This is a genomic window from Sphingomonas sp. GW821-FHT09E03, from assembly GCF_059416225.1.
Genome location: NZ_JBWKOS010000002.1, coordinates 275232 through 331126, shown reverse-complemented (window position 1 = coordinate 331126; position 55895 = coordinate 275232). Strand labels below are relative to the sequence as shown.

Sequence of the window (55895 nt, the reverse complement as noted above, 5' to 3'; positions counted from 1 at the left end):
GGGCATGGAGCAATATATCGAATATGGCCGCCGTCCCGGGCAGGTTTATATCCCGCGGTTCCGCAACATGGCCGGTACCGACGACGGCCTCGGCTTCAAGCGCGGCTACGGCTATCAGGGTGGTGCCCACCGCCCGGTGGCGGAGCCGGTCGGTTTTGGCGCGTCGATGAAGAATGGCCTGCGCCGCTACGGTGGCTGGAAATTCGGGATGGGCGCGTTTGGCGAGTGCCTGCCCTATGAGGACAATCGGGTGACGCTCCACCCGAGCAAGGTCGACCGCTTCGGCGTCCCGCTGATGCGGTTCGATGTCTCCTTCCGCGACAATGAGCTGAAGATGATGGCGGACGCGCGCGAGCAGGGCGAGAAGATGCTGCGCGGGGCGGGGCTGACCAACGTCACCAGCAGCGAGGAAAAGCACGTCCCCGGCGACGCGATCCATGAAATGGGCGGCGCCCGCATGGGCCGCGACCCGCGCACGTCCGTCCTCAACGGCGCAAACCAGGCGCATGAGGCCAGCAACCTCTATGTCACCGATGGCGCTCAAATGGCCTCGGCGGCGTGCGTCAACCCGTCGCTGACGTTCATGGCCCTGACGACGCGCGCGGCGGACCATGCGGTGAAGACCTTGCGCACGACGGCGGCGTAGCAATAATGCGCTCGCCGCGGCGCGATCAGCGCGGCGTCGCGGCCGCACCGGGGATGGTCGGGTTGCCGGTGCCCGGAGCCCCCGGCGGGACCACCCCGTCCGGCTCCCGCGGCGGCGGTGTTCTGGTCGGTGTGGGCGTACGTCGCGACTTGGGATGGCCGGCGGCAGCGACCGTGGCCTTTTCCCGATCAGGAGCAGGTCTCGACGAGGTGTCGGGCGCGCCCGATTGCCCCATCGCCGGTGTCGCCGCCATCAGGGCAGCGGCGGTCATCACCAGGTCCAGCATGCTCGCCTCCTCGGATCAACGATCCCATCAGCCTGGAGCATCAATGCCGAACCGGAACGTCGGGTTCCACGGCGCGCAGCTGCGCGCGCGGATCGCCTGCCGGGAGGCTGCGGCGCCAGGCGTGCCAAGGAATCACCAGCGATGATCACCCGCCGCGCCGTCATCGGTTCGTCCGCCGCCGCCTTGACGATCGCGGGGCTCCCCGCCGTTGCCGCCCCGGCCGGCAGGCTGAAGCAATCGGTCAGCCGCTGGTGCTACAACGATATCCCGCTTGATCGGCTGTGCGCCGCCGCGGCACGCATCGGGCTGCAAGGGATCGATCTGCTGTCGCCGGCCGATTACGACACGCCGCGCCGCCACGGGCTGCGCTGCACGATGGGCTATGCCGCCGACATCATGACCATCGCCAATGGCCTCAACCGGCGGGAGAATCACGCAGCGATCGAGCGGGCCTTCCGCATCGGCATTCCCCAGGCCGCCCAGGCAGGCGTGCCCAACGTGATCGCCTTCTCGGGCAACCGCCGGGGCCTGTCCGACGAGGAGGGGCTGGCCAATACCGTGGCCGGCCTAAACCGGGTCAAGCGAATCGCCGAAGACCATGGCGTGACGATCTGCATGGAGCTGCTCAACAGCAAGCGGGACCACCCCGATTACATGGCGGACCATACCGCCTGGGGGGCGAGCGTCGCCAAGGAGGTGAATTCGCCGCGGGTTAAGCTGCTGTACGATATCTATCACATGCAGATCATGGAAGGCGATCTGATCGACACCATCAGAAAGGACATCCAGTGGATCGGTCATTTCCACACCGGCGGCGTGCCGGGGCGCCACAACCTCGACGATGTGCAGGAAGTGAATTGGCGCGCGGTCGCCCGCAGCATCGCCGACCTCGGCTTCCAGGGCTATGTCGCGCATGAATTCGTGCCGCAAGGCGACCCGCTGTCGGCGCTGACACAGGCGGTACGAACCTGCACCGTCTAGACCGATCACCGCCAGATCAGCCGAACAGTCAGGCTCAGGCGCGGCAGGCAGATCGCTTCGGCGGATGCTGCGGCCAAGACGCCGCGACATGCGTTGATGCGCCGGGAGAATAGCGATGAACGACCTGACCGCCGCACAGATTGGCATTCGACGATCTGCGGAAATGGCCGCCGTGTTCATGATCGGCGACGGTCTGCTGGGCTTGCTCCAGCCGAAGCGGCACGTGGGCCTTTGGCGATCGGACATCGGCGCCGTCGACGTCCTCGTGCGCCCGTTCGACGCTCATCCGGCACGCCGTCGGGCGTATGGCCTGCTGCAACTCGGCGCCGGCTTGATCCTTGCTGCGACGCTGAAGGTGCCTGGCAGCAATCGCGGCGCACCTGATCCGCAACATGCGCAACAAAAACGTAAAGCACGCTTGACGTAAAGCCTACTTTCCATGACAAGCTTCCTTCACACCGAATCGAAGGAGGTTGCCCATGCACTTCTCAGCCGCCCGGCAGCGCTACAACCGCCGTGTCCTGATCCTGGCGGTCGCCTACGCCGCCTTGCTCTTCCCCGTCGTCTTCCTGCTCTCTCGTCATCTGGTGGGAGGACCGGCGGCCTTCGCGCTCGGTGTTCTGCCAGCGCTGCCGGTCGTCGGCTTCTTCGTCGCGGCGGGGACGTACCTCGTCGACGAGCATGACGAGTATCTGCGCCTGCTGTTCACCCGCCAGTCGCTCGTCGCCACCGGGCTAGCGATGACGGCAGCGACGGTGTGGGGGTTTCTCGAGGGGTTTGATCTGGTGCCTCATGCGACCGGCTATGCCTGGCCATGCGTCTGGTTCGCCGGGCTTGCCGCGGGGCGCTGCATCAACACCATGGTCGAGCGGGGAACGGCATGAACAACCACTCCGCGCCCTCCGGGCGGAGCGTGGGTGGAGCCAGCAGCAGCTCGGCGAGATGCTGGAGGTCAGCCGCCAGAGCGTCAACGCGATCGAGACCAGCCGTTACGCCCCCCGCTACCGCTCGCCTTCACGATCGCGGCGCTGTTCGCCCTTGCCCTCGACGACGTGTTCATCAGCCCATCCAAGGAGAAGTGATATGATCCGCCACCTCGGCTTGCGCCTTGCCGCCGCCGGCATGACGCTGGGCCTCGTGTCCCATCCCGCGGCCATTCACGCTGCGGCGCCGGCCCCCGCCACGCAGATGGCGCACCTGTCGGTCGTCGCGACTGGCAAGGGGCCGCCGATCATCCTGATCCCGGGCCTGTCCAGCCCACGCGCGGTGTGGGATGGCGTCCTGCCCGGGCTTGTTAAGGCGCACCGCGTCTTTGTGGTGCAGGTGAACGGCTTTGGCGGCGATGCCCCAGGCGCCAATCTGTCGCCGGGCATCCTCGACGGGGTCGTCGCCGACCTGCACACGCTGATCGGCGCTGAGAAAATCGCCGGCGTGGCCGTGGTCGGCCATTCGATGGGTGGGCTGGTCGCGCTGATGCTCGCCAAGGCGCATCCGGGCGATGCCGGCAAGCTGATGATCGTCGACTCGTTGCCGTTCATCGGCACTCTATTTGCTCCGGCTGCGACCGTCGCCATGGTCGAGCCACGCGCCAAGGCCATGCGCGACGCGCAGGTGGCCAGCTATGGCCAGCCCGGCAGCGATGCGCTGGCACAGGCGACCGCGGATCGACTTGCCGCCAAACCGCCGTCGCGCGCGCTGGTGGCGGCCTGGGTCAAGGCGGCCGACCCCCGCGTGGCAGGCCAAGCCATGTACGAGGACATGACCACTGACCTGCGCCCGGGCATGAAGACGATCATCGCCCCGATCACGCTCGTCTACCCCTGGTCGGCAAACGGCCCGACCAAGTCGCAGGCCGACGCGCTGTACCGCGCCGCCTATGCGGACGTGCCGCACATGAGCTTCGTCGCTGTTGGCGATTCCGCTCATTTCGTGATGCTCGACCAGCCAGCGTTGTTCCGACAAGCGCTTGATGCATTTCTGGCGCGCTGATCAAAGGACCAGGGATACTGGGCCTGCGCACAGCCATCGGGCTTCGTGCGGGCCTCGTCGATAGGCGTTGATGGCTAGCGGGGCGAGAGCCCAGCAAGCAGCGGGGCATGGCCGGCGATCCTGCGGGAGATGAATTCGGTAAAGAGCCGGACCCGCTTGGTCTTGCGGGTCTCTCCCTGCGTGAGCGACCACAGCGCCCCGTAGCGGTGCCGCTCGGCGCCCGGCACTCGCGCCAGGAGCGGGTCGGCATCGCCGATGAAACACGGCAGCGTCGTCATCCCCAACCCTTGCTGTACGGCAACGATCTGCGCCGCGGCATCGGTGGTCCTGAACGGAACCCCGGTGGCAGCCAGCTCACCCGCGCTGGCCCAGTCGGGAATGCCGTGACGGCTGATGACGATCCAGCGGATCGGACCCGGCGCGCCTGCCTGCCATGCCGCCAGTCGATCGCGCGACACATAGACGGCGCCGAACAGATCCGGTCCCTTGAGGCCGTGAAGATTGAGCGGCAGCGTCTTGCGGTCATACACGACGCGGATGGCCACATCGGCCTCGCGGTTGGTCAGGTTCGTCAGTTCGCCGGACGACAGGATGTCCATCTCGATGTCCGGATGCAGGCGCGCGAACTCGGCAAGGTCCGGCATCAGCAGATGCGTCGCGAGCGTTGGCGCCAGCGTCACCCGCAGCAGCCCGCGCACGCTCTGGTCGCGCCCGAGCACGCGCGTCTCGAGCCGGTGCGACGTTGCTTCCATCTGGCTCGCGAACTCGAGCACCTCCTCGCCCGCCGTCGTCAGCCGATAGCCCGACGGCAGCTTTTCGAACATTTGCGTGCCGAGCCGTCCCTCGAGCTGGGCGACGCGCCGCAGCACGGTTGAATGCGTGACCCCGAGGCTCTCGGCACCGGCCCGCAGCGAGCCGCCGCGCGCCACGGCGAGAAAGTAGCGAACATCATCCCAGTCGATCATGGTGCATTCCCGCGCCGCATTACGCGACGTCACAAGGGTCGGTTGGCCTGATCGTAAGCAGGGAAGCGCGTGGATCAAGCGCGTCTCGTCAACCACCGGTTCGTATTTGCACCATCGATGTGCGGGCTTGCGCTCTCCATGCCCGACCGGGCGGCGCCTATCTCGATCGTGTCGGGGGCAAGCCCCGCAACGGTCGACGGCGCAAGCCGGGAAGGATAGGACATGGGAAAGCTAGACGGTAAGGTCGCGGTCATCACCGGCGGCGCGACCGGCATCGGCCTTGCGGCCGCCAAACGCTTCATCGAGGAAGGCGCTGTCGTCTTCCTCTTCGGCCGCCGCCAGAACGCGCTCGACGCCGCAGTGGCGGGGCTTGGTCCCCACGCCCGTGCCGTAGCGGGTTCGGTCTCGGTCGAGGCCGATCTCGACCGGCTCGACGCGACGGTAACGGCCGAGCGCGGCACGCTCGACGTGGTCTTCGCCAATGCCGGAACCGGCGGTCCGCTCAAGCTCGGCGAAATTACCGCCGAACACATCGACCAAACCTTCGACACCAATGTGAAAGGGACGATCTTCACCGTCCAGAAGGCGTTGCCGCTGATGCGCGCGGGCGGTTCGATCATCCTGACCGGATCGAGCGCCGGCACCACGGGCGCGCCGGGGTTCACCGCCTATAGCGCGAGCAAGGCGGCGGTGCGCGATCTGGCACGAACCTGGGCCGAGGACCTGAAGGGCAGCGGCATCCGGGTCAACGTGCTGTCGCCCGGGCCGACCGCCACCGAACTCGCGAAGGCCGCACTCGGCGAGGAGGGCCAGAAGGCTTATGGCATGATGACTCCGTTCCAGCGCATGGCCGATCCGGCCGAGCTCGGCGCCGCGGCGGCCTTTCTGGCCTCGTCGGACAGCAGCTTCATGACCGCCAGCGAACTCGCCGTTGACGGCGGCCTCGCGCAGATCTGACGCGCAATGCCCTGGGCACTCGCGTCACCACCGCACATCACAGGATATTTCTATGACCTATGCCATCATCGGCTTCGGCAAGATCGGCCAGGCGCTGGCCAAGGCGTTCGCCCGCAACGGCATCGCCGTATCGGTCGCCACCACGCGTGACCCGGAGAGCTTCGCCGCCGACGCCGCGGCGATCGGCCCCGAAATTACCGCCACCACGCTGGCGAAGGCGGTCGAGGCGGATGTCCTGTTCCTCGCTGTCCGGTTCGAGGCGCATGCGGATGTCGCGCAGGCGCAGCCCGATTGGCGGGGCAAGACGATCGTCGATGTGACCAACGCCTATGGCGTGCCGATCGAGCAGCTCGGCGATCTGTCATCCGCCGAGGTCGTCGCGCGAGCCTTTGCCGGCGGCCGGCTGGTCAAGGGCTTCAACCATCTGGGTGCCGGGGTGCTTGGACAGGATCCCGCCGTGCACGGTGGCAGAAGGGTCGTGTTTCTGGCGAGCGACGATGCCGTGGCGGCAACCCAGATCGGCGCCCTTGCCGAGCAGCTCGGTTTTGCCGCCGTCATGCTCGGCAAGCTCGGCGAAGGCGGGTTGCTGGTCCAGGCGCGGGGGAATGACTGGGGCCAGTTGATCTTCAAGGACTTGATCACCTTTGACTGATCGGACATTTTTGAGCGATCGCCTCGCCATGCCCGCGCGCATGCCTGTCGCAACGGAGGTCTCGATGTACGACGACGCTACAACCGCCGACTTGATCCGTTTTGCCCAAGTCGAATCAGATGCCACCGTCATCGACATCTGGCCGGGTGAGGGAGACTGGACTCGCCTGTTCTCCGAACGGGTAGGACCGGCGGGACAAGTCTTCAGTTTCGTGCCGGCCGAGATCATGGCGATCAAGGACGATGCGGTCGACGTCGTGCGCGCGCTCGCACGGGAACCTGGCCGCGACAATGTCGATTGCGTGTCGGCGGACCTCGTGGCCATGCCGGAGGTCACCCAGCCTGCCGACGTCGTGTGGATTCACCTGTTCTATCACGATCTTCACACCAAGCTCATCCAGGCCAAGGGCGCGACGGCGGATGCCTTCAATTGCGTCGTCTTCGAGCGGCTGAAACCAGGCGGGCGCTACGTCATCATCGATCACGCGGCAACTGCCGGTTCGGGCACGACCGACACCCAGGCGCTGCACCGGATCGACCCGGCGTTCGCGCGCGCGGAGGTGGAAGCGGCCGGCTTCGTGCTGGACGCGCAATGCGACGTGCTGGCGAACACCGATGATCCGCATGCGGTTAAGGTGTTCGACCCGTCGATCAAGGGCCATACTGATCGGTTCGCCTATCGGTTCGTCAAACCCTGAGCGCCTTCTTTATCGCAAGCGATCCGGCGGTGATGGTGCGACGATCTGCGCCTGGTGAAGATAACCCGCTGGCCGCGCAGGGCCGGCGGAAGGGTTCGCTTGCATCGCACAAGAGACATGCCCCACCGTCGACGGTCATCGACGTCGGTCTACTTCCCCGGGACCGGACGATCATCCGGGGCAAACACCCTGCCGGTTTCGCCATCGATCGCCCATGCGGAGAGACCATGATCATCGATCCGCTTACCTGTTAGGGTTGCCGCAAACACCCCATTGGGGGCGAGCCTCACCCGCGGGGGGATGGTAGGTAAAAAGCGGGTTGAGGCGGGGAGATGCGTATGCCTGTGTTCACGGTTCGGGATGGCACGCGCTTATACTACAAGGACTGGGGCAGCGGACCGCCGGTGGTGTTCGCACATGGCTGGCCGCTCAACTCGGACATGTGGGAGAACCAGATGATGTTTCTGGCCTCTCATGGTCATCGGGTGATCGCGCATGATCGCCGTGGGTTCGGAAGATCCGATCAGCCGTGGGACGGGTACGATCACGACAGCTTCTCCGATGACCTGGCGGAGCTGATCAATCACCTGGATCTTCGGGACGCGACGTTGGTCGGGTACGCGATGGGCGGTGGCGAGGTCACGCGCTACGTCGGCCGGCACGGGTCGGGGCGCGTCTCGCGGGTCGTCTTGATCGGATCAACGACCCCCAAGCTTGGCCAAAGCGAGGACTATCCTTACGGCGTGCCGCAAGGCGTGTTCGACGGTGTACGCAGCGGCCTGCTGGAAGATCGATCGGAATTCATGCGCAGCTTCGCGCGTCTCTTCTTCGGGACTGATCGCGACGATGCGGAGGTCTCCGAGGGAAGCTTGGCGCACGTGCATCACATGGCGCTGCAGGGCTCGCTCAAGGCGGCGCACGACGCGGTGACCGCCTGCGCGACGACGGATTATCGAGACGACATCGCCGGCTTCGACGTGCCCGTCCTCGTCATTCATGGCGAAAACGACGCCTTCGTCCCCTTCACCGCGACCGCGCGTCAGGCCGCGGAATTGTTTCCCGACGCGACGTTGCGGATCTACGAGGGCGCGCCGCACGGTGTCCTTTTCACGCACAAGGATCGGCTGAACCGAGATCTTCTGGAATTCATCACCGCTTGATCATGCCGGACGTCGATCATCGGTCTTCGCTGAGGACGCTCGAGGCGATGGAACTGGCGCTCGCGCGCCTCGACGCCACCGACGCCGAGCCTCAGCTGCGCGCGCTTTCGGCGACGGGGCTTTCCCCGGCAAGGCGCTCGGAACTCCTGCGCAAGATGCTTGGCGCGGTAAGGCTCACATGGGCCAACGCGCGGGCAGCCGATTTGCTGAGCGTGGGTGAGAACGATCTCCCCCTCTGCGTCGCCGCGATCTGGCCGTTCGCGGCCGCCGACATCCTCGCGACGGCACTGGGAGAGGAAGCCGGCGAGCGGACCCATGCTCGCGCCGAACTATTGTTGCGCGACATCATGGGAGCGGAGCTGCACGTCATCTGCACCAGTTGGCGCAATCCCGACGCCGCGTCCGGCGTCGTGGAGATCGGGCTTACGAACATAGGCCCACAGGTAAAAGCCCTGGAGGCGCTCAGGCGGGCGCAGACTCAGATGGCCCATGCCGATCGTCTGTCGACACTTGGCGTGATGACGGCGACGGTCGCCCATGAGGTTCGGCAGCCGCTCGCGGCCATCGTCACCTCATCCGAGGCAGCGATCCGGTGGTTGCGGCGCCCCGAGCCTGAGCTCGAACAGGTTGGCCTGTGCCTTGCCACCATTGCCGATGGAGCACGTCAGGCTAACGACACGGTCGCTCGGCTTCATGCGATGTCGTCGAGCCGCGCCCCTTTGCGGCAAAGTACGCAGTTGCGCGCGCTGATCTTAGAGACGGTCGCGTTCGTTCGCCAGGAACTCGCCACGCGACAGACGACGCTCAAGCTGGACCTGCCCGACGATCTGCCGTCAGTCCATGTCGACCCTGTCCAGATCAGGCAGGTCCTGGTGAACCTTGTGATCAATGCCGCTCAAGCGATGGCCGATGCGCAGTGCTGGAGCCGTGCCCTCAAGATACGCGTCCGGCCCGAGGGAACCCATCTCGTCGTGGACGTGGAGGACAGTGGGCCAGGCATCCCAGAGGCTGATCGCGAACGGCTGTTCGACGGGTTCTTCACCACAAAGCAGAACGGCCTGGGTCTTGGGCTGCGGATCTGCAGAGCGATCATAGAGGCCCATCACGGCACGCTTGATCACCTATCCAAGGGACCTCGCGGCTCGATCTTCCGCTTCAGCCTTTTGGCGGAGGCCTGAGCAGGACAGCGGACATACCTTCGTATGGTGCCGCTACTGCCATCGGTTGAAGCGGCTGACCCGCCGTTCGGTAGCCGCCCGGCCGGTTTTGGGTGAGATTGGCCTCCGAACTGATGAGGTCGGCCATGCAGCAATCTTCCAACACTTATTCCGTTGCTTCCGGCCCGACGCTGTCGCCTCCGCCCTGCGGAAACGAGGCGCGCGTCATCCCCGAACGTCGGATCGCGTGCCTGGAGGCGACGCTGAAGCGCCGCACCATCGAAATGACAGCCGCGGGCCACGATCTCAAGCAGCCTCTCCAGACGATTTCGAGCGTGATCGAACGGCTGAGCCCTTACTGCCAATCGGAAACCGACATCTTCTGGCTTGCGGCGGCACGCGGTGAAGCTGCGCGACTGGCCAGCGGTCTTACGCGCCTCGCGCTGGCGGCGCAGGACGTGCAGCTCGTCCGCAAGACCGACTTCACGCTCGCAGCGATGTTTGATGAGTTGGAGGCGGCTTGGGCGGCTGCCGCCATGGCGAAGGGGCTTACCCTGCGCATCGTCCGCCACTCGGGCTTGATCCACAGTGATCGCGCGATGCTGTTCACGATCCTGACCAACCTGATTGGCAATGCCATCAAGCACGTCCCGGCCGGCGCCATCGTCGTAGGATGCAGAAGGACGGGTGACCAGTTGGCGATCGACGTCATGGACAACGGGCCTGGCTTCGACGCGTCCCTGCGCGAGCGCATGTTTCGCCCCTTCGTGCAGGAAAGCTCCGGCTCCGGCGGGCTCGGCCTTGGCCTCTGGCTTGTCGAGCAGTCGGCGCGCACCCTTGGACATGCTCTGGAGGTCGTGTCCGCCCCCAACCAAGGAGCAAGGTTTCGCGTGATCGTGCCACTTTCCCACCTGTAGCCTTTCGGGACGCCGGTCGCCGCCCGACGGCACTCCGCTTACGAGCGATCACGACCGCCAGCTACACGCGGAGCCATTTGATGGATGGTGACTGAGGCCATGACCTGGCCAAGGCGCTGCTGCACGGCGCCCCCCCCGCCGGATATCCTCTGCGATGCCGCACTTGCCCGTTTCGGCCAGGCAGGGCTGGAAGAATCCACCTATCCCGTCGGCCACTATTGCTTCGTGTCGATGACGCTAAACGGGTTTGCGGTGCCGATTCCTCTGCCTGAGAAAATCGGGGTAGGCGCCAGGCAGGCAGGTCGTACTGGAGCGGTCAGCATGCGCCGCCCCGTAGCAGGTGAACATGGTGCAGGGCTGTACGGCGAAGGACCCAATCCGGGCATCAACACAGACCCTTTCGGGGCTAACTCCCGGACCGGTGAACGATTATCCCTGCTGGCATGGCCGCACACCCCGATCCGAACAGCGATCGCGCCTCCCTGGTGGCGGGCTCGCATGATCGGACGGGTTCGACGTCGGCAGCAAGGCAGAACCTGCGTCATGGCGTCGGCGCCGCCATGGCAGCGGCCATCTTCTGCCTGGATTCATTTGCTCACGCCGACCTCGCCGTCGCCTGTCTCTATGCGCTCGTTCTGCTCGTCGCGATCGGCGGCGGGCATGTCGTGCCACGCCGCACGATGCTACGTTGGGCATCGATCTGTGTAGCCCTGACGATTGCCGGCTACTTCATCTACACCACGCAAGGTGCTGGGCCTGCGGCAGGCATCAATGCCGTTATCGCCCTCGTCCTGATCATCATGACCACCATGCGGCTGTTTCGCGCGCAGGCTGCAGACAGGCTGATCGCCAATGGCGAACACCGCTATCGCCAAGTATTCGATACCCTGGCAATCGCAATCTGGGAGCATGACTTCACCCCGGTGGCGTCGGCGATCGCCAAGCTCCGTGAGGAGGGCGTGACGGACCTCAGGACGTTCGTCGCCAGTCACCCCGAATTTGTGATCGAAGCTCGGCGGATGGTGCGCATCACTGACGTCAATGCGACGGCTCTGGAGATGATGGGGGTGCCCTCGAAAGACGCGTTCTTCTCGCATCTGAGCGGCTTTCTCCCCGAAACAGAGGCGAGCTTCGCGGATTGCATCATCGCGATCGACGAGCGCCGCCAGCTCTTCCAGACAGAAACGCATGTCACGCCCCAAGATGGCGGGAGGATCGAGATCCTTGTCACGTTCAGCCTCGGGCTGGACGCAGACCTGAGCCGCGTTCCCGGCAGCATTCTGGATGTCACCCGGCGCAAGCGTCTGGAAGCCCAGATTGCCCGCACGCGCGACGAACTTACCAGCGCTCAGCGGACCAGCGCCATGGGGGCGATGTCAGCCGCACTGGCGCATGAGATCAACCAGCCGCTCTCGGCGATCCAAAGCTATTCGGACGCGGCAATTCGGTGGCTGTCGCGGCCGGCACCGGACATCGGCGAGGCGAAGGACGCGCTGGAAGGGCTCGGCAAGGCGGTCGATTATGCCCGAGAGGTGATGCGTCGGGTGAGGAGCCTCATCGGCAGCACGTCGACCGAAAGGCTTGCCGTGGATCTTGGTGCACTGCTCAGCGACACCGCCGCGGTGCTGGAGCGAGACGCAGCAGCCTATGACGCCCGTATCCGGGTCAGCCTTCCGCCGTCGGCGGTTTGGGTGTCGGGAGATCGGATCCTGCTCAAGCAGGTGCTCGTCAACCTCGTGACAAACGGCCTCCAGGCCATGAGCGAGACTGCCCCCGAGCGTCGCCTGGTCGACTTGATAGTCACGCAGTGCGACGATGAAGTCGCCTTGTGGGTCATCGATCACGGACACGGCTGGAATGACATCGACCGCGCCAATGCGTTCCAAAACTTCTACACGACGAAAGCCGATGGGATGGGCCTAGGCCTATCGATTTGCCGCACCATCATGGACCGGCACGACGGCACGATCACGCTCGAACACGCGCCTGACGGCGGAGCAGCGGTAAAGATCACCCTGCCCCCGATCGTGCGCACAACGGAGATCCGGGCGCAGGCCGGCGGTCACGTCCGGCTGGCGAGTGCCGCCTCGATCGCGTCAACCAGCAGGTCGGCACGCAAGGGCTTTTCCAGCAGAGCGGTCACGCCGAGTTCCTGAGCGGTCGTTGCCACATATTCGTCGGCATAGGCGGTCATGAGCACGAGAGGGGGTGATCCGGACGCCGAGGCAAGAACAGCAGCCAGTTGCAGGCCGGACATGTCCGGCATCTGGATATCGCTGCAGATGCAGTCCACGCCGCCGAACCCATGATCGACGAGCGCCACGGCGCTGGAAAAGCTGGTGCAGCTATACCCTATCGAACGCAGCAGGCTCGACGTAGCGGAGCGCACCGATTCCTCGTCATCGACGACGGCTATGACTTTGGGCTCCATCCGAGAGGTCAATAGCCGCCGGGGCAGCCCAGCGCGACTATACGCTAGTTGGGGGGGGCGGCAGGCATGATCGCCAGCGTGTCCGCCAGTCTAACGAGTTCGGGCAGTCGCCGAACACCCATCTTCTTCATCAGACTGGATCGATGAAGCTTGACCGTGATCTCCGCGATGCCGAGCTCGCCGGCCACCTGCTTGTTGAGCAGCCCCCGAACGACGCCGGCCATCACCTCGCGTTCACGCGGCGTCAGCAGTTCGTAGCGCTCGCGGGCGGCGGCTACGCCGTTACCCTTGGCACGCATCGACCTCCAGCGCTCCAGCGCGACGTTTACCGCGTCCAGCATGTCCTGATCACGAAACGGCTTGGGCAGGAAGTCGACCGCCCCGGCCTTCATCGCACGGACGCCCATCGGAATATCGCCATGACCCGTCATGAAGATGATCGGCACCTCGAGCGAACGCGCCGCCATTGCAGCCTGGAACTCGAAGCCGCCGATCTCGGGCATTCGGATATCGGAGATGACGCATGCGGCATTCGCCAGTGAGCCGCTGGCGAACGCTTCACGGGCGCTGGAGAATAGTTCTGTTTTCAGACCCACCGAACGCAACAGGCTGTCCAGCGAGGTTCGAACGAGTGGATCGTCATCCATCACAAGGATCAGGGCAGTCTGATCGGACACGGTCGCACCCTCAATCTTCTGAATTCGAAACGGCTAATCGGGAACGGACGATACAAGCCTCGCGCCCTCGGCGATCTTAGCTGGACGGGCCGGTCGCTCACAACCGGACCATCCAAATGGTGTCTACCGATGCCCTGTCGCACTGCCAAGGACGGAACGCGGATCTGATGCAGCTCCGGTTCCCTCCTGCGCATCGGGCGCACGCCGGTGGGCCACGCTGCCGGCGAGCCGCTATCAAGCGACTGCGTTGTCCGACGACGGCGGATGAACCGCCGGCCCGAAGCGGCGTCGCAGCAGCTCGAGAAAGCTGGGCAGGTGTTCGTCAGCCGCCGCTGCCTCCGACCGTCTCGCGTCCAGCAGGGCAACGTGATCCGACACCGAGGTTTCGAGGGCAATACCAAGATCCTCATCATCATGTATCGCGTCGAGCAGGTGTTCGCGGGCGAGCAGGTAAACGATCAGGGGCGTCACGGCTCGTGCGGTATAGGGTCGAGTCGATCCCGCGAGCAGCCCGATGTCGCCGATCACCTCGCCCGGGCCGGCTCGACGCAGGACCCGCGATGGTAGATCCGCGGACGTATCTGTGACCTCCACCACGCCCGACCCGATGATGATGAGGTGGTCCGCCACCCCTCCTTGTTCAAACAGCAGATCATCGGCACGAAGGCGGCGACAGTCCAGCCGCGCGGCCAGCTGCGCCTGTTGCTCGGGTGACAGCCGAGCAAACAAAGCCATCTCCGCGATCACCGCACCACGGCCGGTACGCGCCGCTTCCCCCGTCCTCAGCATGCCGGACAGCGACGCGTAGCGAAGCTGCCGCTGAGCGTGCATCAGCAGGTCGGTGCGGGCACGCGCCACCGCCAGCGAGTCCGCCACGAAAAAGTCGATCGCGAACGTCGAGGTGAGGGCGCCAAGCCTGACCATGCTGATCAGAGGCAAAGGCTCCTCAACAATGCCCGGGCACAGCATCGCGGCCCGCCTCAGCAATTCCAGCACGGCCTCGGATTGCAGCGGCGCAGGGCATGTCACCATCACCTTGGCCGACCGCCGCCGACCGGGCACACTGCGGTTGAGGATCTGCGCCTTGGCGATGACGCTGTTCGGGATGATTGCCACATCCTCGCCATCGGTCTGCACCCGCACCGAGCGCCAGTTGATCTCGATCACCACGCCCTCGATGCCATCAGCAAGCGTGATCCGATCTCCAGCGCCGAACGGACGTTCGATGCCGACCGCAATCCCCGAAAAGACATCGGACAGCGTATTCTGGAGCGCGAGGCCAATCACCACCGCCACGACTCCCGAGGTGGCCACCAGCCCACCCACCGGCAGCAGCAGGACAAAGCTCAGGACCACGAGGAATGTTGCCAGGTAGATCACGCCGGACACCAGATCCCCGGTGATACGCGCCTCCCTGGATAGGGTGTCACGCTCCAGGATCCGCCGCACGACGGTGGCGGCCAGCCGGGCGGCGAACAGCCACCAAAGCAGGGCTGCCGTCCGCAACCAATGCCCGTCAGGGCCCATCGGTACGTCGCCGCCCGTCATCAGTGGCGACACGCCCGCGGCGGCGAGCGGCAGGCTCAGCAAACAGAGGCCGACGACCTGACCCACAAGGCGTGATCGCGGCCCGCGGGACCTGGCCGCGAGCCAGATAAGAAGCATGGCGAGCAGCAACAGCGCCGGTAGGAAGAATGCCTTCACGCGATGTCCCCTCCCGTCACCTGGTCACGTCTCCACCAGTCGCGTGGTGTCGCATCCACATTACCTCGCCCCTTCCAAGCTCGGGTAAGGCGTCAACAGCTTCTGAGGCACCTACAGCGCAACCGGTCCTGCTTCTTGTTCAGGACGCGCGCGTTCCGCGCTGTGCGTTGATCATCAACAGCGGCGCGCAAGCTCGCCTCGAGGACTCGCTACGGATCGTCCAAGACTTGTCGGTTCCGTCCACGACCATGTGGGAAAAGCCTGACAGGGCCGCCGGCGGCAGCGGTTCACAACGCGTTACGCTCGGGAGGATTGATGCAGCAGGCAGTTGGTGGCGTTCAACGGCAAGCGATTGGCACCTGGCAGGATGTGGTGATCGACGTCATCCGGGCCGGTGCAGTAGAAGCGCCAGTAGAGCTAGCCGTCGCGGGCATGTTCACCCACGAGGCAGCCCGAGCTCTTCCTGTGGGCGGTCTGCACGAGTTGGATGAGGCATTGTCCGGAGCTCTGATGAGGCTGAGGGCTGACGGTATCTTCAGCGGCAGGATCGGCGAAACGATCGCGCTTGCCATGCCTCGCCCCCCTATCAAGGCAGACACCGTGCTGATCGTCGGACTCGGCGATCCCGATACATGGCAGCCGTCCGTGATGACCGGTGCAGTCCGCCTAGTCGTCAAGGAGGCGGCGCGTCGCGAGGTCTCAACGGTGGCGTTCGCTCCCAGCCTGCTCGATAGCGGCCTCCACGCCGCGAACCTCGTCGGCACGCCCCGGGCATTGATGCTGGGCCTGAGACAAGGGCTGACGGAGGAGGCACCAAAGCTGCTCAGAGGCTGGTCCTTCTGTTCCGGCATCGATGGATTTGTGTCGCTGGCCAGCGCTTTCCATCTAGCGTTTGACGAAATTAGCGACGCATGAAGACAACCATGGTCGACGTTCCCCTCATCAGAATTCTGATTGTCGATGATCATCCTGCGCTGCGCGATGGATTGCGCGCGATGCTGGGTGGCTGGCCGGGGCTGACCGTCGTCGCGGAAGCCACCACGGGCGAAGAAGCTGTCGCGGCCTACCGCGAGCATGGCCCCGACGTGGTTCTGATGGACCTGCAGATGCCTGGGATGGGCGGCGTGGCAGCAATCACAGCGATCCGCGCGGAGTGGCCGGGCGCCCGCATCGTCGTGTTCACGACCTACTTTGGTGACGCGCAAGCACTGCGCGCACTGCGAGCCGGTGCGTCAGGCTATCTTCTCAAGAGCAGCCTGCGCCAAGAGCTCCTCGCAACGATCCGCTCGGTCTTCGCCGGCGGCAAGCACATCGATGCAACCGTGGCCTCCACCATCGCCATCCACGCCATTGAGGATGCACTGACGGAGCGTGAGATCGCCACCTTGTCCTTGGCCGCGGTCGGCAAATCGAACCGGGAGATCGGCCGGCACCTCGGGCTGTCTGAGGAGACGGTAAAAGGCCATATGAAGGCCATCTTCTCCAAGCTTTCTGCCGCCGATCGCACCCATGCGGTGACGATTGCCGCGCGGCGCGGGATCATCGAACTCTGATCATGCAAGCTATGCCTTCGTATGCGGTCGCCGCGCCCTACGCATACGTGACTTGACCGCTCGTTCGGTACCGCAGCCTTCCAGCATCCTGCACACATCGGCAGCCGTTTTACGAACAGGAAGCCGATCATGCTGCATCAGAACCTCCTCGCTGATCCTAATCCTGCCCCGCCCCTGCTGGCCGAACTGGTCGCGGGCGCGCAGCGATCTCTTGATCGTGATCCCCGACTGGCGCGCGCCTATCTCGACCGGATCGTCACGCTACTGGGCACGCCAGCCGCGTCAGCGCCTGCCGTCCTGCCGGCGCTTCCAACCGATGCGGCGGAACGCCTGCCCAAGGGCGGGTTGACGCCATGGCAGCTCGCGCGCGTCCAGCGCTACGTCGAGGAGCGGCTGGACAGCACCATCCTGGTGGAGACGCTAGCCGGGGTAGCCAAGCTCAGCCCCGGGCATTTCTGCCGGGCGTTCAAGGGCTCGGTTGGCGAGACACCACACGCGTTTCTTGTTCGTCAGCGCATCAGGCGTGCGCAGGCGCTGATGCTCGAGACGACCGACACCCTCAGTCACATCGCCTATGCCTGCGGATTGACCGATCAAGCTCATCTCACTCGCTTGTTCCGTCGTCTCGTCGGCGACACGCCGCTGGCGTGGCGCCGTCGCCACCAGCGTGCTGCATGACACGAACGTGGCGGACATGGCCGCGGGCCGCGTCAGCCACCAAGGTCTGCGACTGGCGAACCGTGCGCCTGGCGGCACTCGATGTCAGTCGAAATGGGGTGCCGCCGGGGATCACTCGCCGGAAAGCTCTCTTCCTCGGCCTCGTCGATAAGGTCATCGAGATGCTCGGCTTCATCCTGGGGATCGCAGTACATCGGTTCGGCCTCCTGCCGCTGCCTTGTCGCTCGCCGGAGGATGAGAGTCTTGCATGGCCTGGTCGCGACTTGGACCTTTGCGACTGATCGCCGCCGATCCCGCGGTCAGCGCGGCGGCCATCGAGATCGCGCCGGGCCCGCCAGCGAACCGGGTCAGCGGACGTCGTAGCTTGAAGCCTATCTCACATTGTTCTGCAGGAGCTGTCTCATATGCTCGACGCCACTACCCCTCCGCAACTCAGCGACCGCGAGTGGTCGGTCGTCGCCGCCGCCCTCGAGGACGCCAGCAGGTGCGGCTGCACGGCATCCACTCGTCAGGCGATGGGCCTGATCGAGAAGCTGGCGGCGGCGTTGTTTGCCAGACGCCGGAGCGAGGCGCTGACCGATCCGCGCTTGTTGGCCGTCAGTGAGTTCGTGTGCCACGCCAACCGCCAGCGCGAGCCGTCGCCGGAACTGGCTGCAGCGCTTGTCAAACACGGTTTCAGTCCGCGCCAGATCGACGCCTTGGCGATGCTCTCGCTCTAACTCGCTACCCACACCGGCGTGACGGAACGTGGCCGACGCCAAGCGACGCGCCGACACGCGCGACATGGTCGCCGCCGGGTTCAGCTGAACGACCCATCGATCGCAGACATGCCGTTCCGCAATTCCGGCGGCGATCTATTGCGCAGCAACGTACCGGTTGCGTCAGGTTCGTCCAAGATCGCCGCGGCCGAGCATCGTAGCAACATCCCACGCCAAGTCAGCGTGTTCGGTCCGATCGGCACAGCCGCGAGCCTGAGCAGCCTGGCGACGGATTTCATCGGGAGACCAACATGACCATCACCGCAACCGCGACGGCCGGCACATCGCTGCTGTCGCCCACCGATCACACGCTCATCCTGATCGACTTCCAGTCGCAGATGGCTTTTGCGACCAAGTCGATCTCGGCCGAACTGCTGCGCAACAATGCGGCGCTGATCAGCCGCGCGGCGAAATCCTTCAACGTTCCGACCATCCTCACCACCGTGGCCGAGACGAGCTTCTCGGGCCCGATGTTCGATGAGATCGTCGAGGCTTTCGAGCACCAGCCGATGCTCGACCGCACGTCCATGAACACCTGGGAGGACGTCGCGGTGATCGAAGAGGTCAACCGCATCGGCAAGGAGCGGATCGTGTTTGCCGGACTGTGGACCGGCGTATGCATCGTCGGGCCGGTTGCTTCGGCGATCGACCAGGGCTTCGACTGCTACTTCATCGCCGATACGTGCGGCGACATCTCGACCGAAGCGCACGAGCGCGCAGTGCAGCGGATGATCCAGCTCGGCGCCAAGCCGATGACCGCCCTTCAGTATCTGCTCGAGCTGCAGCGCGACTGGGCCCGAACCGAAACCTATGACTCGACCACGGGAATCGCGAAGAAGTGGGGCGGTGCCTACGGCCTGGGTATCAATTACGCCAAGTCCATGTTCGGCGCATCCGAAGGCGGCCACGCCTGATCCTGTCAGTCGCAGCAAGAGGACGGCAGCGCCATGTCAGACCTGACCACCGAAATCTCACGCCGGGCAGTCGTCGTCGCATCGCTTGGTGCGGCCACGATGACGTTGCTGCCGGCCGTTGCCCTTGCCCAATCCAACCCCAACCGATCGAACGGAGCAGAAAACATGAGCAGCGGATTCGTAACGACCAAGGATGGCACCGACATCTTCTTCAAGGACTGGGGTCCCAAGGATGCGCAGCCCATCGTGTTTCACCATGGCTGGCCATTGTCATCGGACGATTGGGATGGCCAGATGCTGTTCTTCCTCCACAACGGTTATCGGGTCGTAGCGCATGACCGGCGCGGTCATGGTCGCTCGGCGCAGGTCAGCACGGGTCATGACATGGACCATTATGCGTCCGATGCCTCGGCCGTGGCCGAGCACCTCGACCTCAAAAACGCCGTCCATGTCGGACACTCGACCGGCGGGGGCGAAGTGGCCCGCTACGTGGCAAAATACGGTCAGCCTCAAGGGCGCGTCGCCAAGGTCGTGCTGGTGAGTTCCGTGCCGCCGTACATGATCCGCAACGCCGGCAACCCCGATGGCGTGCCTATCGAGGTGCTCGATGGCATTCGTGCCGGCGTTGCGGGCAATCGGGCGCAGCTGTTCCGCGACTTCCCGTCCGGCCCGTTCTATGGCTTCAATCGCCCCGGCGCGAAGGTCAGCCAAGGGCTGATCGACAACTTCTGGCGTCAGGGCATGATGGGCAGCGCCCAGGCGCACTATGACGGCATCAAGGCCTTTTCCGAAACCGACCAAACCGACGATCTGAAGGCGATCACCGTGCCGACGCTCGTGATGCAGGGGGACGACGACCAGGTCGTTCCGTACAACAACGCGGCGTTGAAGCAAGCCAAGCTGCTGCAGAAGCCCACCCTCAAGATCTATGAGGGGTTCAGCCACGGCATGCTCGGCGTCAACGCAGACGTCATCAATCCCGACCTGCTCGCCTTCGTGCGCGCCTAAGCCGCGATCACATCGGGAAGCTCATGATGAAGCCCTATGTTCTTTCGTTGGGCGCCGGCCTGATCGTCGGCATCGTCTACAGCCTCCTTGGCGTGAAATCACCGGCACCGCCGGTGATCGCGCTGGTTGGCCTGTTCGGCATCCTGATCGGCGAGCAATTGGTGCCGATCGCGAGGCGCATCGGCGGCGGGCAGTCGGCCACAGCCGCCGTGCGCACGACCTGCGCCGAGCCGATCCTCGGCCGCTTACCCGGCGATACGTCGGCCACTGCATCCCGCACGAACGCAGCATGACGCCGGCCCGGCGGGCGGCCCTGACCGGCGTCGCGGCGTCGGCCGCGGCGTCCGCCTTCGCTGGCCCGCTGTTCGCCGCCACAAGGAAAACACCTATGACCGACCTCATCCTCGTCAATGCGAAGGTGACAACCCTCGACCGCGAGAATCCGACAGCCGAGGCGGTCGCGATCCGGGATGGAAAGTTTCTCGCCGTCGGCAGCGAGCAGGACGTCCGCGCGGCTGCATCCCAGGCGGAGGTGATAGACGCCAGGGGCCGCCGGATCATCCCGGGGCTGATCGACAGCCACATGCACATCATCCGTGGTGGGCTGAACTACAACATGGAGTTGCGCTGGGACGGGGTGCCGAGCCTCGCCGACGCGATGTCGATGCTGAAGCGCCAGGTGGACAAGACGCCCGCACCGCAGTGGGTGCGAGTGGTCGGCGGCTTCACCGAACATCAGTTTGTCGAAAAGCGTTTGCCCACGATCGCTGAACTGAACGCGGCCGCCCCGGACACGCCCGTCTTCATCCTCCATCTCTACGATCGAGCCCTGCTCAATGCCGCGGCGCTGCGTGTGGTCGGCTACACCAAGGATACGCCGAACCCGCCCGGTGGCGAGATCGTCCGCGATGCGGCCGGCAATCCGACAGGGCTGCTGCTGGCGCAACCGAACGCGACCATCCTCTATGCGACGCTCGCCAAGGGGCCGACGCTGCCGGCGGAATACCAGCTCAACTCGACCCGCCACTTCATGCGCGAGATGAACTCGCTCGGTGTGACAGGTGTGATCGACGCCGGTGGCGGCTTTCAGAATTACCCCGACGACTATGACATTATCGAGACGCTTCATGCCGATGGTCAGCTGACTCTGCGGATCAGCTACAACCTGTTCACGCAGAAGCCCAAGGAGGAGCTTGCCGACTTCCAAGGCTGGGTGAGCCAGGTGACGCCAGGGCAGGGCGACGACACCTATCGCCACAACGGCGCCGGCGAGATGCTGGTCTATTCGGCAGCGGACTTCGAGGATTTCCGGGTCGAGCGCCCGGACATGCCGGCCAGCATGGAAGGCGATCTGGAGCCCGTCATCCGTCTGCTCGCAGAGCACAAATGGCCCTGGCGCATGCATGCAACCTACGACCAGACGATCGGCCGTGCGCTCGACGTCTACGAGAAGGTCGCCAAGGACATTCCCTTCAACGGGATCAACTGGTTCTTCGATCATGCGGAGACGATTAGCGACCGCAACATCGACCGCATCGCCGCGCTGGGCGGCGGCATCGCGGTGCAGCACCGCATGGCCTATCAAGGCGAGTATTTCGTCGAACGCTATGGCGAGAAGGCGGCCGAGCGCACCCCGCCGATCGCCAGAATGCTTGCCGCCGGCCTGCATGTAGGCGCCGGCACCGATGCGACGCGGGTGGCCAGCTACAATCCCTGGGTATCGCTCAATTGGCTCGTTACCGGAAAGACCGTCGGCGGGCTCGGCCTCTACCCCGGCGCGAACCGCGTCAGCCGCGAGAAGGCGCTTGCAATGTGGACCCACGAGAACACCTGGTTCTCCAGCGAAGTCGGCAAGAAGGGACAGATCAAGGCAGGGCAGCTTGCCGATCTCGCGATATTGTCGGCGGACTTTTTCGCCGTGCCTGAGAGCGACATTCCGCATCTCCGTTCCGTTTTGACGATCCTCGGCGGCAAGGTGGTTTTCGGCGAGGGGGACTATGGCTCGCTGTCGCCGGCGCTACCCCGCCCGATGCCCGACTGGTCGCCGGTCGCCACCTTCGGCGGCTATCACCGCACCCCGGAAGCGTCAGCCAAACTGGCGAACGCCTGCGGCTGCGCCAGCGCATGTTCCGTGCATGGCCACGATCATGCCGCCGCACTGGCGCGCGCGGTGCCAGCAGCAGACGCTCAAAGCTTCTGGGGCTCGTTCGGCTGCGGTTGCTGGGCGGTCTGATCCTACTCTCGCGGAGACAGTTGATGAATCGCTTCACGATCCTCGCCGCCATCGTCCTGGCGGGCGCGGCAGCCACCGGGCCGGCGACGGCTCGACATGGGCCCGCGACGGCAGTCACGGGACCCGAGTCCGATTACTCGGTCGGCCCGCAGTATGATACGACCCACGTCTACGTCGCGCCCGAGGATTTCGACCGCTTGGTGGCCAGTCTGACGGCGACCCTTGGCGGCACCAGTACCAAGAAGGGTGCCTTTCAGGTCACCCCGACGACGAGCAAGACGTTCTCGCAGCTGGTGCTGACGCAGGCCGGATCGGTGTCCGTCTTCGGCTTCACCACCCCGATCCCCTTCCCGTTCGGCGGCGAGCGCAACGGGTATCTCGTCACCGATATTGATGCAGCCGTGGCGTCCGCGGTGACGCACGGCGCCATTCGGCTGATCACCACGTTCCCCGATCCCATTGGCCGGGACGCCGTCGTGCAGTGGCCGGGCGGCGTCAGCATGCAGATCTACTGGCACACCGCCAAGCCTAACTACCCTGCGCTGGCGACCGTACCTGAAAACCGGGTCTACCTGACAGCGGATGCAGCCGACGCTTTCGTCAAGAGCTGGACCGGCTTTGCGCATGGTCGGATCGTATCCGACGACAAGGCTGCCGACGGGGCCGAAATCGGGCAATCCGGGAAGACCTATCGGCGGATTCGCCTATCGTCAGGCTATGGCCAGACCGCCGTCATGGTGTCCGACAACCAGCTGCCCTGGCCCTACGGTCGCGACCTGACCGGCTACGAGGTCGCCAGCCTCAAGGATGCGCTGGCAAAGGGCCGCGCGGCAGGCGTGGAGACGCTGGTCGAACCGCACGCCGAGCGCGATCGCGAGTCCGCCATCGTGCGCTTTCCCGGTGGCTATATTGCCGAGATCCACGCGCCGGTGACGCGTTGACCGACATGGCCGCCAAGGATCCGCGTTTCGTCGATGCCATTCTCGACTGGCGCTGGACGAGCTTTGTCGCTCGCCTGGCGATGGTGGGGGCGTATCTCGTCGGGGCGTTCGTGAAACTCGCCGACTGGCCGGCCGCGGTGGCTGAGCAGGCGCACTTCGGCATGCCTCATCCAGCGGCCTGGGCGGCGGTGGTGATCACCGTCGAGCTCGCGGGGCCGCTGATGATCCTCAGTGGCCGGATGATCTGGTTGGGTGCCGGCATGCTCGGCGTGTTCACCTTCTTCGCCGCGATCCGGGTGAATGCCTTCTGGATCATGCCATCGGGTCAGGACCGCTTTATGGCGACCAACGCCTTCTTCGAGCATCTGGGCCTTATCGGCGGGTTCATCCTCGCAGCGCTCGTGGCGGAGCATGCCGCCCGCCAGGCCCGTGCGTAGACGAACGACCTTCCTCAGCATCCTCCTGATGTCAGCGCCCACTCGCCTGTGGGCTCAGGCTACTGAAGCGTGGGAGCCGCCTACCCTGACGCTGACGCGCTATGATGAGGATTGGTCGAATTTCGCAGATCCGGCGGACCGTACCGGCCACTGGACGGAGCCATTCAAATACATCCCGCTGGGAGACGACGCGTTCGTCACCACGGGAACCGAGATCCGGCTGCGCGATGAAAGCTATCGCCATAATCAATGGGAGAGCGGTGCGGTCGCCGACGACGGCTATCTCTGGGCGCGCCTCGTACCCCATGCGGATCTGCACGTCGGGCGCGTCCGAGCGTTCGTGCAGCCGATCTTGGCCTATGCGATCGGGGTCGCTCCTGCGGCAGGCCCGGTCGATCAGACGCGGGTCGATCTCCTGCAGGGCTTCGTCGACTATCGCTTCGGCGACGCGAAAACCGGAGACATGGATGGAACAGGCGCAACGCTGCGCGTGGGCCGGCAGATGATCTCCCTCGGATCCGAGCGGTTGATCGGCACCCGCTACGGTCCCAACGTGCCGCTTGCGTTTGACGGTGTGCGCGGTCTGTTGTCGCTGGGAGGTGCAACGCTCAGCCTGATCTCGGTCAGGCCGGTCGTGCCGGGGCTGAAGATCCTCGACGACCGCAGTTCGCCGTCAAAGCGTCTTTGGAGCGCCTATGCCAGCCTGCGCGGGCTCGATCTCTACTATATCGGCTACCGTAACGACCACGCCAGCTTCGGGTCGGTGACCGGTCGCGAGATACGCCATAGCATCGGCGCACGCACCCATGGCACTGCCGGGGTCTGGCACTGGAATGCAGAGGGCGTCGCCCAGTTCGGCCGCTTTGCAGGAAACAGAATCGTTGCATGGACGGTGGGCGCCGAAGGCGGCAAGCGCTTCCCTGACCTCCCGCTCCACCCCGACGCATTGCTACGGTTCAACGTGGCCAGCGGCGACAAGCGTGCTGGGGACGGTCAACTAAACACCTTCAATGCCCTTTTTCCCAAGGGCAAGTATTTCGGTGAACTGTCGCCCATCGGTCCCTACAACATCGTGAGCGCCAACCCGAGAGTTGCGATCACGCTGTCTAGCGAGATTTCTGCCAGCCTCGCAGCAATGGCGTACTGGCGATATTCCCGTGCTGACGGCGTTTACGATGTTCCCGGCAACCTCGTACGCGCGCCGGGAGGATCGTCGAGACGGTTCATAGGCAAGGAAGCCGAGGCGACGCTGGCGTGGCAGGCCACCGCCGAACTCGAGCTCTCGACTTCCTTTTCCGCGTTTGCGCCTGGCGCTTTCATCCACGACACCGGTTCGGCGAAGACCATCACCATGGTCGGCTTTGAATCCAACTTCAGGTTCTGAAGGAACTTGCCATGTCTTCACCAGCGACGTCTACACCATCGGGCCCGCCCCTGCCGTGGCTGCTGTTGCTGCTTTCCGTCACCACCGGCCTGGTCGACGCGACCAGCGTGCTGGGTCTTGGCAAGGTGTTCACCGCCAACATGACCGGCAACATCGTGTTCCTCGGGTTCGCCGTCGCGGGGACGCCGGGGTTCTCCATGGGTCCGTCGCTCGTCGCCTTGGCGACCTTCATGCTCGGCGCGCTGGTTGCCGGTCGCGTCAGTCGTGCACGTTCGGCGGGCAGCTTGCGTGATTGGCTGCTGACTGCCGCGATCGTAGAGGCCGCCCTGCTCTGGAGCGCTGCGGCGATCGCGATCGGATTTGATGTTTCCGCCCAATTGCCTGGGTGGAAGGTTTTCGCGGTCATCGCGCTCACCGCCGTGGCGATGGGTTTCCGTAACGCGACCATCCGCCAACTCAAGGTTCCCGATCTCACGACGACGGTGCTCACCCTGACGCTGACCGGGGTAGCAGCGGACTCTTCGCTCGCCGGCGGGAGCAATCCGAACTGGTCGAGACGTGCCGGCAGCATCTTCGCGATATTCCTCGGCGCGGTTGCTGGTGCACTGCTCGTGAACGCGACGGGCCTGGTGATCCCGCTCGGGCTGGCGGGCGCGCTTGTCCTTTTTGGTACCTTGGCGTGCGCCATCCACCCGGCATCATCGCAGCCGCTAAACGGCTGACCGCAGCTGTTCCGAGCATCTGCCCACGTTCCCAGCCGCCGGCGGGACCAACGCGCTGGAATGTGACGCGGCCGCGGTTCCACCACCCCTGTGGAACCTTCTTGCCACATCTAATTCGCAGGCAGCGCCCTATCGGCCGCTCGTCAGTTCATCCGCCAACGGATCCAGGAGGGTTGAATGATCGCGGTTTCCAGTCACACGGTGCACGCCAACGGCATTCGCCAGAACTACATCGATGCGGGCCAAGGCGCGCCGGTGGTGCTCCTTCATGGCTTTCCCGAGACGAATTTCGCTTGGCGGCATCAGATATCACAGCTTGGCGAGCTGTACCGTGTCATCGCGCCCGATCTGCGTGGCTACGGCGAAACTGATAAGCCGGCCAGCGGGTACGACAAGCGCACGATGGCGCGCGATCTTGCCGCCCTGCTCGATCATCTTGGGCTTGAGCGGGTTGCACTGGTCGGCCACGATCGCGGCGCCCGCGTCGCCACGCGGTTTGCAAAGGATTTCCCCGACCGCGTTGATCGGCTGGTGGTGATGGACAATGTTCCCACTCGCGTGGTCGCTCGCGAACTCAACGCTGAAATCGCCAAGGCCTATTGGTTCTTCCTGTTCCATCTTGTCCCTGACCTTCCCGAGACGCTGATCGCAGGAAAGGAGGAGCAGTGGCTGCGGTGGTTCTTCTCCGACTGGACCTATGATCCCTCGGCCATCTCGGGCGAGGTTTTCGACACCTACGTCCGCGCCTATCGCGCGCCGGGCGCCGTGCGCGGCGCCATGGCGGATTACAGGGCCAACGCCGAGGACGTCGCCCAAGACAACGCTGATGCCGAGATCAAGATCGCCTGTCCCACGCTCGCGCTCTGGGGCGAGGATTTCGGCGCGGTCGGCAAGATGTTCGACATGCCCAAGGTCTGGGGCGAGATGGCCGACGACCTGCGCACGGTGGCCATCCCGCGCTGTGGCCATCTGCCTCACGAGGAACGCCCCGAGGCCGTGAACGCGCTTCTCCTAGAGTTTCTGGCGGGTTGGCAATGACCTGGAGCAACCCTCGATTGGGTGGGCTGTTGGGGCATCAGTTGGGAGAAGCTGCATGAAGATCGGATTCATCGGACTGGGCCAGATGGGCAGCGCCATAGCAGCGAACCTGTTGCAGGCCGGACATGACGTAACCGTATGGAACCGCTCATCGGACAAGACCGACGCGCTTGTGGAGGCAGGCGCTCGCCGCGCCGCCACCCCGGTGGAAGCCGCCCAAGGCGAGGTGGTGATGACGATGCTCGCCGATGATCGTGCCGTGGAGGCGGTCGTCTTCGGAGAAGACGGCATCCTGAACGCTCCGGCCCTTCACGTTGGTCATAGCACCATCAGCCTGGCGCTGGCGGAGCGGCTCGCCAGCGCCGCACGGGCAAACGGGTATGTGTCTGCGCCCGTGTTCGGTCGACCGCCTGCCGCAGCGGCCGGCAAGCTGTTCATCGTCGCGGCCGGAGATACCCGCGCACTCAAGCAATGCGATCCGCTGTTCGCGGTGATCGGCCAACGCACCTTCAATGTTGGGGAAACACCATCATCCGCAAACCTCGTGAAGCTCAGCGGAAACTTCATGATCATGGCCGCGATCGAGGCGATGGCAGAGGCCATGACACTGGCCGAGAAGGGCGGGGTTGATCGGGCTACCTTGCTGGCGGTGCTCACGGGTACACTGTTCGATGCCCCGATCTATCAAACCTATGGCGAGATCCTGGTTCACGATCGGTTCCGTCCGGCCGGGTTTGCGGCGCCGCTTGGCCTCAAGGACATGACACTCGTCGACGCGGCCGCCACGGCGTCGCGCACGCCCATGCCCTTGCTCGGTGTGGTGCGTGACCATCTCCGGTCCGCTATCGCCAATGGCGGCGACGACGTCGATTGGGCGAGCATCGCGCTCACCGTTCGGCGAGCGGCGAACCTGCCCGCGGCCACGTGAGCTCTGCGGCATCGGAACAGCCTCGCCCAGGGCTTCGAGAGCACGCTGCCGCCTGCTTCGAAGCCCAACCGACGATCACGCCTGCCCGGCAGGAAAAGCCATGCGCTCGGGAACGGTGAGGCGGACGATCGTGCCATGGGGGTCGCGAGATCTGAATTCCACAGAGCCGGACAGCTGCGCGGTTCGCTCGCGAATACCCACCAGGCCATAGTGGCCGGGCCGTCTGCCGGCCTCCACGATCCCCACGGGTATGCCGCAGCCGTCGTCCTCGATCGTCACCACCAGCTGATCAGCGGCAAAGTTCAGGACCACCTCGAGGCTGTGGGCGTTCGCATGCCGAGCGGCATTCGCCACCGCCTCCGACACGATGCGCTTGATCTCGTCCGCGGCAGGCGCGCAGACGCTGCGGACGATGCCGTGCTGGGTCACCTTCCACTCCAGCTCAGCAGGTACAAGATCGTGAACCGTCGTGCGCAGGACCTCGAGCAGGTTCGCGGTCTGGACGTCGTCGCGTAGGTCGCGAACCCGGTCGCGACCCTCCACCAACACGCCATCGGCTCGGTCCAGCGCCATTTCCAAAGCACGGTAGGCCGGTGAGCCGGCGGTCAAGTGGCTCAGCACCGCTTGGAAACGGAACAGGACGCCGTGAAAGCCCTGCATCAGCGTGTCGTGCAACTCGCGGGCGATCCGCTCCCGCTCCGCCAGTCGCGTCTCGAACTGCCCTCTGGCACGTGCCGCAATTGTGCGCAGCCGCCAGCGGTAGAGCAGCCACAGGGCGAGCATGGCCAGCACCACGCACACAGCGGCAAACCAGCGCGTCTGATAAAAGGCCGGCGCAATGGCGAAGGTGAGCGTCGCGCCCTGCCTGTTCCACACTCCATTGTTATTCGAGGCAATCACCTGGAAGCGATAGGTGCCAGGTCCTAAATTGGTGTAGAGAGCTTCACGGGCACCGGCGGCGTTGACCCAGCTGCGGTCGGCGCCTTCCAGGCGGTAGCGATATTGGTTGGCTTTCGCGTCCGTGAGGCTGAGCGCGGAATACTCGATCTCGACCCGTTGCGTGCCCACCGGCAGCTGGATCAGCCCGTCGACATCCGTTCGGCGGTGGCCGCCAGCCCTTAACGCGAGGATCGCCAAGCCAGGTGGCACCGCGTTGCGCCTGATGCGGTCGCGATCGATCCACGCGACCCCCCGGTTGGTGGCAAACCAGAGCCGCCCTGTCCGATCCTCGACGATATCGTTCGTGTCGAGCGTGTTTGACCGCGCCCGAAATCCCTCCTCATAACCGAACCGGGTATAGGACAGCGGCCGGCCTGGACCCTGAAAAGCGGCGTCGAGCGCGGCCGTCGACACGCGATAGATGCCTGTCGCGCCGATCAGCCAGGTCAAGCCATCCGACGAGGAATGAATGCCGGTGATGCCGGCAAGAAACGGATAGATCCGTTCGCTAAGCTGTAGGTGATGCCCTCGGTCGTAGAGGCCGAGTCCTCTTTGCGCACCTTGATAAACGCGCTCGCCCACCGGGACGAAGAGGTTGGTTGCGCCGATGATTCCATGCTCGGCGCGCCACAGTTGCTGTCCATTGACGCCGCGGATGCGTTGAACGCCCTCAAGCGAACGACCGGCGATAAGCCCACCTCTCTCGTCGGCTCTGAGGTGAGCGACGTTGCCGACATGCTGACCCGCCGTCCAGGGCGCGTCGACCTTCTGCAATCTGTCTCCTTCTAATCGGTAGACATCCTTGATCGATGCCCAGAATCGACCGAGAGTATCGAGAGTGCAGGTGATCAGGAGCGGTCCGCCGACATTGTGAGCGGCGACAGCCCGTCCCGCTGGCGACAGGGTGAGAAGCGTGTTGTCATCCATGCTGATCGCGAGCAGCCGCCGGGCATCCCCGCACAGAACGCCCAACGACGCCTTGCGGAAAATGAGGTCGGGTGCCGCCATGCCCCTGGCCATGCGGAAGACGCCGGCGACGCCACCGAAGAACACCTGCCCGGAACGTGGATCGCCGGCAAATCCTGTCACCATGACGCCGGGGTTCCGCGGCTGAACCACGTCAGTGGCCGAGAAGCGGTCAAGCCCCGATTCAGTGCCTACCCAGACGTTGCCTTCCCGGTCTTCGAACAGCGACATCGCAACGGGTCCGGTCAGCCCGTCATCCTCGCCGAACCTATCGAGCGCGCCTGCGATGCGCCCATTGTGAAGGGTAGCGCGTACCAGGCCATTGTCCTGCCCAGCGATCCACAGGGCGCCATCACGATCGAAGCGTAGCTCTCGCTGCAGGAATGGCGTCGTAACGGCGGCGAGCGGAACGCTGGCGGTTCCGTCAAGCCGGCGGAGACCATTGTTGTCGGCAAGCCACAGCTGTCCTTGCGGATCGCGTGCCATGTCTGCGAACGCCGTCAGCCTGAGCGGCCAGGGAACGAAGCGAGCAGCGCCCGGTGCCTTGCGGAGCGGCATCGAACCCAGCTCAGCCGCCGTTGACGCCAGGATGCTGACGGATCCATCGGGCAGCGCGACGACCGAACCGGCCTGGACACCCCCCACCCCCTGCCCCGGTCCGAACTGAGACCATCGGCCGTTCAGCAGCCGCGAAAGCATGATCTTGCCATTCCCATCCGCCGCCACCCAGATCGCGCCGTCGGTGCTCTCGACGATCCGATATACGCCGCCAAAGGGCTTGGATGGATTCGCGCTGCGCAGATGCCCGCGGCGTAGAACCGCGATCCCACCATAATCATAGCCGACCCAGAGGTCGCCGTTCCTTGCCGTCAGCAGCGCCGTCACCTGTAGGGAGCGACGGCTATCGTCGTCATCCGGCAGGACCCGTTCAAAACGGATGCCGTCGAACCGGAAGAGTCCGGTCGAGGTGCCGAGCCACAGGAACCCGTCCGCGCTTTGAGCCATCGCGCGGATATTGCCCGGCGCGCCGTCACCCAGCGTCCAGCGGGTGTGCCTAAACTGATCGATGCGTAACTCGGGATCGAGGGCACGCGCCGGCGTGAACGGCAGGATCGAGGTGAAGAGGATCAGCGCTACAAGGCCGATCCGTCTGGCGACGAAGGGCACGGTGGTGCGACGGCGACAAACATCTTCCATTGACCCACCCCGACCGGCCCCGCGGTCGCCCGCGCGCTTATACCTCAAGCACTTGGAGGTATGGAGTTGGTTGGGGCGCGCCATCAAGACAAATACCGTGCCCCACCAGCGCAACGCCTGGGTGGATCTTGCGGTCAGCCCCAGGCGCTCGTGCTCAAGAACGTCGCCAGACTTGATCCCTGAGCACGAAGCGGACGTTGGTTGAAGGTAAACCCGCCCCGGTGCGACACGCAGAACGGACGTTGTTCGCCGCCTGTCGCCAGAAAGCGGATCACCGGTTCTCACCAGCAAGCCGCGGATTGCTGGTCAATACCGAAACGCATCGAAAATTATCGCGCCGCAATGGTCTTTTGAAAAGCGACGAGCAGATTTGTCGGAAGACGTTCCTGCTCCGTGTTCTGAGCCCATCCTCGCTTCGGCGATCTGCTGCGGGGCATGGCCCCATAAGCAGACGTTCATGGTGGCTTCTCGGCTCTTCAGCTTTGGACATCCGTCCCATGACCGTCCGCTACCCGACCTGCACGAGGTGACCACCGGCTGGCTGTTCTGCGAAGATCGGCCGCCGTGCGATGAACCGCTCGATGACGCCGGCTGCCGTCCGGCTGTGCCGTTGACAGTCGTGAAGGCACCCGCATCCGTCAGGGCGAACGGCAGCAACAGCTGATCGGCAAGGTAAGGGCCGGCGAACGCGCCGGTAACGAGCTCACCCGCCATTCGCCCCGCAGCCGTCGTCGCAACCCGTTCCGCTGAAACGCCGGGTTTTCCGGATCCGCTGACGACCTCGCTCACCTGCTCTAAGGCCGTTTCAGTATCAGGATCACGCCTGGCCCCTGCTCGACCGGCAGATCACGGATCGCAAACGCCTCGTCCAGCCAATCGGGCAAAGCCCTTCGCGCGGTCGCGTCGATGCGCTCGGAAACGCCGGGCGGCAGTGCCGCGACCAACGTAGTCGCAGACCGCTCGAGCATTGCGCCACGGGTCGTGCACTCAATTGGTCCAAGCGGAGCAGGCGTTATGTCGATCTCAACCCGGCCACCGCCACGCGGGTAGAAGCCGTGACGGATTAGCCTGACCTCCACGCGGCCACCGACGCTGGACGCGGCGTTGCGGAGACGGCGCAGTTCGACCAACGATGCTGACCGACTTCGAAGTAATTGGTACGGGTTGACCTCAGCTGGACAGAACTGGTCCACAGCTAAGCGTTGGCCGTTGGATCTCTGGTTTGATCAAATTGCGGACGTTCTGACCGCCTTCCGGCTCCCCCAAATTCGGGCGTTCGTTCATGCTCACAAATGGCGGTTTGCGGAATTACAACGTTGATTGAATACTACCCTTTGGCAACTCTCACTCGGTGAGCGCCAGCAGTGCGAATGTCGCTAGCCAATGCTCGCCCATATAATCGTCCGCCAGATGCGGCAGGGCTGCAGCGAGATGCGCGTCGGCCGTGGCGCGGGCCTCCCCCGGATCGGGCAGATCGTCAGCGAGGCTGAGCCAGCACCATGCACGCGCCAGGTTCAGCCCGTCGAGATGCGCAAGCCGACCGTCGCGACGATCGGTAACGATTGCCGGCGTCCGCAGACAGGCAGTCGCGGCACCGTCGGGATTGGGCAGGAACGCGCTAAGCCACGCGGCGAAGTCCGCACCGAGCACGTCGCGCATCAACACCGCTTCGCACAGCGTGGCAGACAGGAAGTCCTCGCCGCTCGGCTCCCACGGCCGCGCATCGCGATCCGCCCCGAACCACAGCCGTGACCGATCCTCGATGAGGCGTGCCAGATCCGCATCATGCGTTCGCGCCCAACGGAGCGCATGGATCAGCGCGAATGCGGTACTGTCATGCTTGCCGCTGCGCACCGCATAAGCGAGCTTGGGAAGGTACTCGGCGAAGCGCGCGGCGAACGCCCGGGCGAGAGGTTCCAGCACGGTCGCCCAGGGTCGATCGGGACGCAGCGCCAACTCGCCGTGCAAGGCGAGCAGCCAGCCCCAGCCATAAGGCCGCTCGAAGCCGCCGGTCATCGGTCGGTCGAGATAGGCCAGTTCCCCAGAGACGCGGTCGGACACCAGCATGCGGTCCGCCAGCGCTTCGATCGCCGGCTTGTCGGCCATATCCGGAAACAACCGCGCCAGCCGCATCACCTGCCACCAGCCATGCACGCAACTGTGCCAGTCGAAGCTGCCATGGAAGATCGGATGCAGCGTGCTGGGCGCGGCAAGGTCGTCCGGTCCGGTCAGGATCTGGTCGAGCTTGAACGGCCATTCGCGCGTCAGGTGGCCGAGCGTGAGCTGGGCAAAGCGCTCGGCGGTTGCGGCATCAAGCATCATCGGAAACCCAGCCAATAGAGCAGCGCAATGTTCACCGCCAGCAGCGGCAGCGCGGTCGGCACCTGCGCGCGGATCACCGCGCCCTTGTTCTTCAGGTCGAGCAAGGCGGCGGGCACGAGATTGAAGTTCGCCGCCATCGGCGTCATCAGCGTGCCGCAGAAGCCGGCGAGCATGCCGATCGCTGCGATCACCGCCGGATCGCCATGATAGCGCCCGATCAGCAGCGGCATCGCCACCGCGGCGAACATCACCGGGAAAGCGGCAAAGGCGTTACCCATCACCATCGTGAACGCCGTCATGCCGAGCGCATAGACCAGCACCGCGCCGATCAGGCTGCCATCGGGGATCGCCGCGCCGGCGATGCTACCGACGACCTGCCCGACGCCGGCCAAGGCGAACACCGCGCCGAGGCTCGCCAGCATCTGCGGCAGCACCGCCGCCCAGCCGACGCTGTCCATCAGCCGCAGCCCCTCGGCGAACGGCGTCGCCGGGCGCGGGCGAAACCAGGCATAGCCGATCGCGAGCGCGAGGAGCACGCCGCAGGTCAGCGCGACGAGTGTGATCTGCTTGGGATCGACCAGCGTGGGCAGCGCGGTGAACGCCAGCGTGCCGAGCAACGCGGTTGCCGGAATCACCAAGGCGGGCAGGAACAGCCGATTGCCGCGCTTGATCGCTTCGGCCTGTCGTTCGTCCGCACCGATGGTGCCGCGCGCGCCACGCCGCATCGCACCGCCGCCGGCGATCGCGACCAGGCCCAGCACGAGCACGCCGTTGCCGATATCGCCGACCCGGTCGCCGAACAGGAAGCTCACGCTGAGCAAGGCATAGAAGCCGGCATTGCCGAAGCGCTTGGCGTTGCCGGGATCGGTCGCGCTGAGCACAGCAAACGCGGCGAACATCAGCCCGGCGATGGCATAGATGAAATTGGTGCCGATCATGCGCTACGCGCCAGCCGGCGATCGAGCCACCACAGCCGGCCGCCATGGATCAGCAGCGCGGCGATCGCGGTGGGGATCGCCCAGAGCGACAGATGCAGCGGCTGGATCGTGATGCCATAGCCTTCCAGCACGCCCTTCATCAGCAGGATCGATCCGATCGCAATGAAGATATCCTCGCCGAAGAACAGCCCGATATTGTCGGTCGCCGCCGCCATCGCCGGGATCGCATCGCCGCCCGGCGGCACACCCTGCCGCTCCGCCGCCGCCTCGGCCATTGGCGCGACCAAGGGGCGCACGCTCTGCGCCGGCCCGGCGATCGAGGTCAAGCCCAGCGCGGCGGTGATCTGCCGGAACAGCAGATAGCCGATCAGCAGACGTCCGACCGTGGCGCCCTTCAGGGCCACGATCGCGCCGCGCGCGCGCTCCTGTAGGCCGTGGCGCTCGAGCAGCCCGATGACCGGCAATACGATATAGATCGCGCTGACATAGCGGTTGGCGTTGAACGCCTTCCCAAACGCCGCGAGGATGGCGAGCGGGTCGAGTCCGGCGGCGAGACCGGTGACCAACGCGGAGACGGCGACGACCAGCAGCGGGTTGAAGCGCAACAGAAAACCGGCGACGATCACCGCGATACCGGCAAGAACGAGCATCAAGCGCCTCCGAATCCGCCGCCACCGGGCGTGTCGATGACGAACACGTCTCCGGCGCGCATGTCCACCTTTGCGGTGGAGCCGAGCCGCTCGACCGACCCGTTGGCGCGCTCGACGCGCGCCGCGCCGACCGCGCCATCCGCGCCGCCGGCGAGCCCGAACGGCGGCACGCGGCGGCGGTTGGCCAGAATGCAGGCGGTCATGTCGGCAAGGAAGCGCACGCGCCGTGTCCCGCCGTTGCCGCCCTTGTGTGCGCCAGCCCCGCCCGAGCCGGCACGGATCGAGAATTCCTCGAGCAAGACCGGAAAACGCGTCTCGAAGATCTCGGGATCGGTCAGCCGGCTGTTGGTCATGTGCGTCTGGATCACCGACGTGCCGTCATGCGCCGCCCCGGCGGCCGATCCGCCGGCGATCGTCTCGTAATATTGATAGGTCTCGTCGCCGAACGTGAAGTTGTTCATCGTGCCCTGGCTCGCCGCCAGTGCGCCAAGCGCGCCGAACAAGGCGTCGGTGACGACCTGGCTGGTCTCGACATTGCCCGCTACCACCGCAGCCGGAAAGTGCGGGTTGAGCATCGATCCTTGCGGCACGCGGATCGTCACCCCGCGCAGGCACCCGTCATTGAGCGGCACCTCCTCGTCGACCAGCACGCGCATGACGTAGAGCACGGCGGCGCGAACGATCGAGACCGGCGCGTTGAAATTGTTCGGGCGCTGATCGCTGGTGCCGGCGAAATCTATCGTCATCGTGCTCGCGTCGCGATCGACGCGAACGGCCACGCGCACCACCGCGCCGTCGTCCATCTCATAGGCGAAATCGCCATCATCGAGCCGCGCGATCAACCGGCGGACGGCGGCATCGGCGTTGGCTTGGACATGTTCCATGTAGGCGCTGACCACATCCGCACCGTATTCGCCGGCGATCCGCGCGAGTCCGGACGCGCCACGCGTGCAGGCGGCAAGCTGCGCGGCGAGATCGGCGATATTTTGGTCGATGTTGCGCGCCGGGTAAGAGCCGCCGGCGAACAATATGCGCAGATCGGCTTCCAGAAAGCGGCCCTCGTCGACCACCAGCACATCGTCGAGCAAGACGCCTTCCTGTTCGACCGATACGCTGTCGGGCGGCATCGATCCGGGTGTGATCCCGCCGACATCGGCATGATGGCCCCGCGCGGCGACGAACCAGTCGGGCGTGTCGCTGGCGCCCGACGATCTCGGTGCGAACACCGGCATGATCACGGTGATGTCGGGCAGGTGCGTGCCGCCGCGATACGGCGCATTGAGCGCATAGGCGTCGCCGCGCCGAAAGCCGCGGCCATCGGCGTTACGCCCACGCGCCGCGATGATCGTGCGGATACTTTCGCCCATCGATCCCAGATGCACCGGAATATGCGGCGCATTGGCGACGAGATTGCCCGCGGCGTCGAACAGCGCGCAGGAAAAATCGAGCCGTTCGCGGATATTGACGGAGGCGGCCGAGCGCTGCAGCGCCGCGCCCATTTCCTCGGCAATGCTCATGAACAGGCCGGCAAAGATCGCGAGGCGGGTGGGATCGCTGTCGGTGCCGATACTTGCCGTGTCACGGGCCGAACAACGTTCAAGGATGAGATTGCCGATCGCATCGACGCGTGCGCCCCAATGCGGCTCGACGACCGTAGTAGACACCGGATCGATGATCAGCGCCGGGCCATCAAGCGCATGGCCGACGGGCAGGCCTTCGCGGGGCAAGACCGGCGTATCATGCCACGAGCCCGCCATATGGACCGGGACGATTGCCACCGGCGCGGCCACTTCGGCCGAAAGATCGACCAGCGTCGTCTCGACCGGCGCGCTCGCCGCGATCGCTTCCGCGACCAGCCGATCGACGATCAGCGGCTGCGTGCTGGCAAAACCGAACTGCGCGATGTGTGCTGCGTCGAAGGCAGCGATCATCGCGGGGATGTGGGCCAAATCCAGCTCGATTGTATGCTCGGTCTGACCACGCCGCAGATGCACGCGTCGCTCGACGACGATCGCTTCCTGAGATACGCCCTGCGCAGCCAGATCCTTGCTTGCCTCGTTCGCCAGCAGATCCATCGCTGCAGCAATCGTCGCCCCGTACTCGATCCCGACACCCAGCGTCTTCTCGCGCAGCACGCGCCGGTCGGCCAGTCCCATGCCGTAGGCGGAGAGCACCCCGGCGAGCGGATGGATCATCACCCGATCCATGCCGAGCGCATCCGCCACCAGGCACGCATGCTGCCCGCCCGCGCCGCCGAAACAGGCGAGCGTATAGCGTGTCACGTCATACCCGCGCGCGACCGAGATCTTGCGAATCGCATTGGCCATGTTGGCGACCGCGATCGCCACGAAGCCCTCTGCGGCACGGTGCGCATCGAGCGGCAGTTCGGCGAACCGGGCCGTCACCGCCGCTGCATCGAGCGGCTGGTCCCCATCCGTGCCAAACAGTGCCGGGAAGAAATCGGGCCGCAATTTGCCGAGCATCACGTTGCAGTCGGTGACCGTCAGCGGTCCGCCGCGGCGATAGCAGGCCGGCCCCGGTACCGCACCGGCGCTTTCCGGCCCGACCAGCAGACGCTGCCCGTCGAACCGGCAGATCGATCCGCCGCCCGCCGCGACGGTGTGGATCCGCAACATCGGTGCGCGGATGCGGGCACCGTCGATCAGCGTCTCGGTGTCGCGTTCGTAGCTGCCGGCATAGTGCGACACGTCGGTCGAGGTGCCGCCCATGTCGAAGCCGATGATGCGGTCAAACCCGGCCTCGCGCGCGGTTGTCGCCATGCCGACGATCCCGCCCGCCGGCCCCGACAGGATCGCATCCTTGCCGCGAAAGCGCGCACCATCGACCAGCCCACCCGACGATTGCATGAACAGCGCCTGCTGCCCCAGCGCCGCGCTCAGCCCCTCGACGTAACGATCGAGCACCGGCGACAGATAGGCATCGACCAATGTCGTATCGCCGCGCCCGATCAACTTGATTAGCGGCGCGACGCGGTGGCTGACTGAAATCTGCGTAAAGCCGATCTCGCCGGCGATCTCCGCCAGCGCCGTTTCATGCATGGTGTAGCGATAGCCATGCATCAGCACGATCGCGATCGACCGGAAGCCGGCGTCATATTCCGCCTGTAGACCGCCCCGCGCCGCGTCGCGATCGAGCGCCGTCAGCACGGCACCATCCGCCGCGATCCGCTCGTCGATTTGGACGACGCGCGCGAACAGCGGCGCCGGGCGCGCCAGATCGCGCGCGAAGAGGTCGGCGCGCTCCTGATGGCCGATGACCAGCGCATCGCCGAACCCGCACGTGATCGCCAGCACGGTCGGCTCGCCCTTGCGTTCAAGCAGCGCGTTGGTCGCGACGGTGGTACCGATACGCAGCTCCAGCGGGACCGCATCCCCGCCGGTCAGCCGCCTGATCGCCTCCACCGCCGCATCGGCGTAGCGTTCTGGATCCTCTGACAGCAATTTAACGGTCACGATGGCGCCATCGGGCGTCCGGGCGACGACGTCGGTGAAGGTGCCGCCGCGATCAATCCAGACATGCCACGGCGTCATTAGAGCATTCCCTTATCTGCGTTTTGCACCGGACCGACGACATGCCTCGTCGCACTAGCCAAGGCAGCAACATTGCGCCATCGATTGCCGCCCGGCGCCGCAAGCCGTTCGAAGCGGAGATAGTCAGCCGCTGCTGAGGTTCGTTGCGAATGTGAGCCTCCGATGGCGGCGACAGACCCACAAGCAGCCATTCGGCATCCTCTGCACCGTTCTCAATCGCGGACGCCCGTTCATGTGAGATGATTGCCGCGCCCGACGGACTACACCCTGGCCGCGTCGACGAAGCCTGGCACTGATGGGACTCGGTGCCCGCCGGTCAGAGAGAGGCGGGCATCGGCGGTGGCTTTCCGCATTCTATTATCTGGAGCGGTGTCACACTGCCAGCTTCCACCTCGTCATGCCTGCAGAACATGCAGGAGACAGCAACATGAAGATGGTCGTTATCGGCGGCACCGGGCTTGTCGGCCGCCAGCTCGTCGCCGCGCTCGCCGACCGTGGACACGTGGTGATCGCCGCCTCGCCGAGCAGCGGGGTGGACATTGTCACCGGCGCCGGGCTCGCGGACGCATTCGCAGGTACGCAGGTGGTCGTGGATGTCAGCAACTCGCCATCCTTCGCCGACGATGACGTCCTGGCCTTTTTCGAAACATCCACCGCAAACATCCTGGTCGCGGCGGAGCGTGCCGGGGTCAAACACCTCGTCGCGCTCTCGGTCGTCGGAACCGATCGGCTCGAGGCGTCGGGATACTTCCGGGCCAAGCAAGCGCAGGAAGCCCTGATCACGCGAGGGTGCGTGCCCTTCACGATCGTTCGCGCCACTCAGTTCTTCGAATTCATGCGCACGATCGCTGACGGTTACACCCGCGACGGCGTTGCTCATCTGCCGACCTTCGCTCTCCAGCCGATCGCTTCCGCGGACGTGGCCGCTGCGTTGGCCGACGCCGCGCTATCGACTCCGGTCCGCGGCTGGATCGAGATAGCCGGCCCTGAGCGGGCGCCGTTAGCCGAGTTCGTCGGAACCTGGCTGGGTGATCGCGACGATCCACGGCCCATCGCATTCGAGCAGCATGCCGACTATTTCGGCGCTCCCGCCGATGATCGCACGCTGGTGCCCGGCGATGGCGCCCGCATCATGCCCACCCGGTTTGAACCGTGGCTCGCCGCGCAGACCGCTGCGGCGCACGCCTAATGCGCGCGAGATCATCCATCCTTGGCGCGGCTGCGCTGCTCGGTGGCGGACTGCGGCCCGGACGCGATCGTCCGGGACTTTCCGGCCGTGACCCTGCCGGCGCTCATCGTTCTGGCGCTCGCCGTCTGGGCATGGCGCGACCTTCGTTCTCCCAGAATCCCTTCGGCGCTCGCCTGAGCAGCCACCACCACACACAGGAGCTCTGCCATGACCCCTCGCATCGACAATCCACACGCCCTGTTTCCTGCCGGTATCAAGGCGATGATGATGCTCGAGCAAGCCATCCACGCCGCCGGCCTCGACCCCGTCCTGCTCGAACTCGTCAAGCTGCGGGTCTCGCAGATCAACGGCTGCGCCTTCTGCATCCACATGCATTCGACCTTCCTCCGCAAGCACGGTGTCGCCGAGATGAAGCTCTACATGCTCGATGCGTGGCAGGAGTCGACGCTGTATACCGAGCGTGAGCGTGCGGCGCTCGGCTGGGCGGAAGCGCTCACCCGATTGTTCGAGACGAAAGCCCCGGATGCCGATTACGAGAGGCTGCAGGACCAGTTCTCGCAGGAGGAGCAGGTGCAGCTGACGCTTGCCATCGGAGCTATCAACACCTGGAACCGGCTCCAGGTCGGCTTTCGAGCCGCGCACCCGGTCGATGATCATGCCGTCTCCTGACGAACGCCTTGTCGAGTTCCAGGCGCAGCAGCCCAGGCTGCTGCGTCTCGGCTACCGGATGCTCGGCTCGATCAGCGAGGCCGAGGATGTGGTGCAGGACGCCTGGCTGCGATGGCGGGACGTCGAGGACGACGTCGATGCGCCGGGCGCCTATCTCACACGCATCGTGACGCGCTTGTGCCTCGACCAGGTCAAGTCGGCGCGTGTGCGCCGCGAGACGTATGTTGGGGCTTGGCTTCCCGACCCATTGGTCGGCAGCACCGAGCAGGACGAAGCGCAGGCCGACGACATCACGCTGTCGCTGATGCTCGCCATGGAGCGCCTCTCGCCGCTCGAGCGCGCGGCGTTTCTGCTTCACGACGTTTTCGACACGCCGCTGTCGGAGGTCGCGACCACACTGGGACGCGAGCCGGCCGCAGTGCGCCAGCTCGCCTCCCGAGCACGCCGCCACGTCCAGGCTGCCAAGCCGCGCTTTCCCGTGCTGGCCACCGATGCCGAAGCCATATCGCGCGCGTTCTTTGCCGCGGCGAGCAGCGGCGACGCCAAGGCGCTCGCCGCGCTGCTCGCCAGCGAGGTGGCGATCCACTCCGACGGAGGCGGCAAAGTGCTCGCCTTCCGCAATGTCATTCGTGGGCTCGACCGAGCCATCCGGCTGTTTCAGGGTCTCAGGCGCAAGCACACCCCCCCTCCACGGCTCCTGCGGATTGTGATGATCGACGGCCTGCCCGGCTATGTCAGCATCGACCGCGGGGAGGTGCTGCAGACCACCGCACTCGAGATCCACGAGGGGCGGATCGCGGCGATCTATATCGTCCGGAACCCCGACAAGCTGCGGCACCTCCCGGACGGGTTGATCGCCCAAGAGCTTGACGCACCGGGCGCGCACCAGCCGTTCTTCGGCGCATCCAGGCACTGATCCAGGGACTGACAGCGTCGGGCATGACCCAGAGCCGGGCATACAAAGCCGGTTGACCGCCCCCCTAACCCAGCCGGTCGTTCATTCTCGTCGAAACCCTGTCCGAGCGGCGGCCGCGTGGCTTCGCCGTCACCGACGGTGGATCGAGCGGCTAAAACCCCATGTCGCCTGCGGCGATCTTCTGATCGCGCTCGGCAAGCTCGCTCTCGTCGGCAGGGCACATCATCGCCATTCCATCGCTCGCCGCCCGCTCCTGTACCTCCTCGACAAACGGCCGCAGGCCATCCTCATAGTGCCGAAAGGCCGCTGCGTGATCGCCGGGGTGTCGTTCAAGCGCGGCCGCCAGGCGTCCCGCGCCGATGATGGCCATCGAGCCACCGAAGCCGGCGAGCGGCGAGACGCAATAGCCAGCATCGCCGACCAGCGCGACGCGCCCGCGCGACCAGCACGGCATCCTGATCTGGTTGATCCGATCGAAGTAGAAGTCGTCGTCCCCGCCCGAGCCGTCGAGCATCGCCGGTACCTTCCAGCCGAGCCCGTCGAACCGCTCGTGGATCAGGCGGCGTTGCTGCGCGCGGTCGCGATAGTTGTAGTCGATCTCGCCATCGGTGCGGAAGCCAAAGCCGATGTCGGTACGATCGTCATAGCCATTGAGCATCGCCATCCGGCCGGGCACGCTGAAGACCTCCGAGACGTTCGCAGCCAGCAGGCCCGTCTGCGGCACCACCTTCAGGAAGAAGTAGCCGCCCATAAAGTAAATGAATTGCTCGCCCTCGCCGAAGATCAGCTTGCGCGTGTTCGACCGATTGCCGTCGCAGCCGAACACCAAAGCGAAAGCGCGCCGTTCGCCATCATTGAAGGTGACCGACACCGCATCGGTCTCTTCCTCCAGCAGATCGATCGACCGGTCAAACAGCAGTTCGACGTCGTCCGCAACGGCGCCGAACAGGATGTCCAGCAGATCGTCGCGATGAATTTCATATCGCTCATGCGAGGCTTGATCGCCGCCGGCGCCGACCGTACCCAAGGTCCTGTCGTCCGCGTCCTTGAAGGCGAAGCGGCGAGGCGGCAGCGCCTTGGCGCGGACTGCGTCCGCCAGCCCCATGCGCGCCAAAATGTCGATGGTCTCGCCCTCGATGTCGACGGGCGTCCCTCCTCGCCGAAGCCCCTTCGCCACCTCGACGACGGTGACGCGGTGCCCCAGACGATTGAGCCAATAGGCGGTCGCCAGGCCGGCGAAACTGGCGCCGCTGACGAGCACCGTAGTTGACGCAACCATGCAAAACTCCTCAAATCGGATAGAACATTATTTTATACTGAGTCCATGTATGTGTGCAAGCCATGAATGACCGCACTACAGATCGGAGAACCCGCAAGCGCCTGGCCACTCGCCAAGCGATATCCGACGTCGCCACCCGCCTGTTCATGGCGCGCGGCTTCGACCGGGTGACGATCGACGAGATCGCAGACGCTGCCGACGTAGGGCGCATGACGGTGTTCAATCACTTCCCGCGCAAAGAGGACATGTTCTTCGACCGCGAACAGGAGGGGCACGAGCTGGCGTTTGCGGCGATCCGGTCACGGTCGCCCGGCACATCGCCTATCCAAGCACTGGGAATGCTCGCGCACCGAATGATCAAGGAGCCTTCGGACGCCTTTCCGTTGTTTGCGGACACCCGAACGTTCGTCGAAACCGCTCTGGCAAGCGAAACCTTGAAAGCGCGCGCGCGGCAGATGCGCGACGATTTCGTGCGTGCCTTGGCCGGCGTGCTGGCCGACGAGGTCGGGCGCCCCGCCGATGATCCCGACGCCTGTCTTGCGGCCGGTCTGGTCGCAACAACGTGGAGCATCGCATTTACACGGGCGCACGCCGAACTGAGTGCCACCGGTAACGGTGAGGCGGCAAAGAGCATCTTCTTGGGCTTAATTGATCGGGGGATCGTTGGTACGCATGCAGCTCTGGCGGGAACGCCGTTCTTGGACACCGTTTGACCTGAAGCCGACCGTTCAAGCTATGCACCCCGCCGCTCATCTCCGACGGTTCGTTGATGTTGATCGACCGGCTGGGCGCGGCACATCGGATCAGCTCTCTGCGTCTTCCTTGAAATTGAAAGCAGCCACCGCGGCTAAGCCTTCAGGCGGCATACGTCACCAGCGTAGTCGGCGCCTCTGCTACACCGCCGCCCTTGTGGCTTAACCAGAGCCTGCCCATCTCCTTGTCCAGCCATGACGGATCGAAAGGGTCGAGCCCGGATCCGGGATAAAAGGTTATCTCCCCGAACAGCGGATGATCGTGCGGCTGGTAGAAATCAACGCGCGCGAAGCTAAACCCTTTCGCCAGTTCCTCTGCCGCGCTTAGCATGGCCGAAAGCGCGGAAGGGCGTTTCGCACTCTCTTGATCGCCAGAGATAGCGCGCCACCCTGTGTCATAAACGATCCAACGGTGACGCGTTCCTCTACCGAGGTGCACCTGCACGTACATCGCCGCGCCATGAAAAACGTAGATCTTGTAGTCGATTGGCAGGTCCGGCCCAGCGCCAACAAACGGCTCAACAAGAAGGCCGCGGGGGATCTGCTCATAAAGCCACTCGTCAAGCCACTCGCCATAGGCTCGTCTTGTCCACCTTGCGCTCGAACGCCTAACGGCATTCCATTCCCTGGCGCATCCCCGCACGACACGGTTTTGATTGCAGCCGTGACGAGCCTTGACGACGACCGTCTCTTTCCAAGGCAGTCGCTCCGGCAGCTCGACTCCCGACCAGAGCAAGGGAACAACCCAAGCTGTACCCAAACGATCTGCAACGACAGACTTCACTGCTACCTTGTCCGCCATCAACGACATTCGGTGATCGCGATCATGAAGCTTGCGCAACTGGACCAGTTCGGTGAACCGGTCCGGATTGTTGAGTTTGGGCAGTCGCCCGTGCCGCCAAAGATAGGTGAGGTTTACCCGAAACAGGGAAGCCCAATCGGGCTGTGCCTCTGAAGCGAACGGCATGGCAGCAGAAGCAACCGTCGGCAACAACGTTCCAGCTGCGAACCAAACCACCAAGTTGAGCCTTTATCTCGCTTTTCACATGGGATCATGAGGAAGACGGTCGCTTGTCAATGCCGGCCGTGCGGCAGAACATGGCGTCAAGCTCGTAACGCAATCGAACCGGCCGCACGCGGCCTGTCACGCCGTCCCGTCGGCTTCTGCGACATGCCGTACCTTGCGGATGTCCCACCCACTGTTGGCTGCAATCTGTTTCTGCTGGCGTGTCCCCAGCTGATTGGCGACAAACGGAGCCGAGATGATCTCGTAGGTTTAGGGACGTTTGCCGCTGCGCTGATCCCGTATCGCCAGCATTGTCGCGTGGCAGGTCGGCGATGTTTCGGCGATGTGCTGGATCATGCACGCCTCGACCGCCTTGCGCTTGAACGCGTTGACCTGCGCGGGGCACAGGCGCTTGGCATCGGCAAAGCATGCCTTGCGGCCGGGATCGGCGGCGCTTGCCGGAACCGTGGCGAACGCGGCCAGCCCAACGGTCGCCATCCAGATGTGCAGGTATCGCATGTCATTCTCCATCGTTCATCACCGCTGCCCGGCCAGCGCCCCATTCTCGGCCCGGATCCGGATGGTCAGGACCAGCGCATTGAGGGTCGAGAATAGCACGGCCAGCCACGGCAGCCCCAGCGCGAGCGGCAGCAGCGCGATTTCGGCCACCACCACGCAGTAATTGGGATGGCGCAGCAACCGGAACGGGCCACGGGCGACGAGTGGCGCGCCCGGCAGCACGATGATCCGCGTCGTCCAGCGTCGGCCAAGCGTCGCGAGTACCCAAACGCGCAGCGCCTGCATCACCATGAACAGCGCGAGCAGCACGAGATTGACCGGCGCCTGGCGGCCATAGCACCACAAGGCAGCGAGCCAGGCGGCATGCAGCAGCACCAGCAGCGGGTAGTGGCCCCGGCCGATCTCGATCGCGCCGCGGGCCATCAGATAGCGGGTGTTGCTGCGCGCGATGACGAGCTCGATCAGCCGCTGCACCGTCACGAAGGCGAGGATGGCGACGGCGAGGGTCACGCGGCGTGCTTCAGCGTGACGGTGCTGGCGGTGAAGCCCGGGCCGAGCGCGGTGAGGACCGATAGCGGCGGCATGCCGGCGGCGCGCACCCGATCGAGCACGAACAGCGCGGTTGGCGCGGACATGTTGCCGAAGGCGCGCAGCGTCTCGCGCTCGTGGTCGAGCGAGCCCTGGTCCAGCGACAGCGCGAGTTCGAGCGCGTCCACCACCTTTGCCCCACCGGGATGGCAGATGAAGCGATCGATCTCCTCCACCCGCACACCCTGCCCACCCAGCATCTCGTCCATCGCCGCGCGCATGTTGCGCCGCGCGAAGGCGGGAATGGCACGGTTGAGCACCACGCCGAAGCCGTTGCTCTCCATCGCCCAGCCCATGATGTCGAGCGTATCGGGCCAGGTCTTCTCGGCAGAACCGGCGATGGCGGCGAAGCCCTCGTCGCCGACCCTGAGGACGCATGCCGCCGCGCCATCGCCGAACAGCGCGGTCGAGATGATGTCGGCCTTGCCGATCTGCTCGGTGCGCAGCGTCAGGCTGCACAGCTCGACCGTGACGAACAGCACGATAGAGCCTGGCGCCGCGCCGGCCAGTTTGGCGGCGAGGCCAAGCCCGGTTACTCCACCCGCGCAGCCCAGCCCGAACACCGGCACGCGCGCGACGCTCGGCCGGAAGTCCATGGCGCGCATCGCCCGCGCCTCCAGGCTCGGCGTGGCGATGCCGGTGGTCGAGACGGTGACGATGGTGTCGACTTCCCCGGCGCTGAGTCCCGCCTCCGCCAGCGCCTGACCGGCGGCCGCAAGGAACAGCGCGTCGGCGGCGGCCAGATAGGCCGCGTTCTTTTCGGCGAACCCGTGCGAGGTCCGGTACCAATCGGGCGGGCAGGCGACGTGGCGGGTGTGGATCCCGGCGCTGTCGAACACCGCCGCCATCCGCTCGAAATCCTTGATGCCGTCGCCCAGTAGCGCGCGGCTGATCTCGAGTGCAGCGGACTGGTGGAGGATATGAGGCGGGGTCGCCGTCGCCAGCGACAGCATCGTTACCGGTCGTGTCATGCAGGTCCTGTTCGACCGCCGAACCGGCGATGAGGTGGTCGTGATGCAACGTTCCCTTCCTCCAAGGGTTCCGGTGCGCAGCGACGGGAGCCGGCCCGCATGATCTCACGAAAGGGCCATATGGGCGACGCGGAACCGACACTGACGGCCCGGATCTGGATCGGCTTTGGCTTCATGTGCCTTGGCATGTTCATGGCGATTCTTGACATCCAGATCGTCGCGACCTCGCTGCCGACGATCCGCGCCGCGCTGCACATCGATGCCGACCAGATGAGCTGGATCCAGACCGCCTATCTCACCGCGGAGATCGTCGCGATCCCGATGACCGGCTATCTCACCCGCGTGCTGGGCATGCGCGGCCTGTTCGTCACGGCAACCACCGCCTTCACGCTCGCCTCGGCCGGCTGTGCGGCAAGCCACGACGTCGCCACGCTGATCGCCTGCCGAATCGCCCAGGGCTTTGCCGGCGGCACACTGATCCCGGCGGTATTCTCAGCGGTGTTCGTGCTGTTTCCGGCACGGCGCCAGGGCATCGCCACCACCATCGCCGGCCTCGCCGCGGTCTCTGCGCCGACGGTCGGCCCGATCGTTGGCGGGTGGCTGACCCAGACCTATTCGTGGCACTGGCTGTTCCTCGTCAACATCGTGCCCGGCATCGTCGCGGTGCTCGGGGCGCTCGCGGCCCTGCCGCGCACCGCGATGGACCGGGCAGCGCTGCGCACGATCGATGCGCTGGCGGTGCTGCTGCTCGCGGTCGCGCTGGCGGCGCTCGAGATCGCGCTGAAGGACGCGCCGGGCTTTGGCTGGGGCGCGGCGCGCGTCGTCGGGCTGCTGGCGGTGTTCGTCGTCGCCGGCACCGGTTTCGTGGTCCGCACGCTGCGCGCCAGCCATCCGATCGTCAACCTGCGCCATATCGGCGACCGCAACTTCGCGATCGGCTGCGCGCTGAGCTTCGCGCTCGGCGTCGGGCTGTTCGGCTCGACCTATCTGATGCCGTTCTTCCTCGGGCTGGTGCGCGGCCATGGCGCGCTCGACACGGGCAAGATCATGCTCGTGACCGGGCTGGCGCAGCTAGCGGCGGCGCCGTTCGCGGTGGCGCTCGAACGGCGGGTGGACGCCCGCCTGCTTACCGCCTTCGGCTTCGGCCTGTTTGCGGTGGGCCTGTGGCTGAGCACCTCTCAGACCGGCAACACCGATTTTGCCCAGATGCTGGTGCCGCAGATCCTGCGCGGCGTCGCCATTATGTTCTGCCTGTTGCCGCCGACGCGGCTCGCGCTCGGCATGATCCCGCCGAGCCAGGTCGCCGATGCGAGCGGGCTGTTCAACCTGATGCGCAACCTCGGCGGCGCGATCGGTCTCGCGTTGATCGACACGGTGATCTTCAGCCGCGGCGCCGGTCATGCCCACCACATCGCCGATCGGCTGCGCCACGGCGACGCTGACATGGCGGTGTCGATCGGCATCCCGCGCGACGCGTTCATGGACCAGCTCGGCCAGCCGATCGGCCCGGAGGTAGAGGAACTGGTACGGCCGCTGGTCGCCAAGGCGGCGCTGGTCGACGCGATCAACGACGCCTGGGCGCTGATCGCGCTGTTGACCGTACTGGCGCTCGTGCTGATCCCGCTGGTGCGCCGCCGCCGCACGGAGACGCCCGCCCCGCTGATCGATAAGCCGCGCGCGGCATGGCCCGGTCCGCGGCGGGTCTTTGGTTCGGCTACGGATGCTCCGCATTCATCATGACGGATCGGTGCTATCGAACCGAGTGCCAATGACAGTGGAGGATACGGTGCTGTCGCATACGACGATCGGGGTATCGAATGTTTTGGCGGCACGCCGTTTCTATGATCCCGTGCTCGGGGCGCTTGGACTCGTTCCGAAGTTTGCCGACGAACGATGGGCAGGCTGGAAATACCCCGATGCCGACCGCCCGTTGTTCATCGTCACGCTGCCTTTTGACGGTGGCCCGGCCTCGCAGGGCAACGGGCATATGATAGCTTTGCTAGCCGCCAATCGCCCTTTGGTCGCCGCCTGCCATGCGCTGGCTCTTGGGCATGGCGGTAGCGACGAGGGTTTGCCGGGTCTTCGTCCCGAATACCATCCCGATTATTACGGCGCGTATTTCCGGGATCCGGATGGAAATAAGCTGTGTGTCTGCTGCCACAGCAGCGGATGAAGAAGCGTTGGCTCCGCTCGGATGATGTCATCTGAGGTCCGGAACCGCGTTTCCGAATACCCATAACCGCCGTCCCGCTTACACGAACGGATGACGGCGTTCGGAATAGGCCCAAATGCACTTCGCTTTCCGAAAATAGGGCGCGTTGCGATCGGCGGCTTCGATCATGCCGAGCGGCAGCTTCCGTCGCGACCGGACGTCTCGGCACGCATGTCGGATTGACTGGCTCTGGTCGAGGAGGGCCGCCCTCCCCTTCTGCCGCGGCGACCCACAAATGGTCATCCCGTGCGGTTGCATCGCTTCCCGAAACCGGCCCTTCGTTCAGTTGATGCCTTTCGGCTCAAACTAGGCCGTAGCGAGACGAGCGCTAGTCTCATCGACCAAGTTGCAGCAGATCCTGTTCAACGGTCGCGCGCATAGCCGGCCGCAAGTCGGTATGTCCGAGTGCGAAGGGAAGCATAGTGCGCTTCATCGATGAAGGTCTTGATCTCCCGGAACCGCTGCTTCGGGTCCAGCGCCGGGCACGTGATGTTCGTCGTCGGAGCGGGTGTTTCCAAGAACGCCGGCCTCCCGCTCTTCGGCGAGCTAGCTGACCATATCTATACCCGTATCGCCAAGGCGTGCCGGGAACCGAGCACAGCATTGCAACGGCCGCGGAGCTGGATGCCCGTGGGGACAAACATTACGAACGCCTCCTAGGCCTGCTTGAGCGGCGGGTCGTCTTTCGCCGCGCTGACTGGCATCAGCCCACCAATATCGTTCGCGCGGCAGCGCTGAACTTAAGCTACGCCGAGGCGGCGATCATCTACGATGCACGGGCAGGCTACGAAGCGCTCAACCGGACACTGGGACAGTGGGCGTCGTCGCGCCGTCGGATAGATGACGGCTTTTGGAACTCGTCGAGGATCTCTGATTGCCGATGTTAGTCGCAGCGGACCGACAACATGATCCCATTGCAGACACTCAGCGCTAAATTTATGCCTCTCAAGTCCGGTCGTTCAATCATTGCGCAGCTGCAGTCTCGTAAATGCGGCGCGTTCATTTTGAGACCTCTTGGTATCGGGAGGCGGGTCTGCCAGCGTGTAGGTGACTCTTGCCGAGAGTGTGCAGATGAAAGCAGCCCGATTCCCCATGGCTCTGCTCTTACCGATGGCACTGGCCTCGACCAACGATGCAAGGACCATCCGATCGCCGGAAACGATTGATACGGCCGTGGCAGCCGCGATGTCGAAGACCGGTGCGAGAGGCTTGGCGATCGCCGTCATCGAACGGGGTCGGGTCCGCTACGTCCAGGCCTATGGCGTGCGCGACAAGGCGGGCCATCGCTTGCGGACGGATACCGTGATGTACGGCGCTTCGCTTACCAAGACCGTGTTCGCCTATCACGTTCTCCAGCTCGTCGATCAGGGGACGTTGGCGCTGGATGCGCCGCTTGCCGGCTATCTCGACAAGCCCCTGAGCGACTATGACACCAACGCGATCTATCCTGACAAATACGGCCCTTATCGCGACCTCGCGGCCGACGATCGCTGGAGGCGTATCACAGCCCGCCATGTGCTGACCCATTCGACCGGGTTCGCCAATTTCTGGTTCATCGAGCCGGATCGAAAGCTGCGCATCCATTTCGATCCCGGCACGCGCTTCAGCTACTCGGGCGAAGGTATGAGCCTCCTTCAGTTCGTGATCGAGAACGGACGGCGAGACCGTGGACTCGGGCTGGACGTCGGGCAGCTCACCCAAGCGACATTCACCCGGCTGGGCATGACCCGGACCAGCCTGCAATGGCGACCCGATTTCCGGCCGAACCTCGCTGACGGCTTTAACGACCGCGGCGAGACGGTCGAGCACGACGAACGATCAAAAGTTCGCGTCGCCGGTTCGATGGACACAACGATCGCGGACCTCGCGAAATTCGCCGCGGCGCTGGTTCGTCACGATGGACTGAGCCGCGCCGCGTACGACCAAATGGTCGCGCCGTCGCTCCACATCACGACCGCACATCAATTTCCGAACTTCGGGCCTGAACTGCCGGCCAACGACCAGCGCAAGGACCTGTATGCAGGGCTTGGCGTCGTCACCTTCACGGGACCGAAGGGGCGAGGCTTCTTCAAAGGCGGCCATGATGGCCAGACCGCGAACACGCTTGTCTGCCTCGAGAAGACCCAAAGCTGCGTGCTTATCCTCTCCAACGACGTTCGCGCCGAATCCAGCTTCGCGGACTTGGTGAGCGCCGTGCTGGGCAACACTGGCGTACCGTTCGATTGGGAATATGGAGACCATGCAGGTAAGTCGTGATGAAACGTCGGAGGTCGTCATACTGACCGACAAGTGGACGTTCATGGCACTCACGCGGCTTTCGAAACCAGCCGCTTGCCACGTTACCAACGCCCGTTGTGAGCAGGGCATTCAGGCAGCTGAAAGGCGATTGCTCGTGGAGAGAGGTCGTTCAGAACCCCGAGGTTGACGTCGCCTGCTGCACCACCAGCTGCCAGCGCCCATCTCGCCTCACCAACACGTCCGTGAACCGCAGATACATCTCGCCATAGTGCCCGAAGGCAGTGCCGCCGAGATGGTCTACGCCCGTGACGACAGCCGTATTGCCATAGGTCATGATGTCGAGCGGGCCATGATCGATGAATTTGGGTTTGATCTTGCCGGCAGCGAACAGCGCGATATCGGCGGCGCGGGACTGAACCTTGCCGTCCATGCCCTGAATGCGCCCCTCCGCCGCATAGAACCGTTCGAGGAATGCGGTGTCGCCTGCAATCCTTGCTGTTCGCCAGGCGTCCTCGGCTTTCGCAATCTCCTGTCGGGTAGCATCCGTCGTTTGAGCTGTGGCTGAGATGCTGCTCGTCAAACCCGCCAATGCCAAGCAGATCACGTTTAGAATGCACATGGGAAAGCACCTCCGCGAGCAACATTATAAGCCGGGCCGTATGTCCGCGAGTGGGCTGAAAGCGGGCCGGCATATTGAAGGCAGACGCAGAAAGCTACGTTGCCCGAACGGCGATCCAGTTGAATAGGAGATTACGGTTGAGCGGGAAGATCGTCACGCCTGGTTGTCTTTCGCCGCACCTACATGTGCCGTAAGCCGCTGCGCTGCAGTAACCGACTTGCCAGCGTCAAAGCATGACGACGTAGCACAAGGCACTTTAGACGGCTGAATGATAACGACGCGGGCTGCTCCCCAATGCGATTTGTGCTATAGATCCAGTTCAGGGTGTCGGGGGGCGAACTGATGGCTACGGTAGCACTTACGAAACGGGCGAGCGCAGACCGCGAGCACCGCTTTTTCATCCGCTCGGCCATAGTGATGACGCTGACGGTTTTCGCGGGCTTTAGCCTGCAGCTTGCCATGGGTCGATCGAGCTTCGCGGTGCCCATCTTCCTTCACGTGCATGCCTTCTTCTTCTTTGGCTGGACAGTGCTTTATCTGGTGCAGAACGTGCTGGCAGGGCCTGAACGTGTCGCCCTGCACCGGCGCCTGGGCTGGCTGTCCGTCATCTGGATACCGGGCATGGTCATCATGGGCACTTACGCAACGGTGATGGCGGCCCGGACGCTGCACGTGCCATTCTTCTTTCAGCCGGCCTATTTCGTCGTGATGAACCCGCTGTCCTTGTATGTCTTTGCGGGGCTCGCGACCGCCGCGATCGTCATGCGTCGGCGTACGCTGTGGCACCGGCGGCTGATGTTCTGCGCGATGTCGATAATCCTGGCACCCGCGCTGGGCCGCATCGTCCCCAGTCCACTCCTCATGCCTTACACCAGTGAGGTGCTGTGCATGATCTTGCTTCTGTTTCCGGTTGCCGGAATGATCCATGATCTGCGCGCCAACGGCCACATACACCCCGCTTGGTTCTGGGGCGTGGGAACGATCGTGGCCATGCAGATCGCCATCAATGTGATCGTCTTCAGCCCGCTTGGCCCTGCGATCTATCGTCTCGCCACAGCGGGCTCTCCCGGCGCCCACGTCGCGCCGCTCGACTTTCCGCTCCCGCCCTGGTGGAAGGCGCCGGGTTCGAGCGGGTCGAAGCGATCAGCGTCGAGAACGCCATCCTGATCCTCGAACAGCGACCGGACATCCGGATCGCCTACATGGATCTCGATATGCCAAGCAGCATCACGGGAATCGAAGTCACTGCCGCGGTCCGCGACCGCTGGCCATCGATCGAGATCATCCTGACCGCGGCCTTTTTCACCGAAGCCGATCTGGCGCTACCGTTGCGTGCCACATGCTACCCCAAGCCTGTTCAGCGCGAACAGGTGGAGGCGGCCATGCGCCGCATGGCCGAGCATCTGGCCGACTGAGCCGTAGCCGGATCGCTGCCCCTTGCAGCCCGGCTCACACGGCATCCCTTAAGGGCTGGGGCTTTTTGCCATCTGGCAAGGATCGTCGCAGGTGAGCGTAGATCATCTGGGCGGTGAAGGGCTTGGAGATGAAGGTTGCCTTGTCCGGCATGTCACCCGGTGCCGGACTGACGCGCCCGCTGGCGATCACGATCTCGATCCAGGGATAGTTCTCGGCGACATGGCGCGCCAGGGCGAACCCGTCAGTCTCTCCTGGCATGTCGACGTCCGAGAAGAGCAGGATGATGTTGTGGGCATGTTCCGGCAGCAGGGCTATGGCGGCGTCACCATCGTCCGCCTCATGCGTCCGGAAGCCCGCATCCTCCAGGATGCTCGATACGTCTATCAGAATCAGCGGGTCGTCGTCGACCGCGAGTGCATAGGGGGTTGTCGAGAGTATCATGGGCAGAGAACGACCGGACGAGCAAGTTAGTCTCGGATTTCTTTGACAATTTCCTTCGGCCGCTAGCCATCGCCGTCGCCCCCGATCGTCTCAGGCGTTTGTAGCAGCCCCGTTCAGCGCCAGCAGACTGGCGGCCAGCTCGTCGTTTCGGAACGGCTTGGTCAATCGCGGGATGTTCGCGTCGATGCCCTCCGCCTCGGCATAGCCGGATACGATCAGGACCGGCAGGTCCGGCCAGTCGGACACAATGTGGCGAGCCAGCTCCGCCCCGGTCATGCCAGCCATCAGGTGATCGGTCACGAGGACATCGGGCCGCAGGCCCCCGGTCACGAGACTTAGCGCTTCCTCTGCCGACGCGACCTCGACGACCTCGAAGCCGAGATCGGCCAGCATGTCTGCGGTGCTGATGCGGACAAGCTCCTCATCCTCGACGAGCAACGCCACGCCCCGGCCGATCGTCGCCGGCCGTGCACGAACGGGCTGGTCGCCGACAACGGCGGCTTCCGAGCTGATCGGAAACCAAAGAGTGATCACTGTGCCCTGACCCACCTTGCTCTCGATGGTCAGGCCGCCCCCGAGCTGCGCCAGCAGGCCATGGACCATGGACAGGCCCAGCCCGGTGCCCTTGCCGACGCCCTTGGTCGAGAAGAAGGGCTCCGCTGCCCTTGCGAGCGTCGCCTCGTCCATGCCCGTCCCGGAGTCGCTCACTGTCAGGCAAATGTAATCACCCGGGGCGAGGCCCGGCGTCCGGTCGTCGGCAACACGGCAGCGGCTCGCCGCGATAGTGAGCGCACCACCCTCGGGCATCGCGTCGCGTGCGTTTACCGCCAGGTTCAGCAGCGCCATCTCGAGCTGGTTGGCGTCGGCACGCGCCGGGGGAAGGCCCGCGGCGATGCCGACGTCGATCGTGATCGCGGGTCCCAGCGTCGATCCGATCAGGTCGACCATGCTTTCGACGAGGTGCCCAAGGTCCACGGCCGTCGGCTGCAGCGGTTGGCGGCGCGCAAAGGCGAGCAGGCGCTGAACGAGCGTCTTGGCGCGCTCGGCCGATTGCAGCGCACCGCCGATCAGCCGCTGCTCTCGTTCAGAGCCGACGCCCTTGCGCACCAGCATGTCGAGAGAGCCAATGATCGGCGTGAGGAGGTTGTTGAAGTCGTGGGCGACGCCGCCAGTGAGGCTACCCATCGCCTCCATCTTCTGGCTCTGGCGTAGTGCCTCCTGAGCAGCCTCAAGCTCTGCCTGCGCGAGCAGTCGTTCGGAAATGTCGTTCGCATGATGGAAGGCAGCCACGATCTCGCCCGCGGCGTTGCGCAGCGGCGTATATGTGATCTCCCAGTAAGGAGAGCCGAGTTCCGGCCTGCCAAACGCTTCAACGATAGTGAAGGTCTCGCCCGCCAGCGCCCTATCCATGAGCGCGCGCATTATCCTGCCCTGCTCCGGGATGAACAGGTCGGGAAACACCTCGCCGATCCGGGTGTCGAAGCCGTTCACCCGGCGGAACTCGTTGTTATGCGCGTGATTAAAGGCGACCAGCCGGTATTCCGTGTCGAAGGCGCAGATCGGCGCGACTGTGGCCTCGACGATGTCCTGATAGCGGCGCAGGTCCTCGGTTCGCGCCGCCACCTGCTGTTCGAGCGTCTCGTTCAGTTCGCGCAAGCGCACCTCGGCGCGAGCGCGCTCGATCGCGGGCTTGATCCGCTCGCCGACCTCTTGGACGAGGACTTCCTCGGCCGTCGTCCAGACCCGTGGTCCAGCGCTCTGAACGGCGAGCAGCCCGACCCATTCCTCCTCTTTGAAGAGGACGACGTCGATGAACGCGCCCACGTCGCGGGACCCGAGGCCATCCCGCGCTGCCTCGCTGAGCCTGTTATCCTGTGGCACGTCGTAGACGACGACTGGCGTATCATCCCGATAGGCGCGCAGTAGGTCGGGGCCGAACGCCTCGAGCGAGTGCCGGCCGACGAGCGAGGCCACGCCACGGGCATGATCGGCCTCCACCATCATCGTCGATCCGGCGATCTCAGCGTAAAATACGCGGCTGGCATCAAGCCATTCGCCAAGGCGCTGGGCCGTCACCGCCATGATATCTGCCGGCGTCGCGAGCGGACGCACGGCATCGGTGAGGGACAGCAGGAACTCTGTCCGGCGTTCGGCCGCGACCCGTTCGGTCGTTTCAGACAGGATGCATAGCACCCCGGCCGGCTCGCCGTCCTCGCCCAGCACCGGCGAATAGTCGAGGTCCATCCACACTTGCTCTGGCCGCTCGTGGCGGTGAAGCGTCAGTTCCTGGTCGTGGTAGTGTAAAGTCTCCCCATCGAGAACGGCCCGCCTCACGCCGTCGTTGAACTCAGCCAGTTCGGGCCAACCCTCGCGCACGTTCGACCCGAGCAACTCCGGATGCCGGCCGCCAGCGATGCGGGAGTAGGCGTCGTTGTACAGCATCACGCCCTCCTCGCCCCAGAGCAGCGCGATCGGTACCGGCGAGCGCAGAAGGATGGATGTCGCTGTTGTGAGGTTTGCGGGCCACGTGTCGATGGAGCCCAGCGATGTTGTTGTCCAATCCAGCAGGCCGATGAGATCGGCACATTTTCCGCCCCCGTTGAGGAAGGATGGAGTGGTCGAGGTAGCACCATCGCTGCCCGGAATGGCGAGCCGGGGCTGAGAACAACGCTGGATCGTGCCGCTCTGATCGGGTCGCCTGCGA

General features: G+C 64.9%; 57 protein-coding genes and 1 pseudogene (2 of these 58 cut by a window edge). 37 read left to right on the top strand and 21 right to left on the bottom strand.

The window, feature by feature from the left end; all coding sequences use genetic code 11:
* A protein-coding gene (locus tag AC07M8_RS05875) for a GMC family oxidoreductase (protein ID WP_495173442.1) crosses the window boundary here: on the top strand, positions 1-646 show its 3' portion. 1040 nt of this gene lie to the left of the window's left edge; the window shows 646 of its 1686 coding nt (coding positions 1041-1686); its start codon lies off the left edge, out of view; the stop codon is at positions 644-646.
* Between the two features lie 25 nt (positions 647-671).
* On the opposite strand, the gene AC07M8_RS05870 is transcribed toward AC07M8_RS05875, so the two are convergent.
* Positions 672-917 carry a hypothetical protein gene (locus AC07M8_RS05870; RefSeq protein WP_495173441.1) on the bottom strand — a complete coding sequence of 82 codons (246 nt, stop codon included), beginning with the start codon at positions 915-917 and terminating at the stop codon, positions 672-674.
* Between the two features lie 156 nt (positions 918-1073).
* On the opposite strand from AC07M8_RS05870, the gene AC07M8_RS05865 reads away from it, so the two are divergent.
* The 5 genes and pseudogenes from AC07M8_RS05865 (at position 1074) to AC07M8_RS05845 (ending at position 3902) form a co-directional block, all read left to right on the top strand.
* Positions 1074-1913, top strand: coding sequence for a hydroxypyruvate isomerase family protein (locus tag AC07M8_RS05865; protein WP_495173440.1), 840 nt, complete (start codon positions 1074-1076; stop codon positions 1911-1913).
* A gap of 115 nt (positions 1914-2028) precedes the next feature.
* Positions 2029-2340: a hypothetical protein gene (locus AC07M8_RS05860; RefSeq protein WP_495173439.1), complete on the top strand. Its 312-nt coding sequence runs from the start codon at positions 2029-2031 to the stop codon at positions 2338-2340.
* Positions 2341-2392: 52 nt separating this feature from the next.
* Positions 2393-2797: a hypothetical protein gene (locus tag AC07M8_RS05855; RefSeq protein ID WP_495173438.1), complete on the top strand. Its 405-nt coding sequence runs from the start codon at positions 2393-2395 to the stop codon at positions 2795-2797.
* Positions 2748-2995: pseudogene (locus AC07M8_RS05850) on the top strand (helix-turn-helix transcriptional regulator). The gene AC07M8_RS05855 and the pseudogene AC07M8_RS05850 overlap by 50 nt, the downstream one beginning before the upstream one ends.
* A gap of 1 nt (position 2996) precedes the next feature.
* On the top strand, positions 2997-3902 hold the full coding sequence (locus AC07M8_RS05845) for an alpha/beta fold hydrolase (protein WP_495173437.1): 906 nt from the start codon (positions 2997-2999) through the stop codon (positions 3900-3902).
* A gap of 74 nt (positions 3903-3976) precedes the next feature.
* On the opposite strand, the gene AC07M8_RS05840 is transcribed toward AC07M8_RS05845, so the two are convergent.
* Positions 3977-4867, bottom strand: a complete 891-nt coding sequence (locus AC07M8_RS05840; RefSeq protein WP_495173436.1) for a LysR family transcriptional regulator — start codon at positions 4865-4867, stop codon at positions 3977-3979.
* A gap of 222 nt (positions 4868-5089) precedes the next feature.
* On the opposite strand from AC07M8_RS05840, the gene AC07M8_RS05835 reads away from it, so the two are divergent.
* From AC07M8_RS05835 to AC07M8_RS05805, 7 genes are all read left to right on the top strand, one after another.
* On the top strand, positions 5090-5824 hold the full coding sequence (locus AC07M8_RS05835; RefSeq protein WP_495173435.1) for an SDR family NAD(P)-dependent oxidoreductase: 735 nt from the start codon (positions 5090-5092) through the stop codon (positions 5822-5824).
* Between the two features lie 52 nt (positions 5825-5876).
* Positions 5877-6476, top strand: coding sequence for an NADPH-dependent F420 reductase (locus AC07M8_RS05830; RefSeq protein WP_495173434.1), 600 nt, complete (start codon positions 5877-5879; stop codon positions 6474-6476).
* 64 nt (positions 6477-6540) lie between these two features.
* Positions 6541-7173 carry a class I SAM-dependent methyltransferase gene (locus AC07M8_RS05825; RefSeq protein ID WP_495173433.1) on the top strand — a complete coding sequence of 211 codons (633 nt, stop codon included), beginning with the start codon at positions 6541-6543 and terminating at the stop codon, positions 7171-7173.
* A 332-nt stretch (positions 7174-7505) separates the two neighbouring features.
* Complete coding sequence (locus AC07M8_RS05820) at positions 7506-8333, top strand: alpha/beta fold hydrolase (protein WP_495173432.1); 828 nt, start codon at positions 7506-7508, stop codon at positions 8331-8333.
* Between the two features lie 2 nt (positions 8334-8335).
* Complete coding sequence (locus tag AC07M8_RS05815) at positions 8336-9511, top strand: sensor histidine kinase (RefSeq protein ID WP_495173431.1); 1176 nt, start codon at positions 8336-8338, stop codon at positions 9509-9511.
* A gap of 125 nt (positions 9512-9636) precedes the next feature.
* Positions 9637-10407 carry a sensor histidine kinase gene (locus tag AC07M8_RS05810; RefSeq protein ID WP_495173430.1) on the top strand — a complete coding sequence of 257 codons (771 nt, stop codon included), beginning with the start codon at positions 9637-9639 and terminating at the stop codon, positions 10405-10407.
* 443 nt (positions 10408-10850) lie between these two features.
* Positions 10851-12563, top strand: coding sequence for a sensor histidine kinase (locus AC07M8_RS05805; protein WP_495173429.1), 1713 nt, complete (start codon positions 10851-10853; stop codon positions 12561-12563).
* Here AC07M8_RS05805 and AC07M8_RS05800 read toward each other — a convergent pair.
* The 3 genes from AC07M8_RS05800 to AC07M8_RS05790 form a co-directional block, all read right to left on the bottom strand.
* A complete protein-coding gene (locus tag AC07M8_RS05800; RefSeq protein WP_495173428.1) occupies positions 12470-12838 on the bottom strand; it encodes a response regulator transcription factor in 369 nt (122 codons plus the stop codon). The genes AC07M8_RS05805 and AC07M8_RS05800 overlap by 94 nt on opposite strands.
* 44 nt (positions 12839-12882) lie before the next feature.
* Positions 12883-13515, bottom strand: coding sequence for a response regulator transcription factor (locus tag AC07M8_RS05795; RefSeq protein ID WP_495173427.1), 633 nt, complete (start codon positions 13513-13515; stop codon positions 12883-12885).
* Positions 13516-13749: 234 nt separating this feature from the next.
* Positions 13750-15219, bottom strand: coding sequence for a cyclic nucleotide-binding domain-containing protein (locus AC07M8_RS05790; protein WP_495173426.1), 1470 nt, complete (start codon positions 15217-15219; stop codon positions 13750-13752).
* A gap of 315 nt (positions 15220-15534) precedes the next feature.
* Here AC07M8_RS05790 and AC07M8_RS05785 point away from each other — a divergent pair, with 315 nt between their 5' ends.
* The 3 genes from AC07M8_RS05785 (at position 15535) to AC07M8_RS05775 (ending at position 17450) form a co-directional block, all read left to right on the top strand.
* A complete protein-coding gene (locus tag AC07M8_RS05785) occupies positions 15535-16134 on the top strand; it encodes a M17 family peptidase N-terminal domain-containing protein (RefSeq protein WP_495173425.1) in 600 nt (199 codons plus the stop codon).
* Positions 16131-16772: a response regulator gene (locus AC07M8_RS05780; protein WP_495173424.1), complete on the top strand. Its 642-nt coding sequence runs from the start codon at positions 16131-16133 to the stop codon at positions 16770-16772. The genes AC07M8_RS05785 and AC07M8_RS05780 overlap by 4 nt, the downstream gene beginning before the upstream one ends.
* Before the next feature lie 129 nt (positions 16773-16901).
* The gene (locus AC07M8_RS05775; protein WP_495173423.1) at positions 16902-17450 is read left to right on the top strand and encodes a helix-turn-helix domain-containing protein; all 549 of its coding nucleotides are present in this window, start codon (positions 16902-16904) and stop codon (positions 17448-17450) included.
* A 32-nt stretch (positions 17451-17482) separates the two neighbouring features.
* Here AC07M8_RS05775 and AC07M8_RS05770 read toward each other — a convergent pair whose 3' ends face one another.
* Positions 17483-17644, bottom strand: coding sequence for a hypothetical protein (locus tag AC07M8_RS05770; protein ID WP_495173422.1), 162 nt, complete (start codon positions 17642-17644; stop codon positions 17483-17485).
* A gap of 210 nt (positions 17645-17854) precedes the next feature.
* Here AC07M8_RS05770 and AC07M8_RS05765 point away from each other — a divergent pair, with 210 nt between their 5' ends.
* The 12 genes from AC07M8_RS05765 (at position 17855) to AC07M8_RS05710 (ending at position 27813) form a co-directional block, all read left to right on the top strand.
* Positions 17855-18169 carry a hypothetical protein gene (locus AC07M8_RS05765; protein WP_495173421.1) on the top strand — a complete coding sequence of 105 codons (315 nt, stop codon included), beginning with the start codon at positions 17855-17857 and terminating at the stop codon, positions 18167-18169.
* 108 nt (positions 18170-18277) lie between these two features.
* On the top strand, positions 18278-18463 hold the full coding sequence (locus AC07M8_RS05760; RefSeq protein WP_495173420.1) for a hypothetical protein: 186 nt from the start codon (positions 18278-18280) through the stop codon (positions 18461-18463).
* Positions 18460-19122 carry a hydrolase gene (locus tag AC07M8_RS05755; RefSeq protein ID WP_495173419.1) on the top strand — a complete coding sequence of 221 codons (663 nt, stop codon included), beginning with the start codon at positions 18460-18462 and terminating at the stop codon, positions 19120-19122. The genes AC07M8_RS05760 and AC07M8_RS05755 overlap by 4 nt, the downstream gene beginning before the upstream one ends.
* A gap of 165 nt (positions 19123-19287) precedes the next feature.
* Positions 19288-20130, top strand: coding sequence for an alpha/beta fold hydrolase (locus AC07M8_RS05750; protein ID WP_495173776.1), 843 nt, complete (start codon positions 19288-19290; stop codon positions 20128-20130).
* A 26-nt stretch (positions 20131-20156) separates the two neighbouring features.
* Positions 20157-20423 carry a XapX domain-containing protein gene (locus AC07M8_RS05745; protein WP_495173775.1) on the top strand — a complete coding sequence of 89 codons (267 nt, stop codon included), beginning with the start codon at positions 20157-20159 and terminating at the stop codon, positions 20421-20423.
* Between the two features lie 95 nt (positions 20424-20518).
* Positions 20519-22363, top strand: a complete 1845-nt coding sequence (locus AC07M8_RS05740; RefSeq protein WP_495173418.1) for an amidohydrolase — start codon at positions 20519-20521, stop codon at positions 22361-22363.
* A 23-nt stretch (positions 22364-22386) separates the two neighbouring features.
* Positions 22387-23304: a glyoxalase gene (locus tag AC07M8_RS05735; RefSeq protein WP_495173417.1), complete on the top strand. Its 918-nt coding sequence runs from the start codon at positions 22387-22389 to the stop codon at positions 23302-23304.
* 5 nt (positions 23305-23309) lie between these two features.
* Positions 23310-23741: a DoxX family protein gene (locus tag AC07M8_RS05730; RefSeq protein WP_495173416.1), complete on the top strand. Its 432-nt coding sequence runs from the start codon at positions 23310-23312 to the stop codon at positions 23739-23741.
* A 28-nt stretch (positions 23742-23769) separates the two neighbouring features.
* Complete coding sequence (locus tag AC07M8_RS05725) at positions 23770-25125, top strand: alginate export family protein (protein WP_495173415.1); 1356 nt, start codon at positions 23770-23772, stop codon at positions 25123-25125.
* Between the two features lie 11 nt (positions 25126-25136).
* Positions 25137-25847 carry a YoaK family protein gene (locus AC07M8_RS05720; RefSeq protein ID WP_495173414.1) on the top strand — a complete coding sequence of 237 codons (711 nt, stop codon included), beginning with the start codon at positions 25137-25139 and terminating at the stop codon, positions 25845-25847.
* A 177-nt stretch (positions 25848-26024) separates the two neighbouring features.
* Positions 26025-26885 carry an alpha/beta fold hydrolase gene (locus AC07M8_RS05715; RefSeq protein WP_495173413.1) on the top strand — a complete coding sequence of 287 codons (861 nt, stop codon included), beginning with the start codon at positions 26025-26027 and terminating at the stop codon, positions 26883-26885.
* A 55-nt stretch (positions 26886-26940) separates the two neighbouring features.
* Positions 26941-27813, top strand: coding sequence for an NAD(P)-dependent oxidoreductase (locus AC07M8_RS05710; RefSeq protein ID WP_495173412.1), 873 nt, complete (start codon positions 26941-26943; stop codon positions 27811-27813).
* A 75-nt stretch (positions 27814-27888) separates the two neighbouring features.
* On the opposite strand, the gene AC07M8_RS05705 is transcribed toward AC07M8_RS05710, so the two are convergent.
* From AC07M8_RS05705 to AC07M8_RS05680, 6 genes are all read right to left on the bottom strand, one after another.
* Positions 27889-30915 carry a sensor histidine kinase gene (locus AC07M8_RS05705; RefSeq protein ID WP_495173411.1) on the bottom strand — a complete coding sequence of 1009 codons (3027 nt, stop codon included), beginning with the start codon at positions 30913-30915 and terminating at the stop codon, positions 27889-27891.
* A gap of 306 nt (positions 30916-31221) precedes the next feature.
* The gene (locus AC07M8_RS05700; RefSeq protein WP_495173410.1) at positions 31222-31704 is read right to left on the bottom strand and encodes a hypothetical protein; all 483 of its coding nucleotides are present in this window, start codon (positions 31702-31704) and stop codon (positions 31222-31224) included.
* A 555-nt stretch (positions 31705-32259) separates the two neighbouring features.
* Positions 32260-33237: a DUF2891 domain-containing protein gene (locus AC07M8_RS05695; protein WP_495173409.1), complete on the bottom strand. Its 978-nt coding sequence runs from the start codon at positions 33235-33237 to the stop codon at positions 32260-32262.
* A complete protein-coding gene (locus AC07M8_RS05690; RefSeq protein ID WP_495173408.1) occupies positions 33234-34175 on the bottom strand; it encodes a DUF979 domain-containing protein in 942 nt (313 codons plus the stop codon). The genes AC07M8_RS05695 and AC07M8_RS05690 overlap by 4 nt, the downstream gene beginning before the upstream one ends.
* Positions 34172-34825: a DUF969 domain-containing protein gene (locus AC07M8_RS05685; RefSeq protein ID WP_495173407.1), complete on the bottom strand. Its 654-nt coding sequence runs from the start codon at positions 34823-34825 to the stop codon at positions 34172-34174. Before AC07M8_RS05685 ends, AC07M8_RS05690 begins: the two co-directional genes overlap by 4 nt.
* A complete protein-coding gene (locus AC07M8_RS05680; protein ID WP_495173406.1) occupies positions 34825-38376 on the bottom strand; it encodes a hydantoinase B/oxoprolinase family protein in 3552 nt (1183 codons plus the stop codon). Before AC07M8_RS05680 ends, AC07M8_RS05685 begins: the two co-directional genes overlap by 1 nt.
* A gap of 427 nt (positions 38377-38803) precedes the next feature.
* Between AC07M8_RS05680 and AC07M8_RS05675 the strand changes: the two genes are divergently transcribed.
* Positions 38804-39565 carry an SDR family oxidoreductase gene (locus tag AC07M8_RS05675; RefSeq protein ID WP_495173405.1) on the top strand — a complete coding sequence of 254 codons (762 nt, stop codon included), beginning with the start codon at positions 38804-38806 and terminating at the stop codon, positions 39563-39565.
* An 11-nt stretch (positions 39566-39576) separates the two neighbouring features.
* On the opposite strand, the gene AC07M8_RS05670 is transcribed toward AC07M8_RS05675, so the two are convergent.
* Positions 39577-39774, bottom strand: a complete 198-nt coding sequence (locus AC07M8_RS05670) for a hypothetical protein (protein WP_495173404.1) — start codon at positions 39772-39774, stop codon at positions 39577-39579.
* Here AC07M8_RS05670 and AC07M8_RS05665 point away from each other — a divergent pair.
* On the top strand, positions 39773-40234 hold the full coding sequence (locus AC07M8_RS05665) for a carboxymuconolactone decarboxylase family protein (RefSeq protein ID WP_495173403.1): 462 nt from the start codon (positions 39773-39775) through the stop codon (positions 40232-40234). The genes AC07M8_RS05670 and AC07M8_RS05665 overlap by 2 nt on opposite strands.
* Positions 40215-41150 carry a sigma-70 family RNA polymerase sigma factor gene (locus AC07M8_RS05660; RefSeq protein ID WP_495173402.1) on the top strand — a complete coding sequence of 312 codons (936 nt, stop codon included), beginning with the start codon at positions 40215-40217 and terminating at the stop codon, positions 41148-41150. The genes AC07M8_RS05665 and AC07M8_RS05660 overlap by 20 nt, the downstream gene beginning before the upstream one ends.
* 151 nt (positions 41151-41301) lie before the next feature.
* Here AC07M8_RS05660 and AC07M8_RS05655 read toward each other — a convergent pair whose 3' ends face one another.
* Positions 41302-42429, bottom strand: coding sequence for an FAD-dependent monooxygenase (locus tag AC07M8_RS05655; RefSeq protein WP_495173401.1), 1128 nt, complete (start codon positions 42427-42429; stop codon positions 41302-41304).
* A 62-nt stretch (positions 42430-42491) separates the two neighbouring features.
* On the opposite strand from AC07M8_RS05655, the gene AC07M8_RS05650 reads away from it, so the two are divergent.
* Positions 42492-43142, top strand: coding sequence for a TetR/AcrR family transcriptional regulator (locus AC07M8_RS05650; protein WP_495173400.1), 651 nt, complete (start codon positions 42492-42494; stop codon positions 43140-43142).
* Between the two features lie 142 nt (positions 43143-43284).
* Here AC07M8_RS05650 and AC07M8_RS05645 read toward each other — a convergent pair whose 3' ends face one another.
* The 4 genes from AC07M8_RS05645 to AC07M8_RS05630 all read right to left on the bottom strand — a co-directional run bounded on the left by AC07M8_RS05645 (position 43285) and on the right by AC07M8_RS05630 (position 46310).
* Positions 43285-44199, bottom strand: a complete 915-nt coding sequence (locus tag AC07M8_RS05645; RefSeq protein ID WP_495173774.1) for an ATP-grasp fold amidoligase family protein — start codon at positions 44197-44199, stop codon at positions 43285-43287.
* Between the two features lie 258 nt (positions 44200-44457).
* Positions 44458-44706: a hypothetical protein gene (locus tag AC07M8_RS05640; protein WP_495173399.1), complete on the bottom strand. Its 249-nt coding sequence runs from the start codon at positions 44704-44706 to the stop codon at positions 44458-44460.
* Positions 44707-44724: 18 nt separating this feature from the next.
* Positions 44725-45216 (bottom strand): isoprenylcysteine carboxyl methyltransferase family protein, encoded by a 492-nt coding sequence (locus AC07M8_RS05635; protein ID WP_495173398.1) that lies wholly within the window; start codon positions 45214-45216, stop codon positions 44725-44727.
* Positions 45213-46310, bottom strand: coding sequence for a type III polyketide synthase (locus AC07M8_RS05630; RefSeq protein ID WP_495173773.1), 1098 nt, complete (start codon positions 46308-46310; stop codon positions 45213-45215). Before AC07M8_RS05630 ends, AC07M8_RS05635 begins: the two co-directional genes overlap by 4 nt.
* Positions 46311-46364: 54 nt before the next feature.
* Here AC07M8_RS05630 and AC07M8_RS05625 point away from each other — a divergent pair, with 54 nt between their 5' ends.
* From AC07M8_RS05625 to AC07M8_RS05615, 3 genes are all read left to right on the top strand, one after another.
* Positions 46365-48005: a DHA2 family efflux MFS transporter permease subunit gene (locus AC07M8_RS05625; RefSeq protein WP_495173397.1), complete on the top strand. Its 1641-nt coding sequence runs from the start codon at positions 46365-46367 to the stop codon at positions 48003-48005.
* Positions 47986-48438, top strand: coding sequence for a VOC family protein (locus AC07M8_RS05620; protein WP_495173396.1), 453 nt, complete (start codon positions 47986-47988; stop codon positions 48436-48438). Before AC07M8_RS05625 ends, AC07M8_RS05620 begins: the two co-directional genes overlap by 20 nt.
* A gap of 1149 nt (positions 48439-49587) precedes the next feature.
* A complete protein-coding gene (locus tag AC07M8_RS05615; RefSeq protein ID WP_495173395.1) occupies positions 49588-50733 on the top strand; it encodes a serine hydrolase domain-containing protein in 1146 nt (381 codons plus the stop codon).
* A gap of 151 nt (positions 50734-50884) precedes the next feature.
* Here AC07M8_RS05615 and AC07M8_RS05610 read toward each other — a convergent pair whose 3' ends face one another.
* Positions 50885-51334, bottom strand: a complete 450-nt coding sequence (locus tag AC07M8_RS05610; protein WP_495173394.1) for a nuclear transport factor 2 family protein — start codon at positions 51332-51334, stop codon at positions 50885-50887.
* A 342-nt stretch (positions 51335-51676) separates the two neighbouring features.
* Between AC07M8_RS05610 and AC07M8_RS05605 the strand changes: the two genes are divergently transcribed.
* Both AC07M8_RS05605 and AC07M8_RS05600 read left to right on the top strand, forming a co-directional pair.
* A complete protein-coding gene (locus tag AC07M8_RS05605) occupies positions 51677-52501 on the top strand; it encodes a hypothetical protein (RefSeq protein ID WP_495173393.1) in 825 nt (274 codons plus the stop codon).
* Positions 52444-52749 (top strand): response regulator, encoded by a 306-nt coding sequence (locus tag AC07M8_RS05600; protein WP_495173392.1) that lies wholly within the window; start codon positions 52444-52446, stop codon positions 52747-52749. The genes AC07M8_RS05605 and AC07M8_RS05600 overlap by 58 nt, the downstream gene beginning before the upstream one ends.
* 34 nt (positions 52750-52783) lie before the next feature.
* Here AC07M8_RS05600 and AC07M8_RS05595 read toward each other — a convergent pair whose 3' ends face one another.
* Together AC07M8_RS05595 and AC07M8_RS05590 are read right to left on the bottom strand one after the other, a co-directional pair.
* Positions 52784-53191, bottom strand: coding sequence for a response regulator (locus tag AC07M8_RS05595; protein ID WP_495173391.1), 408 nt, complete (start codon positions 53189-53191; stop codon positions 52784-52786).
* 90 nt (positions 53192-53281) lie between these two features.
* A protein-coding gene (locus tag AC07M8_RS05590) for a PAS domain-containing protein (RefSeq protein WP_495173390.1) crosses the window boundary here: on the bottom strand, positions 53282-55895 show its 3' portion. 20 nt of this gene lie beyond the right edge of the window; only the last 2614 of its 2634 coding nucleotides appear in the window; its start codon lies beyond the right edge, outside the window — the gene reads right to left on this strand; it ends in the stop codon at positions 53282-53284.

Excerpts from the sequence above, each read along its gene's own strand:
- AC07M8_RS05690 (WP_495173408.1), bottom strand. The coding sequence starts at position 34,175 with ATGATCGGCACCAATTTCATCTATGCCATCGCCGGGCTGATGTTCGCC.
- AC07M8_RS05650 (WP_495173400.1), top strand. The coding sequence starts at position 42,492 with ATGAATGACCGCACTACAGATCGGAGAACCCGCAAGCGCCTGGCCACT.
- AC07M8_RS05665 (WP_495173403.1), top strand. The coding sequence starts at position 39,773 with ATGACCCCTCGCATCGACAATCCACACGCCCTGTTTCCTGCCGGTATC.
- AC07M8_RS05830 (WP_495173434.1), top strand. The coding sequence starts at position 5,877 with ATGACCTATGCCATCATCGGCTTCGGCAAGATCGGCCAGGCGCTGGCC.
- AC07M8_RS05715 (WP_495173413.1), top strand. The coding sequence starts at position 26,025 with ATGATCGCGGTTTCCAGTCACACGGTGCACGCCAACGGCATTCGCCAG.
- AC07M8_RS05820 (WP_495173432.1), top strand. The coding sequence starts at position 7,506 with ATGCGTATGCCTGTGTTCACGGTTCGGGATGGCACGCGCTTATACTAC.
- AC07M8_RS05670 (WP_495173404.1), bottom strand. The coding sequence starts at position 39,774 with ATGGCAGAGCTCCTGTGTGTGGTGGTGGCTGCTCAGGCGAGCGCCGAA.
- AC07M8_RS05720 (WP_495173414.1), top strand. The coding sequence starts at position 25,137 with ATGTCTTCACCAGCGACGTCTACACCATCGGGCCCGCCCCTGCCGTGG.
- AC07M8_RS05710 (WP_495173412.1), top strand. The coding sequence starts at position 26,941 with ATGAAGATCGGATTCATCGGACTGGGCCAGATGGGCAGCGCCATAGCA.
- AC07M8_RS05775 (WP_495173423.1), top strand. The coding sequence starts at position 16,902 with ATGCTGCATCAGAACCTCCTCGCTGATCCTAATCCTGCCCCGCCCCTG.
- AC07M8_RS05610 (WP_495173394.1), bottom strand. The coding sequence starts at position 51,334 with ATGTGCATTCTAAACGTGATCTGCTTGGCATTGGCGGGTTTGACGAGC.
- AC07M8_RS05840 (WP_495173436.1), bottom strand. The coding sequence starts at position 4,867 with ATGATCGACTGGGATGATGTTCGCTACTTTCTCGCCGTGGCGCGCGGC.
- AC07M8_RS05625 (WP_495173397.1), top strand. The coding sequence starts at position 46,365 with ATGATCTCACGAAAGGGCCATATGGGCGACGCGGAACCGACACTGACG.
- AC07M8_RS05675 (WP_495173405.1), top strand. The coding sequence starts at position 38,804 with ATGAAGATGGTCGTTATCGGCGGCACCGGGCTTGTCGGCCGCCAGCTC.
- AC07M8_RS05870 (WP_495173441.1), bottom strand. The coding sequence starts at position 917 with ATGACCGCCGCTGCCCTGATGGCGGCGACACCGGCGATGGGGCAATCG.
- AC07M8_RS05695 (WP_495173409.1), bottom strand. The coding sequence starts at position 33,237 with ATGATGCTTGATGCCGCAACCGCCGAGCGCTTTGCCCAGCTCACGCTC.
- AC07M8_RS05660 (WP_495173402.1), top strand. The coding sequence starts at position 40,215 with ATGATCATGCCGTCTCCTGACGAACGCCTTGTCGAGTTCCAGGCGCAG.
- AC07M8_RS05640 (WP_495173399.1), bottom strand. The coding sequence starts at position 44,706 with ATGCGATACCTGCACATCTGGATGGCGACCGTTGGGCTGGCCGCGTTC.
- AC07M8_RS05765 (WP_495173421.1), top strand. The coding sequence starts at position 17,855 with ATGCTCGACGCCACTACCCCTCCGCAACTCAGCGACCGCGAGTGGTCG.
- AC07M8_RS05705 (WP_495173411.1), bottom strand. The coding sequence starts at position 30,915 with ATGGAAGATGTTTGTCGCCGTCGCACCACCGTGCCCTTCGTCGCCAGA.
- AC07M8_RS05740 (WP_495173418.1), top strand. The coding sequence starts at position 20,519 with ATGACCGACCTCATCCTCGTCAATGCGAAGGTGACAACCCTCGACCGC.
- AC07M8_RS05785 (WP_495173425.1), top strand. The coding sequence starts at position 15,535 with ATGCAGCAGGCAGTTGGTGGCGTTCAACGGCAAGCGATTGGCACCTGG.
- AC07M8_RS05725 (WP_495173415.1), top strand. The coding sequence starts at position 23,770 with ATGTCAGCGCCCACTCGCCTGTGGGCTCAGGCTACTGAAGCGTGGGAG.
- AC07M8_RS05680 (WP_495173406.1), bottom strand. The coding sequence starts at position 38,376 with ATGACGCCGTGGCATGTCTGGATTGATCGCGGCGGCACCTTCACCGAC.
- AC07M8_RS05865 (WP_495173440.1), top strand. The coding sequence starts at position 1,074 with ATGATCACCCGCCGCGCCGTCATCGGTTCGTCCGCCGCCGCCTTGACG.
- AC07M8_RS05845 (WP_495173437.1), top strand. The coding sequence starts at position 2,997 with ATGATCCGCCACCTCGGCTTGCGCCTTGCCGCCGCCGGCATGACGCTG.
- AC07M8_RS05615 (WP_495173395.1), top strand. The coding sequence starts at position 49,588 with ATGGCACTGGCCTCGACCAACGATGCAAGGACCATCCGATCGCCGGAA.
- AC07M8_RS05860 (WP_495173439.1), top strand. The coding sequence starts at position 2,029 with ATGAACGACCTGACCGCCGCACAGATTGGCATTCGACGATCTGCGGAA.
- AC07M8_RS05780 (WP_495173424.1), top strand. The coding sequence starts at position 16,131 with ATGAAGACAACCATGGTCGACGTTCCCCTCATCAGAATTCTGATTGTC.
- AC07M8_RS05730 (WP_495173416.1), top strand. The coding sequence starts at position 23,310 with ATGGCCGCCAAGGATCCGCGTTTCGTCGATGCCATTCTCGACTGGCGC.
- AC07M8_RS05815 (WP_495173431.1), top strand. The coding sequence starts at position 8,336 with ATGCCGGACGTCGATCATCGGTCTTCGCTGAGGACGCTCGAGGCGATG.
- AC07M8_RS05770 (WP_495173422.1), bottom strand. The coding sequence starts at position 17,644 with ATGTACTGCGATCCCCAGGATGAAGCCGAGCATCTCGATGACCTTATC.
- AC07M8_RS05835 (WP_495173435.1), top strand. The coding sequence starts at position 5,090 with ATGGGAAAGCTAGACGGTAAGGTCGCGGTCATCACCGGCGGCGCGACC.
- AC07M8_RS05735 (WP_495173417.1), top strand. The coding sequence starts at position 22,387 with ATGAATCGCTTCACGATCCTCGCCGCCATCGTCCTGGCGGGCGCGGCA.
- AC07M8_RS05655 (WP_495173401.1), bottom strand. The coding sequence starts at position 42,429 with ATGGTTGCGTCAACTACGGTGCTCGTCAGCGGCGCCAGTTTCGCCGGC.
- AC07M8_RS05750 (WP_495173776.1), top strand. The coding sequence starts at position 19,288 with ATGAGCAGCGGATTCGTAACGACCAAGGATGGCACCGACATCTTCTTC.
- AC07M8_RS05620 (WP_495173396.1), top strand. The coding sequence starts at position 47,986 with ATGCTCCGCATTCATCATGACGGATCGGTGCTATCGAACCGAGTGCCA.
- AC07M8_RS05745 (WP_495173775.1), top strand. The coding sequence starts at position 20,157 with ATGAAGCCCTATGTTCTTTCGTTGGGCGCCGGCCTGATCGTCGGCATC.
- AC07M8_RS05605 (WP_495173393.1), top strand. The coding sequence starts at position 51,677 with ATGGCTACGGTAGCACTTACGAAACGGGCGAGCGCAGACCGCGAGCAC.
- AC07M8_RS05825 (WP_495173433.1), top strand. The coding sequence starts at position 6,541 with ATGTACGACGACGCTACAACCGCCGACTTGATCCGTTTTGCCCAAGTC.
- AC07M8_RS05810 (WP_495173430.1), top strand. The coding sequence starts at position 9,637 with ATGCAGCAATCTTCCAACACTTATTCCGTTGCTTCCGGCCCGACGCTG.
- AC07M8_RS05595 (WP_495173391.1), bottom strand. The coding sequence starts at position 53,191 with ATGATACTCTCGACAACCCCCTATGCACTCGCGGTCGACGACGACCCG.
- AC07M8_RS05805 (WP_495173429.1), top strand. The coding sequence starts at position 10,851 with ATGGCCGCACACCCCGATCCGAACAGCGATCGCGCCTCCCTGGTGGCG.
- AC07M8_RS05855 (WP_495173438.1), top strand. The coding sequence starts at position 2,393 with ATGCACTTCTCAGCCGCCCGGCAGCGCTACAACCGCCGTGTCCTGATC.
- AC07M8_RS05755 (WP_495173419.1), top strand. The coding sequence starts at position 18,460 with ATGACCATCACCGCAACCGCGACGGCCGGCACATCGCTGCTGTCGCCC.
- AC07M8_RS05685 (WP_495173407.1), bottom strand. The coding sequence starts at position 34,825 with ATGCTCGTTCTTGCCGGTATCGCGGTGATCGTCGCCGGTTTTCTGTTG.
- AC07M8_RS05760 (WP_495173420.1), top strand. The coding sequence starts at position 18,278 with ATGCCGTTCCGCAATTCCGGCGGCGATCTATTGCGCAGCAACGTACCG.
- AC07M8_RS05800 (WP_495173428.1), bottom strand. The coding sequence starts at position 12,838 with ATGGAGCCCAAAGTCATAGCCGTCGTCGATGACGAGGAATCGGTGCGC.